This is a genomic window from Allobosea sp. RCC_152_1 (assembly GCF_041360765.1).
In the GTDB taxonomy this organism is placed as follows: domain Bacteria; phylum Pseudomonadota; class Alphaproteobacteria; order Rhizobiales; family Beijerinckiaceae; genus Allobosea; species Allobosea spartocytisi.
In genome coordinates, this window is sequence record NZ_JBFUPU010000009.1 from 54061 (window position 1) to 111298 (window position 57238).

At 65.0% G+C, this 57238-nt stretch carries 57 protein-coding genes (1 of these 57 cut by a window edge); 43 read left to right on the forward strand and 14 right to left on the reverse strand.

The features are described 5' to 3' along the window. The first annotated feature begins 32 nt into the window (after window positions 1-32). The 35 genes from AB6806_RS23760 to AB6806_RS23930 all read left to right on the forward strand — a co-directional run bounded on the left by AB6806_RS23760 (window position 33) and on the right by AB6806_RS23930 (window position 31417). Window positions 33-1934 carry a DNA polymerase gene (locus AB6806_RS23760; RefSeq protein WP_370955679.1) on the forward strand — a complete coding sequence of 634 codons (1902 nt, stop codon included), beginning with the start codon at window positions 33-35 and terminating at the stop codon, window positions 1932-1934. A gap of 195 nt (window positions 1935-2129) precedes the next feature. Next, window positions 2130-2351 (forward strand): hypothetical protein, encoded by a 222-nt coding sequence (locus AB6806_RS23765; RefSeq protein WP_370955680.1) that lies wholly within the window; start codon window positions 2130-2132, stop codon window positions 2349-2351. Next, complete coding sequence (locus AB6806_RS23770; RefSeq protein WP_370955681.1) at window positions 2348-2590, forward strand: hypothetical protein; 243 nt, start codon at window positions 2348-2350, stop codon at window positions 2588-2590. The genes AB6806_RS23765 and AB6806_RS23770 overlap by 4 nt, the downstream gene beginning before the upstream one ends. A gap of 100 nt (window positions 2591-2690) precedes the next feature. Further along, complete coding sequence (locus tag AB6806_RS23775; RefSeq protein ID WP_370955682.1) at window positions 2691-2852, forward strand: hypothetical protein; 162 nt, start codon at window positions 2691-2693, stop codon at window positions 2850-2852. A 154-nt stretch (window positions 2853-3006) separates the two neighbouring features. Beyond that, window positions 3007-3207, forward strand: coding sequence for a hypothetical protein (locus tag AB6806_RS23780; RefSeq protein WP_370955683.1), 201 nt, complete (start codon window positions 3007-3009; stop codon window positions 3205-3207). Then, the gene (locus tag AB6806_RS23785) at window positions 3204-3998 is read left to right on the forward strand and encodes a hypothetical protein (protein ID WP_370955684.1); all 795 of its coding nucleotides are present in this window, start codon (window positions 3204-3206) and stop codon (window positions 3996-3998) included. The genes AB6806_RS23780 and AB6806_RS23785 overlap by 4 nt, the downstream gene beginning before the upstream one ends. Further along, window positions 3977-4165, forward strand: a complete 189-nt coding sequence (locus tag AB6806_RS23790) for a hypothetical protein (RefSeq protein ID WP_370955685.1) — start codon at window positions 3977-3979, stop codon at window positions 4163-4165. Before AB6806_RS23785 ends, AB6806_RS23790 begins: the two co-directional genes overlap by 22 nt. Next, entirely contained in the window at window positions 4165-4749 is a 585-nt protein-coding gene (locus tag AB6806_RS23795) for a deoxynucleotide monophosphate kinase family protein (RefSeq protein ID WP_370955686.1), read from the forward strand. Before AB6806_RS23790 ends, AB6806_RS23795 begins: the two co-directional genes overlap by 1 nt. 397 nt (window positions 4750-5146) lie before the next feature. Continuing rightward, on the forward strand, window positions 5147-5530 hold the full coding sequence (locus AB6806_RS23800; RefSeq protein ID WP_370955687.1) for a hypothetical protein: 384 nt from the start codon (window positions 5147-5149) through the stop codon (window positions 5528-5530). Beyond that, on the forward strand, window positions 5530-7065 hold the full coding sequence (locus AB6806_RS23805; protein WP_370955688.1) for a portal protein: 1536 nt from the start codon (window positions 5530-5532) through the stop codon (window positions 7063-7065). The genes AB6806_RS23800 and AB6806_RS23805 overlap by 1 nt, the downstream gene beginning before the upstream one ends. 135 nt (window positions 7066-7200) lie before the next feature. Then, complete coding sequence (locus AB6806_RS23810) at window positions 7201-8004, forward strand: capsid assembly protein (RefSeq protein WP_370955689.1); 804 nt, start codon at window positions 7201-7203, stop codon at window positions 8002-8004. Window positions 8005-8014: 10 nt separating this feature from the next. After that, a complete protein-coding gene (locus AB6806_RS23815; protein WP_370955690.1) occupies window positions 8015-8425 on the forward strand; it encodes a hypothetical protein in 411 nt (136 codons plus the stop codon). Between the two features lie 131 nt (window positions 8426-8556). Then, on the forward strand, window positions 8557-9501 hold the full coding sequence (locus AB6806_RS23820; protein ID WP_370955691.1) for a major capsid protein: 945 nt from the start codon (window positions 8557-8559) through the stop codon (window positions 9499-9501). A gap of 81 nt (window positions 9502-9582) precedes the next feature. After that, window positions 9583-10185 carry a hypothetical protein gene (locus tag AB6806_RS23825; RefSeq protein ID WP_370955692.1) on the forward strand — a complete coding sequence of 201 codons (603 nt, stop codon included), beginning with the start codon at window positions 9583-9585 and terminating at the stop codon, window positions 10183-10185. Then, window positions 10185-12569, forward strand: a complete 2385-nt coding sequence (locus AB6806_RS23830) for a phage nozzle protein (RefSeq protein ID WP_370955693.1) — start codon at window positions 10185-10187, stop codon at window positions 12567-12569. The genes AB6806_RS23825 and AB6806_RS23830 overlap by 1 nt, the downstream gene beginning before the upstream one ends. After that, window positions 12569-13039 (forward strand): hypothetical protein, encoded by a 471-nt coding sequence (locus tag AB6806_RS23835; protein ID WP_370955694.1) that lies wholly within the window; start codon window positions 12569-12571, stop codon window positions 13037-13039. The genes AB6806_RS23830 and AB6806_RS23835 overlap by 1 nt, the downstream gene beginning before the upstream one ends. Beyond that, window positions 12997-13752: a virion core protein, T7 gp14 family gene (locus tag AB6806_RS23840; protein WP_370955695.1), complete on the forward strand. Its 756-nt coding sequence runs from the start codon at window positions 12997-12999 to the stop codon at window positions 13750-13752. The genes AB6806_RS23835 and AB6806_RS23840 overlap by 43 nt, the downstream gene beginning before the upstream one ends. Window positions 13753-13761: 9 nt before the next feature. Beyond that, the gene (locus tag AB6806_RS23845; RefSeq protein WP_370955696.1) at window positions 13762-16197 is read left to right on the forward strand and encodes a hypothetical protein; all 2436 of its coding nucleotides are present in this window, start codon (window positions 13762-13764) and stop codon (window positions 16195-16197) included. A 3-nt stretch (window positions 16198-16200) separates the two neighbouring features. Next, window positions 16201-20004 carry a hypothetical protein gene (locus tag AB6806_RS23850; protein ID WP_370955697.1) on the forward strand — a complete coding sequence of 1268 codons (3804 nt, stop codon included), beginning with the start codon at window positions 16201-16203 and terminating at the stop codon, window positions 20002-20004. Between the two features lie 51 nt (window positions 20005-20055). Next, window positions 20056-21429, forward strand: coding sequence for a phage tail fiber domain-containing protein (locus AB6806_RS23855; RefSeq protein ID WP_370955698.1), 1374 nt, complete (start codon window positions 20056-20058; stop codon window positions 21427-21429). A gap of 3 nt (window positions 21430-21432) precedes the next feature. Then, window positions 21433-21975: a hypothetical protein gene (locus AB6806_RS23860; RefSeq protein ID WP_370955699.1), complete on the forward strand. Its 543-nt coding sequence runs from the start codon at window positions 21433-21435 to the stop codon at window positions 21973-21975. 2 nt (window positions 21976-21977) lie between these two features. Beyond that, window positions 21978-22214, forward strand: coding sequence for a hypothetical protein (locus AB6806_RS23865; RefSeq protein ID WP_370955700.1), 237 nt, complete (start codon window positions 21978-21980; stop codon window positions 22212-22214). Then, window positions 22214-22447: a hypothetical protein gene (locus AB6806_RS23870; RefSeq protein ID WP_370955701.1), complete on the forward strand. Its 234-nt coding sequence runs from the start codon at window positions 22214-22216 to the stop codon at window positions 22445-22447. Before AB6806_RS23865 ends, AB6806_RS23870 begins: the two co-directional genes overlap by 1 nt. A gap of 131 nt (window positions 22448-22578) precedes the next feature. Then, window positions 22579-24264, forward strand: a complete 1686-nt coding sequence (terL, locus tag AB6806_RS23875) for a phage terminase large subunit (protein WP_370955702.1) — start codon at window positions 22579-22581, stop codon at window positions 24262-24264. A 279-nt stretch (window positions 24265-24543) separates the two neighbouring features. Then, complete coding sequence (locus AB6806_RS23880; RefSeq protein WP_370955703.1) at window positions 24544-24855, forward strand: hypothetical protein; 312 nt, start codon at window positions 24544-24546, stop codon at window positions 24853-24855. A gap of 985 nt (window positions 24856-25840) precedes the next feature. Further along, window positions 25841-26140: a hypothetical protein gene (locus AB6806_RS23885; protein ID WP_370955704.1), complete on the forward strand. Its 300-nt coding sequence runs from the start codon at window positions 25841-25843 to the stop codon at window positions 26138-26140. Beyond that, entirely contained in the window at window positions 26140-26427 is a 288-nt protein-coding gene (locus AB6806_RS23890) for a hypothetical protein (RefSeq protein WP_370955705.1), read from the forward strand. The genes AB6806_RS23885 and AB6806_RS23890 overlap by 1 nt, the downstream gene beginning before the upstream one ends. Window positions 26428-26635: 208 nt before the next feature. Further along, a complete protein-coding gene (locus tag AB6806_RS23895; RefSeq protein ID WP_370955706.1) occupies window positions 26636-27058 on the forward strand; it encodes a hypothetical protein in 423 nt (140 codons plus the stop codon). A gap of 124 nt (window positions 27059-27182) precedes the next feature. Continuing rightward, entirely contained in the window at window positions 27183-27332 is a 150-nt protein-coding gene (locus AB6806_RS23900; RefSeq protein ID WP_370955707.1) for a hypothetical protein, read from the forward strand. 59 nt (window positions 27333-27391) lie between these two features. Beyond that, entirely contained in the window at window positions 27392-27784 is a 393-nt protein-coding gene (locus AB6806_RS23905; protein ID WP_370955708.1) for a hypothetical protein, read from the forward strand. Window positions 27785-27819: 35 nt separating this feature from the next. Next, window positions 27820-28053, forward strand: a complete 234-nt coding sequence (locus AB6806_RS23910; RefSeq protein ID WP_370955709.1) for a hypothetical protein — start codon at window positions 27820-27822, stop codon at window positions 28051-28053. Between the two features lie 143 nt (window positions 28054-28196). Further along, window positions 28197-28322: a hypothetical protein gene (locus AB6806_RS23915; protein WP_370955710.1), complete on the forward strand. Its 126-nt coding sequence runs from the start codon at window positions 28197-28199 to the stop codon at window positions 28320-28322. A 485-nt stretch (window positions 28323-28807) separates the two neighbouring features. Then, complete coding sequence (locus AB6806_RS23920; RefSeq protein ID WP_370955711.1) at window positions 28808-29113, forward strand: hypothetical protein; 306 nt, start codon at window positions 28808-28810, stop codon at window positions 29111-29113. A 289-nt stretch (window positions 29114-29402) separates the two neighbouring features. After that, complete coding sequence (locus AB6806_RS23925; protein ID WP_370955712.1) at window positions 29403-30149, forward strand: tyrosine-type recombinase/integrase; 747 nt, start codon at window positions 29403-29405, stop codon at window positions 30147-30149. Window positions 30150-30364: 215 nt separating this feature from the next. Then, window positions 30365-31417: a GGDEF domain-containing protein gene (locus AB6806_RS23930; protein ID WP_038365768.1), complete on the forward strand. Its 1053-nt coding sequence runs from the start codon at window positions 30365-30367 to the stop codon at window positions 31415-31417. Window positions 31418-31423: 6 nt separating this feature from the next. Here AB6806_RS23930 and AB6806_RS23935 read toward each other — a convergent pair whose 3' ends face one another. Next, window positions 31424-31813 (reverse strand): HesB/IscA family protein, encoded by a 390-nt coding sequence (locus AB6806_RS23935; RefSeq protein WP_113252285.1) that lies wholly within the window; start codon window positions 31811-31813, stop codon window positions 31424-31426. A 109-nt stretch (window positions 31814-31922) separates the two neighbouring features. Between AB6806_RS23935 and AB6806_RS23940 the strand changes: the two genes are divergently transcribed. Both AB6806_RS23940 and AB6806_RS23945 read left to right on the forward strand, forming a co-directional pair. Further along, on the forward strand, window positions 31923-33086 hold the full coding sequence (locus AB6806_RS23940; protein WP_142020994.1) for a malate/lactate/ureidoglycolate dehydrogenase: 1164 nt from the start codon (window positions 31923-31925) through the stop codon (window positions 33084-33086). A 7-nt stretch (window positions 33087-33093) separates the two neighbouring features. Continuing rightward, window positions 33094-33450 (forward strand): MmcQ/YjbR family DNA-binding protein, encoded by a 357-nt coding sequence (locus AB6806_RS23945; protein WP_370955713.1) that lies wholly within the window; start codon window positions 33094-33096, stop codon window positions 33448-33450. On the opposite strand, the gene AB6806_RS23950 is transcribed toward AB6806_RS23945, so the two are convergent. The 8 genes from AB6806_RS23950 to AB6806_RS23985 form a co-directional block, all read right to left on the reverse strand. Then, window positions 33445-34335 carry a PhzF family phenazine biosynthesis protein gene (locus tag AB6806_RS23950; RefSeq protein ID WP_370955714.1) on the reverse strand — a complete coding sequence of 297 codons (891 nt, stop codon included), beginning with the start codon at window positions 34333-34335 and terminating at the stop codon, window positions 33445-33447. The two genes, AB6806_RS23945 and AB6806_RS23950, sit on opposite strands and share 6 nt — an antisense overlap. Before the next feature lie 103 nt (window positions 34336-34438). Continuing rightward, window positions 34439-34744: an SUF system Fe-S cluster assembly protein gene (locus tag AB6806_RS23955; protein WP_370955734.1), complete on the reverse strand. Its 306-nt coding sequence runs from the start codon at window positions 34742-34744 to the stop codon at window positions 34439-34441. 110 nt (window positions 34745-34854) lie between these two features. Further along, window positions 34855-36108, reverse strand: a complete 1254-nt coding sequence (locus AB6806_RS23960) for a cysteine desulfurase (protein ID WP_370955715.1) — start codon at window positions 36106-36108, stop codon at window positions 34855-34857. A gap of 4 nt (window positions 36109-36112) precedes the next feature. After that, window positions 36113-36319 (reverse strand): tautomerase family protein, encoded by a 207-nt coding sequence (locus tag AB6806_RS23965; RefSeq protein ID WP_038365758.1) that lies wholly within the window; start codon window positions 36317-36319, stop codon window positions 36113-36115. Continuing rightward, the gene (sufD, locus tag AB6806_RS23970; RefSeq protein WP_370955716.1) at window positions 36319-37668 is read right to left on the reverse strand and encodes a Fe-S cluster assembly protein SufD; all 1350 of its coding nucleotides are present in this window, start codon (window positions 37666-37668) and stop codon (window positions 36319-36321) included. Before sufD ends, AB6806_RS23965 begins: the two co-directional genes overlap by 1 nt. Further along, window positions 37668-38420, reverse strand: a complete 753-nt coding sequence (gene sufC, locus AB6806_RS23975) for a Fe-S cluster assembly ATPase SufC (RefSeq protein WP_133564324.1) — start codon at window positions 38418-38420, stop codon at window positions 37668-37670. Before sufC ends, sufD begins: the two co-directional genes overlap by 1 nt. 110 nt (window positions 38421-38530) lie before the next feature. Next, window positions 38531-40003, reverse strand: a complete 1473-nt coding sequence (gene sufB / locus AB6806_RS23980) for a Fe-S cluster assembly protein SufB (RefSeq protein WP_038365754.1) — start codon at window positions 40001-40003, stop codon at window positions 38531-38533. Window positions 40004-40065: 62 nt separating this feature from the next. Continuing rightward, window positions 40066-41268: a cysteine desulfurase family protein gene (locus tag AB6806_RS23985; RefSeq protein WP_185747844.1), complete on the reverse strand. Its 1203-nt coding sequence runs from the start codon at window positions 41266-41268 to the stop codon at window positions 40066-40068. A gap of 311 nt (window positions 41269-41579) precedes the next feature. Between AB6806_RS23985 and AB6806_RS23990 the strand changes: the two genes are divergently transcribed. Beyond that, the gene (locus AB6806_RS23990) at window positions 41580-42251 is read left to right on the forward strand and encodes an alpha/beta hydrolase (RefSeq protein WP_038365751.1); all 672 of its coding nucleotides are present in this window, start codon (window positions 41580-41582) and stop codon (window positions 42249-42251) included. A 9-nt stretch (window positions 42252-42260) separates the two neighbouring features. Here AB6806_RS23990 and gcvA read toward each other — a convergent pair whose 3' ends face one another. Beyond that, a complete protein-coding gene (gcvA, locus tag AB6806_RS23995; protein ID WP_142020998.1) occupies window positions 42261-43217 on the reverse strand; it encodes a transcriptional regulator GcvA in 957 nt (318 codons plus the stop codon). Between the two features lie 121 nt (window positions 43218-43338). Between gcvA and AB6806_RS24000 the strand changes: the two genes are divergently transcribed. Further along, window positions 43339-43566: a DUF1127 domain-containing protein gene (locus AB6806_RS24000; protein ID WP_142020999.1), complete on the forward strand. Its 228-nt coding sequence runs from the start codon at window positions 43339-43341 to the stop codon at window positions 43564-43566. A gap of 95 nt (window positions 43567-43661) precedes the next feature. After that, the gene (gene tyrS, locus AB6806_RS24005) at window positions 43662-44915 is read left to right on the forward strand and encodes a tyrosine--tRNA ligase (protein ID WP_142021000.1); all 1254 of its coding nucleotides are present in this window, start codon (window positions 43662-43664) and stop codon (window positions 44913-44915) included. Window positions 44916-45096: 181 nt separating this feature from the next. Here tyrS and AB6806_RS24010 read toward each other — a convergent pair whose 3' ends face one another. Continuing rightward, on the reverse strand, window positions 45097-48552 hold the full coding sequence (locus AB6806_RS24010; protein WP_370955717.1) for a YhdP family protein: 3456 nt from the start codon (window positions 48550-48552) through the stop codon (window positions 45097-45099). A gap of 288 nt (window positions 48553-48840) precedes the next feature. Here AB6806_RS24010 and AB6806_RS24015 point away from each other — a divergent pair, with 288 nt between their 5' ends. Both AB6806_RS24015 and AB6806_RS24020 read left to right on the forward strand, forming a co-directional pair. Further along, a complete protein-coding gene (locus AB6806_RS24015; protein ID WP_038365745.1) occupies window positions 48841-49305 on the forward strand; it encodes a peroxiredoxin in 465 nt (154 codons plus the stop codon). An 87-nt stretch (window positions 49306-49392) separates the two neighbouring features. Then, window positions 49393-50703: a M23 family metallopeptidase gene (locus tag AB6806_RS24020; RefSeq protein ID WP_142021002.1), complete on the forward strand. Its 1311-nt coding sequence runs from the start codon at window positions 49393-49395 to the stop codon at window positions 50701-50703. 161 nt (window positions 50704-50864) lie between these two features. On the opposite strand, the gene prfB is transcribed toward AB6806_RS24020, so the two are convergent. From prfB to AB6806_RS24035, 3 genes are all read right to left on the reverse strand, one after another. Then, window positions 50865-51993, reverse strand: a protein-coding gene (prfB, locus tag AB6806_RS24025) for a peptide chain release factor 2 (RefSeq protein WP_112762279.1) whose coding sequence is annotated in 2 segments (ribosomal slippage) — window positions 50865-51923 and window positions 51925-51993 — 1128 coding nt in all. Because the reading frame shifts where the segments join, the coding sequence is not laid out codon by codon here. 175 nt (window positions 51994-52168) lie between these two features. Further along, the gene (locus tag AB6806_RS24030; RefSeq protein ID WP_038365742.1) at window positions 52169-54613 is read right to left on the reverse strand and encodes a penicillin-binding protein 1A; all 2445 of its coding nucleotides are present in this window, start codon (window positions 54611-54613) and stop codon (window positions 52169-52171) included. Between the two features lie 141 nt (window positions 54614-54754). Next, the gene (locus AB6806_RS24035) at window positions 54755-55831 is read right to left on the reverse strand and encodes an N-acetylmuramoyl-L-alanine amidase (RefSeq protein ID WP_185747845.1); all 1077 of its coding nucleotides are present in this window, start codon (window positions 55829-55831) and stop codon (window positions 54755-54757) included. Between the two features lie 844 nt (window positions 55832-56675). On the opposite strand from AB6806_RS24035, the gene AB6806_RS24040 reads away from it, so the two are divergent. After that, window positions 56676-57238 carry the 5' portion of an Rne/Rng family ribonuclease gene (locus AB6806_RS24040; protein WP_370955718.1) on the forward strand. 2239 nt of this gene lie beyond the right edge of the window, so 563 of the gene's 2802 nt are visible here — the first part of the coding sequence; it begins with the start codon at window positions 56676-56678; the stop codon falls past the right edge of the window.

A 57238-nucleotide genomic window follows, 5' to 3' on the forward strand; every position in this document is an offset into this window, starting at 1 on the left:
CCCTTACCCACCCGCCAGTCGAAAGGGACGGCGTGAACGAAGAACTGTTTTTCGACCTTGAGACCAACGGTCTCCTACCGGAGGTGAGCGTCCTCCACTGCATCACGCTCATAGATTTCGCGACCGGTCAGAAGACCATCGCCACCGACAATCCTTACATCCCGCCCGACGACGTCATCGTGATCTCCGTCGCCGAAGGCCTTGACCGCCTCGCCAACGCGAAGCTGCTGGTCGGCCACAACATCATCGGCTACGACCTCCCGGTCCTCCGCAAGCTGTTCCCGCGTCTCGTCATCAAGGCGAAGATCAGGGACACGATCATCATGGCCCGCGTCGTCTGGCCGAAGGATGATCTGCGCGACCGCGACTTCAAGCTCCAGAAGAAGGGCCGCATCCCCGGCAACATGATCGGGGCGTATAGCCTCCAGGCCTTCGGCTACCGGCTGATGGAGTACAAGGGGGACTACAGCGGCTCCTGGGAACACTTCAACCAGGAGATGGGTGACTACGCCGTCCAGGACGTGGTGGTCACCGAGAAGCTCTGGAAGCGCCTCTGCGAAGAGAACTGGTCCGAGGAGAGCTACGACCTCGAACACGACGTCGCCGAGATCGTCTTCCGCCAGGAGCAGTGGGGCTTCCTCTTCAACATCGAGCGAGCCCACGCCCTGATCGCGGAGATCGGTGGGGTCAAGTACGACCTGGAGCAGCAGCTGCAGGCGCTCGTCCCTCCGTGGGTCATCCGCACCGAGAAGATCGCCGGGGCCAGCAACAAGAAACTCGGCCGCGTCAAGGGTCAGCCCTACGTCACCGAGAAGCTGATCACCTTCAACCCCGGCTCCCGCGTCCACATCGCGAAGGTCCTGAAGGACAAGTACGGCTGGGAGCCCCTGCTGTTCACCCCGGACGGTAGACCCCAGGTCGACGAGAGCATCCTCGAAACCCTCGACTATCCCGAGGCGAAGCTGCTGGTCGACTACCTGATGGTCACCAAGCGCCTCGGCCAGATCGCCGATGGCAAGGAAGCGTGGATCAAGGCGGTCGCCAAGGATGGCCGCATCCACGGCCGGGTGATCACCAACGGCGCCGTGACGGGTCGCATGACCCACTCGAAGCCGAACATGGCCCAGGTCCCTGGTGTCAAGAAGGCCAAGGACGACTCCATCCTCTACGGCCGGGCCGGTGGTTGGGGTGCGGAATGCCGCATGCTCTTCGTCGTCCGCAAGGGCAAGGTCCTGGTCGGCGCCGACGCTGCTGCCCTCGAACTGCGCTGCCTCGCGGCGTACATGGGGGACGCCCGGTACATCGAGACGGTCCTCCACGGGAAGTCCTCGGACGGGACCGACATCCACACCGTGAACGCCAACGCCCTGGGGTGCACCCGCGCCCAGGCGAAGGTCTGGTTCTACGCCTTCATCTACGGCGCCGGCGACGCCAAGCTCGGCTCGATCCTTGAAGCCCCGAAGGGCCAAGAGATCGCCTGGGGCAAGCGTTCGCGCTCCCGCTTCATGAAGAACCTCCCGGCACTCGGGAAGCTCGTCACCATGGTCAAGGCCAGGGTCGACGGCAAGGCCAAGAACAAGGCCGGCAAGGTGCTCCCCCGGTGGCTTCGCGGCCTCGACGGTCGCCGCCTCCAGTGCCGCTCGTCCCATTCCGCCCTCAACACGCTGCTCCAGTCCGCTGGCGCGGTGCTCATGAAGAAGGCCCTAGTCTTGCTCGACAAGGAACTCCAAGCCCGAGGCTACATCCCCGGTCTGCACTACGAGTTCTGCGCCAACATCCACGATGAGTGGCAGATCGAGTGTGACGCAGAACTAGGAGAGACCATTGGTCAACTCGCGAAAGAGAGTATCCGCCTCGCGGGTGAGCACTGGAAATTCGAGTGTCCCCTCGACGGCGACTTCAAGGTCGGCGACAGCTGGTACGCCACTCACTGACGAGCAGGTCGAAGTCCTCCGTCAATGCTGGGTCAACCCTCCGTCCGTGAAGGGTGACCTAGCGCGGTCCCATGCGCCTGAGTTCGCCTGGGCCGCCTCCTCCAATCTCATCACCACCCGCCTCGCGCCGGGCCGCTTCGGAAGGAAGTGGCTGATCACCGCCCGTGGCCTCGAACTCCTAAGGAAACACACCCAGTGAGCCAACAGGCCCAGCCCCTCGTGTTCGTCAACGACCCCGAGGAAGTGATGTCGGGCGGCTTCCTGCGGCACGACCTCAGTGCCGTCAGCGCCGTCTTCATCGTCCGCCCCGGCGTGGACCCGGTCGACCTCCTGGTCGGCCTCGCCGCCTACTTCTCGCAACCCGTCGTCCAGGAAGCCGTCAAGGCCATCGGCGCCGAAAGGAAGAACCTGCAGTGAAAGTCAGCAACGTCTCTGATCTCCAGTCCAGCTACGTCCTCGACGCCGTCAAGCAGCGGATGGAGCGGGAACTGACCGACCTCCTCCGCGACGAGGTGATGAAGGTCGTCGAGGCCCGCTTCACCGAACTCATGCGCGAGGTCTTCAAGGTCCTCAACGTCGACCTCCAGGCCCGCTTCGACATGCAGGCCTTCGCCACGAACTTCCACTTCACCGTCGAGGACCGTCGCTCGAAATGAAAGCCGCTCTCGTTGCCTGCTGGCTCAACCTCGCCAGCCTCACCCCGGCCGCCCTCTGGCCCTGGTACGTCCCCCTTCACGTCATCATGGGAGTCGCCTGATGAAGAACATCTTCGACACCAAGCCCGGTGCCCGCCGCTGGTGGGCCGTGGCGATCCGCTGCGTCGTCATGCTCCCGCTCATCCCCTTCGTGGTCATGGGTAGGATCGCAGACGAGTTCCTGGACTCCGCCCATCGGGTACTCCCGAGGGTCCGCCAGTGATCCGCCGCACTCTCCTCCTGGGAGCCCTCGCCGCCGCCCTGGCGCTGGCTTCCTGTGCCCCGAGGGTACACCGGTATGAACCCATCGCTCTCTGCCCGGTCGAGGGCGGGATCATGCAGCTGCCCTGCAAGGACGTCTTCAGGATGGACCGGGCATGAAGGCCTTCTGCGGAAACGAGCTGGTCATCGGGCAGTCGGTCATCTGGGCCAAGACCGCCCGCTCCGGCGCTGACCTGACCCCGGCGGTCGTCATCGGCTTTACCCCGAAGCAGCAGGTCCGCATCGAGGTGAGCGACTGGCGCGGCACAAAGCGCCTGACCGCTGTCCACCCGCTCAACGTGGTGGTGCCCCGGTGAGGACCCTCCTCATCGACGCTGACGTGGTGGCCTACAACGCCGCGTTCAGCTGCGAGAAGGCCTTCGAGTTCGAGCCCGGCTACTGGACGTGGCAGGTCGGCTGGGACGAGGTGATCGAAGCGTTCGACGCCGAGGTCTCCCGTATGATGGAGACCCTCCAGGCGGACCAGTTCAAGCTCTGCCTGACCGACAGCGACGGCAACTTCCGGCTCGGCATCCACCCCGACTACAAGGGTGGCCGCAAGTCGGTCCGCAAGCCGATCATCCTCAAGCACCTCAAGCAGTACCTCGTCGACGAGCGTCAGGCCTTCTTCAAGCCCGGCCTCGAAGGCGACGACTGTATGGGCATCCTCGCGACCCACCCGAAGCTGATCCCCGGCGAGAAGATCATCGTGTCCATCGACAAGGACATGCGGACGATCCCCGGCAAGTTCATCCGCTGGGGCACCGAGGAAGGCTGCGTGATCGAGGAGATCGACGCCGAGGCCGCCTTCTACTTCCACATGAAGCAGACCCTGATGGGCGACGTCACGGACGGCTACAAGGGCTGCCCCGGCGTAGGCCCCAAGGCCGCCGACGCGATCCTCTCCAAGGCCCTCGAAGACTACCCCGACGCCGAGCCCGAGCAGTACCGCCGGGTGATCTGGGCGGACGTGGTCGCCGCCTACGAGAAGAAGGGCCTGACCGAGGATGACGCGATCATCCAGGCCCGCATGGCCAAAATCCTCGACGCCTCCCACTACAACTTCAAGACACAGGAGCCGATCCTTTGGCTGCCCCCTTCATCGTGACCAAGTCGTCCCTCGGCTGGGACAACTGGTATTTCGTCGTCAGCCGTAAGCGCCGCCCGAGCGGTAAGCGCGGCAAGCCCATCTTCGTCATCGACCGCCTCGGCCGAACCGTCCACGTCGACCTCGGCGCCCGGTCGTTCCGCTTCCGCCTCCCGAAGTGGGCCTGATGAAGCCCGTCCTGATCGGCCTCTACTCGCCTGTCCCCCAGTCCGGGAAGTCGACGGTGGCTGCTCACCTCGCGCTCAACCACGGCTTCCAGGTCGTGAAGTTCGCCCAGGTCCTCAAGATGATGACCGCCACCTTCCTGAGGAGCCTGGGATACGAGGCCAGCGACATCGCGGAAATGGTCGAGGGTGATCGCAAGGAAGAGGTGATCCCAGCCATCGGCGTCTCGACCCGGCACCTCATGATCACCCTGGGAACCGACTGGGGACGCAACGCCGTCGCCGAGGACCTCTGGGTGAAGGCCGCGATGACCCAGGCTCACTACCTGCTCGGCCAGGGTTGCAACGTCGTGATCGACGATATGCGCTTCCCGAACGAGATGAACGCGATCATCTGCGGGTATCCAGCCTCGGCGACGATCCGCATCGAGCGCCCTGACGTGCAGTCCACAGCGGCAAGCGAAGGCCTCCTGGAAGGTATGACCTTCGACGCTCACTTCGTGAACGACGGGGACCTCCGAGACCTCTTGAACAAGATGGACGACTTCCTCGCCCGGCTCCATGCCGCTGTTCAAGCCTGGGGCTAACAACCCTCGCACCGTCTACTCCGACCAGCAGATCGACCACTTCAGACGCCTCAGGGTCGAGGGGTGGTCGATCCGCGCCGCTGCGAGGGAGACGGAGATCAGCTTCCGGTACGCCAAGGACATCGCCCAAGGGCGCCGTCGCCCCGTGCGTACCCCCTATCCCCCACCTGAGCCAAAGGACCAGACCCTCAGTGTCCTCCAGCAATCTCCCCAAAATTCCACCCCTGGACGCCTCTCTGGTTGAAGCCCTGGATAAGCGGTTCCCGGAACGCTGCCCGACTCCCGACATGACGGATCGAACGATCTGGATCGAGGTCGGCAAGCGCGAGGTCGTCCGGTTTCTCCTGGCCGAACTCAAGCGGCAGTCCGCCAACATCCTGAAAGGATAGCCCACCCCATGGGTATCTTCGGTGGCTCCGGTCGAGCCTCCCGTATTCAAATGATCCAGGCCTCCCAGGAAGCCGCGGCGTCCCGTGAGCAGCAGGCTGCGGCAGCCGCCGAGCAGAAGCGTCTGATGGAGGAAGCCAACGCCCAGGCTGCCCGCAACGCCGAGCAGCTGTCCAAGGAGAACGAGGCCGTCCGATCCCAGCTGGAGAAGCTCCAGGCTGTCGCCGAGCGCCCCGCAGCGCCCACGCCCGGTCCCGCCGCCGTCCTCGTGACGGGTGGCAGTTCCGACGACGAGGACACCATCAAGCGGCGCGGCCGAGCGTCCCTCAAGATTGACCCAGGCGCCCCGCAGAGCGGCGGTGGCCAGACGGGCCTGAACGTTCCCCGAGGCTAGTGGAACCGGCGACCACCGCTAAGGGTCGCTACAGCCAGCTGACGTCCGACCGCTCCACGTTCCTGACGCGGGCGCAGGATTGCGCTGAACTGACGATCCCTAGCCTCCTTCCCCGCACTCAGGGAACCGGCGTCACTCTCCCCACCCCCTACCAGGGGATGGGCGCGAAGGGCGTAAACAACCTCAGTGCGAAGCTGCTCCAGGCCCTCCTCCCGGCTAACCAATCCTTCTTCCGCTTCCAGGTCGACGACAACACGCTCGATGAATTGAGCGGTGACGACGCGATGCGCTCGAAGGTCCTGGAAGCCATGGGGAGCATGGAGCGGATCGTCGGCGTCCAGATTGAGAGCACGGCCACCCGCGCCCCCCTGTTCGAGTGTCTCAAGCATCTGATCGTGACCGGAAACGGCCTGCTCTATCTGAAACCCGACAACAGCCTCAAGTTCTACCGTCTCGACAAGTACGTCGTGAAGCGGGACCCCGCCGGCAACCTGATCGAGTGCGTGGTTGAAGAGGTCGTCCACCCCGAGGCGCTCCCGGAGAACATCCGAAAGATCGCCGCCGCGTCACCTATCAACGGCACCGCAAACCGCGTCCACCTCTATACGTGGATCAAGCGTAAGGGCGACTTCTTCGAGGTGCACCAAGAGTGCATGGACACGATGATCCCCAAGTCCAAGGGGAAGTGGCCCGTCGACAAGGCCCCCTTCATGGCCCTCCGCTGGGCCAGCGTGGACGGCGAAGACTACGGCCGAGGCCACGTCGAGGAATACATCGGTGACCTCAGGTCTCTCGAAGGCCTCACCGCCGCTATCGTCGAAGGCTCCGCAGCTGCCGCCAAGGTCCTGTTCCTTGTGAACCCCAACGGGGTCACCCAGGAGAGCACGGTCAGCGACAGCCCGAACCTCGCTGTTCGTTCCGGTGTCGCCACTGACGTCTCGGTCCTCAAGGTCGAGAAGTTCAACGACTTCCGTGTCGCCCTCGACACGATCACCCAGATCACCCAGCGGCTCGCCCAGGCTTTCCTCATCGTCTCCAGCATCACGCGAGACGCCGAGCGAGTGACGGCCGAGGAAATCAGGTTGATGGCGGCCGAGTTGGAGAGCGCCCTCGGCGGCGTCTACACGATCCTCGCCCAGGAGTTCCAGCTTCCCTACGTACGCCGTCTGGTCTTCCAGCTGCAGAAGCAGGGCAAACTCCCTGAGCTTCCGCCGAACACCGTAACCCCTGTGGTGGTCACCGGCCTCGACGCGCTCGGACGCGGTCACGATCTGCAGAACCTCATGCAGGCAGCCCAGGTGGTCAAGGCCGCTCTCGGTGAGCAGGCCATGCAGCGGAATGTGATCGAGACCGACTTCATCAATCGCGTCTTCACGGCTCTCAGCGTCGACCAGAAGGGGCTCGTCAAGACCCCCGATCAGATCGCCGCAGAGAACCAGGCGAACGCCAAGCAGAACATGATCAACACCCTGGGACCGGAGGCCATGAAGTCCTTCGCCCAGCAGCAGCAGCAAGGAGCACCAGTTGCCGCGTAAGAAGCCCGAGACCCCGGAGACCCCTGATGTCCCGGAGACTCCCGTCGATCTCTCCATTCAGGAGCAGACGACCCCGGTTGTTCGCGAGCCCGTCGTTGACGAGCCCTTCGCTGGCATCAAGCGAGTGAACTACTGATGACCACCTTCACCTCTGGCGAGGCCCCGGCAGAAGCCCCGGCCGGCAGCCAGCCCACCCAGACCGCCAACTCGTCCTCGGCCGTCGCCGCCGCGCTCCCGACCCCCGTCTCGGGGGAACCGGCTCCCGCACAGGCTGCTGCCTCCACGGGTACCGAAAGTCGCCCCGAAGGTCTCCCCGAGGGGTTCAACAGCTGGGCCGATCTGGCCGCCGCGTACCAGACCCTCAAGGCGGACCCCAGCGCCGCAGCCGCCTCGGCCACGCCCCCGGCTGACGCTGGCGCCCAGATCGAGGCGAAAGCCGCTGCGGCCGGCGTGGATCTCAAGGCCATCGACGCCGAATACACCAAGGACGGCAAGCTGTCCGAGAAGAGCTATGCCGAGTTCGCCAAGGCGGGTCTCGATAGGGCCTTCGTGGACAGCTACGTCCGGGGCCAGGAGGCCCTCGCGGCTGCCGAGGTGGCTGACATTCAGTCGGTCGTCGGCGGCGAGGCCGAGTACAAGGCCATCACGGCCTGGGCCAAAGTCAACCTCCCGGCCGGCGAGGTCGCCACCCTCAGTGACCTGATGGTCAACGGGGACCCGACCGTCGCCAAGCTCGCCCTGGCTGGTCTCAAGGCCCGCTATGAGGGCTCCAACGGCTCGGAGCCCACGCTCCTCAACGGCCAGAACGCACCCGGCGGTGCGGTCGGCTTCCAGTCTCTCGACCAAATGACCACGGCTATGTCCGACCCGCGCTACAGCCGGGACCCGGCCTACCGTGCCGAGATCGAGGGACGCATCGCGGTTACCACCGCGTTCTAAGGATCGTCCTATGGAGACCCTCCTTGCTGTCTTCGCGTTCGTCCTCCTGCACTGGGATGTAATCCTGGTCCTGGTGACGCTCGCGCTCGCAGTCGTGGGGGTGATCGCCAAGCATACCAAGAACACCATCGACGACGAGATCGTTCAGGCCGCTTCTGAGATCGTGGAGGCCGTTCGTAACGGTCCCGCTCAGGTCAAGGCCGCTGCCGCTGCAAAGAGTGCGGCGACGGTCGAAGTCGTCAAGGACGCCGCCCTGGCCACCAAAGCGAAGCCCTCGGATATCGAGAAGGCAATCGAGGTGGCCGGGGGTGTGTTCGACGTGGTCGACAAGGTTGCCCCTACGGTGACCGCTCCCATCAAACAGGGTGCCAGCATTATCGGCATCCTCGGCGGCCTCGCAAAGGCTGTCTTCAAGAAATAACAAGGCTCCCCCGGCCTCTCAACGATGCTCACTGGGGGAGCTACTTCCGTCCTGTGTGAAACGGCATTGCCTCTTCTTAGAGGGGCGCCAAGGGCACCCCGCCCATTTCTCACACACAGGAAATATAGACTATGGCAAATGCCACTCCGTCCCGCCTTGGCATGATCAATGGTTCGGGCGATGCCGACGCGCTCTTCCTCAAGGTGTTCGGCGGCGAGACGCTGACGGCCTTCGCTGAAGTGAACGTCATGCAGGGTCGCCACCTTGTCCGCACGATCTCGAACGGCAAGTCGGCCCAGTTCCCGGCGACCTGGAAGGTTGACTCCTTCTACCACGTTCCCGGCAACGAGATCACCGGCGGCACTGTCCTGCACGGCGAGAAGGTCATCACCATCGACGACCTCCTGGTCGCGCCGGTCTTCATCGCGTCCATCGACGAGGCGAAGAACCACTACGACGTCCGCTCGATCTACACGAAGGAGGCCGGCTATTCGCTGTCCAACACCTTCGACAAGAACGTCCTGCAGACCGCCGTCCTCAACGCCCGCGCCGCTGCGACCATCACGGGCGCCTTCGGTGGCTCGACGCTTGCGGCCGGTGCCGACGCTGTCACGAACGCCAACTCGGCCCTGGTCAACGCGCTCTACGCCGCCGCGCAGACGCTCGACGAGAAGGACGTCCCGGAGCAGGGTCGCTTCGCCGTCTTCAAGCCGGCCCAGTACTACAAGCTGGTTCTGGACGAGAAGGTCATCAACCGTGACTTCACGGACGGCAAGAACGGCTCGGTCGCCAAGGGCAACGTCTTCGAGGTCGCCAACCTGGGCATCGTGAAGTCGAACCACCTTCCGACCACGAACATCGTCACCGGCAACGTGAAGTACCAGGGCAACTTCGCCAACACCATCGGCTACGTCGGTCACCCGAACGCCGTTGGCACCGTGAAGCTCATGGACCTCGCCACCGAGGGTGACTACGACATCCGTCGCCAGGGCACCCTGATCGTCGCGAAGTACGCGATGGGTCACGGCGGTCTCCGTCCCGAGTGCTCGGTCGAGATCAGCAAGGCCGCTGTCTAAGCCGTCTGCCAACACCACAACCACCGCAAAGGGGGGTCCTTCGGGACCTCCCTTTTTTTCTTTCTCCACCAAGGAACCGTCATGGCCATCGCGCTCACGACGGAGCTTGATGCGATCAATACGTGCCTTGCCGTCATCGGCGAGAGCCCCGTCAACTCCGTCACCAATACCGGCCTTGTAGACGCGGTCACCGCCCGCAACACCCTCTACGAGACCTTGCGTCAGGTTCAGTCCACAGGGTGGTCCTGGAACACTGACTACGACTACGTCCTGCAGCCCCAGTTCCCCCTCCCCGGCGAGATCAGGCTGCCCGCGAACACCCTCACGGTGGACGCAATGGACCCCAGCCTGGACTACGTGCAGCGCGGTCTGCGGCTCTACGACCGGGGCAGGAAGACCTACACCTTCGACGCCAACGTCACGGTCCGCATCATCCGCCTCCTGGATTTCGAGGAGATGCCTCAGGTCGCCCGTCACTTCGTGATGGTCCGCGCCGCCCGCATCTTCCAGGACCGCACGGTGGGCTCGACCACGCTCTCGACCTTCAACAAGGAGGACGAGCTCCGCGCCCTGGTCGCCCTGCGAAACGACGAGGCCACCAACCGTGGCTACTCGATCTACAACAACTCGGACGCCCGTCGCATCCTGGGTTGGCCCCGCATCCCTAACCGGACCGGGTTCTGATGGGCACCGCGACGGTCCAGCGGATCGTTTCCGGGTCGGTCCCTAACTTCATCAACGGCGTCTCGCAACAGCCCTTCGCGCTCCGTCTGGCCTCCCAGGCCGAGGAGCAGATCAACGGGCACTCGTCCATCGTTGAGGGTCTCACCAAGAGGCCCCCCTCGAAGGCTGTGGCGAAGCTCACCGAGAGCCTCCCGGACAACGTCTTCGTCCACGTCATCGACCGCGACGAGGTCGAGAAGTACATCGCCATCGCGTACCCGAACGGGGACCTGGAGGTCTATGACTTCGCCGGGAACCGCAAGACGGTCAACTTCCCGAGCGGCAAGGCCTACCTCGTCAACCCCTCGGCGAACCTGAAGGCGATCACCATCGCCGACTACACGTTCTTCCTGAACCGCGACACCGCGACCGCCATGGGGGCAGAAACTCAGCCCGTCGCCCCGCCTGCGGCCATCGTCTACGTCCGCCAGGGGAACTACGCGACGAACTACAGGATCATCATCAACCAGTCGGTGGTTGCCCAGCTGACCACCTCGAAGACGGAGCCAGCGGAAATCCAGACGGACGCCATCGCTGGTGCCCTCCTGGCCCAGATGCAGGCAAACCTTCCCGGTTGGGGGTTCGCTTGTACTGGCTCGGTGATCCGCATTACGGCCCCCGGCTCGGCGGACTTCACCATCCGCACCGAGGACGGCGCCGGCAACACCTTCATGCTCGCCGCCAAAGGCAAGGTGCAGTCCTTCGTGGACCTGCCGGCCAAGTGCTACGACGGGTATCAGATCGAGGTGTTTGGCTCGCCGGGTAATGACCACGACAACTTCTACGTCCAGTACAAAGCCGATGCCGGCATGGACCCGAACCTCGCTGGCCTCTGGAAGGAAATCCCGAAGCCCGGCCGGAAGATCGCCCTGGACCCTGCGACGATGCCTCACACGCTCAAGCGCGAGGCGGACGGAACGTTCACCTTCGGCCCTGCTGACTGGAACAAGTGTGGCGCGGGTGACAGCAAGACGGTCCCCGAGCCCGGTTTCATCGGTAGTCGGATCAGTGACATCTTCTTCTTCCGCAACCGCCTAGGCTTCACGGCCCAGGAGCATGTGGTCCTGTCGAAGTCCGGTGACATCTTCAACTTCTGGAGGGACACCGCGACCGCATTGATCGACACCGACGTCATCGACGTGACGGTCTCCCATACGAAGGTCTCGAACCTGCGCCGGGCGATCCCGTTCAATCAGGCGCTCTTGCTGATGGCCGACCAGACCCAGTTCATCCTCCAGGGTGGCGAGGTCCTGAGCCCAGCTACGGTGTCGATCGCGCAGACCACCGAGTACGAGACGGACAACCTTGCGAGCCCTGTGGCCGCAGGCTCCTTCATCTACTTCACGACGAGCAAGTTCGGCTTCGCCGGTATCCGCGAGTTCTATGTCGACGGAACCACCAAGACGAACCACGCGACCGACATCACCGCGCACGTCCCGAAGTACCTGAAGGGACGCGTCACGGACCTCGCCGCGTCGACCAACGAGGACGTCCTGGTCGCGCTGACGGACACCGCTCCGAACACCGTCTTCGTCTACAAATACTTCTGGGCATCCGGGAACGGAGAGAAGCTCCAGTCGTCGTGGTCGAGGTGGGTGTTCGAGCCGACTTGCGCGATCCTCGCTGTTCAGTTTCTGGAGAGCACCCTCTGGCTGATCATGCGGCGCTCTGACGGCCTCCACCTGGAGCGCATCGATCTGAGCCCCGGCGTGATCGACGAGGACATGCCGTACCAAGTCCTGCTCGATCACCGATACGACCACACGAACACCACCTTCGTGACCGAGCCCCACTCGGAACTCGGCTTCGTCACCACGATCACCAAGCGGAACTCCGTCATGGGAGTCCAGGTGGTGGCGCTGGCAGGCGACCCCGACCAGAAGGCTGGGCGCTCAATGCGGATCATCTGGGAGACGGCCAACGCCGTCCGGGTCCAGGGCGTCGTCTCGAAGTTCGTCGTCGGTGTGCCGTATTCGCTGCGGTACAAGTTCTCCACCCTGGTGCTCCGCAAGGAGGCTGTCGGGGGTGGTCAGATGGCCGCTACCGAGGGTCGGCTCCAAGTCAGGCGGATGAGTGTGAACTATGCCGAGACCGGCTACTTCCGCATCATCGTCACCCCGCTCGGCAGGGACTCCTACACGACCGTCTTCACGGGCCGTGTGGTTGGGTCGCTGAACAATCGGCTGGGCTTCCCGGCCATCGAGACGGGGGTCTTCCGGTTCCCGATCATGTGTCGGAACCTGGACGCCAGCATCGAACTGATCAACGACACCCCCTTCCCCACCCGCATCCTCAATGCGGACTGGGAGGCTCTCTACACGGTCAGGTCCCAGCAGGCCTCGTAATGCCCCGCTTCCGCCCAGCGGTCACCGGGGACGCGTACTGGGTCAACCGGCACCTCCGAGAGGCGGACCGCCAGGAGACCATCGCCCTCGGCCTCGAACCCCTCGCCGCCATCCTCATGTCGCTCCGCGCCGGCCCCTCATGGGTCTGCGTGGACGACGCCGGCTTCCCCTTCGCCTTGTTCGGCCAGGGGGATGCCAGTCCGTGGATGGTGGGTACCGACGACATCGAGACCAACTGGCGGTGGTTCCTAAGGAACACCCCGGAGGTCATCCGGCTGGTCCAGGGGGACCACCCCTTGATCAGCAACGCGGTGGACGCCCGCAACACCCGGCATGTCCGCTGGCTCGCCTGGGCCGGCTTCACGCTGGATCGTCCAATCACCAGCCCTCAGGGGCTCGAATTCATCCCGTTTCACAGGAGGCACCCATGTGCATCGCAGGCGCTGGGGCCATCCTCTCGGCCGGCGTAGGCATCTTCAGCGCCATCACTGGGGCAGCTGCGGCCAACCAGCAGAAATGGCAGAACGCCGCCTATCAGGCCCAGGTCAACGCTCAACAAGAGAAGTACCGGGCCGAGATGATGGTCTACAACAACGACGTCTACCGGTCGAACATCGAGTACCGCGAGAAGGTCCTCGAATATCAGAAGACCGAGTGGGACCGTCAGGTTGCTCACGTCAACGACCAGTCCGAGCGGACCGAGCAGAACTACTTCGTCAAGATGGGCGCTTTGCTCACCCAAGCGTTCGAGCAGCAGATCGCGGAGATGTTCCAGATCGAGGCCTCCAACGCGGAGGGCCGCGCTGCCCGAGGCTCCGTCAACGCCTCCATTGGCGAGCGGGGTATCGGCGACGATAGCGCCACCGCAGAGGCACTTCGCGGGGACCTGTTCCGCCAGGAAGGCGAGGCTCTCCAAGTCATCGACAAGAACCGCCAGTCTCGAGACCGCCAGCTGGTCCTCAACCTCGATGCCCTCAAGGCCGAGGAATACACCAAGCTGGCTTCTATGCAGCTGACCCCGGACGCGCCCTTGGCGCCCCTCCAGGTGCCCAGCCCGGTCGCCCCTGTGGCCCCGGTCCAGCAGGTCTCCAAGGGCAGCAACCTCTCCATGTACGCCCAGATCGGCACAGCCGTGCTCGGCGGCATCTCTGGCTACGCGAAGGCCAACAACCTCTCGTTCTAAGGAAATCACATGGCCGGCGGCATCAACCGCATCCAGTTCAACCCCGCTGCACAGCCGGTCGATACCGTTGGCATTGACCCGAACTTTCAGCGGATGGCCGCCCCTGTGGACACCAGTCCGCAGCGGGTGGCTCCCACTGCCCCAACACCCATCGCCAAGCCGGCGGACAACACCGGCAACGCGGCGGCGCTCATCTCGGCGCTGTCCTCGTTCGCTGGGGTCGCCAAGTCCTTCCTGGATGAGCGCGATGAGCGGCAGCAGAAGGCCGACATGGTCGAGGGCCAGTTCTATGCCCTGAACCATTCCGACCAGCAGTCCTGGCAGAAGGCCCTGGAGGCCGACGCCACGCTCGCCTCGAAGTCCCCGTGGTTCAAGAAGGGGCTCTCGGAGAGCCTCGCCACGAACGCCGTCAGCAAGCGCCTCGGCCAGCTGCAGGCGGAATACGTCACCTCTGGCATCGCCTCCTCCACCGATCCCGACGCCATCCAGAAATGGTACATGGACCGGATGAAGGAGACGCTGGATCAATACACCGATCCAGATAGCCGCCGGGCTGCCCTTGAGGCCGCCAAGGCTGGCGCTGCCAAGTTCGCGGCGAACCACACCCAGAACGCCACGGCGAACCTGATCCAGGAGAAGAACCGGGTCGGCAACCAGCAGTTCGCGGAGACCCTCGACGCCTATTCCACGGCGCCCGGCGTGTCCCCGGCGAGCCGCAACCGAGAGCCGATTGCGCTCAAGGATGCGACCCCCGAGCAGCTGGCGTTCCTGGAGGCCACCTCCTCCGGTGAGAGCCCCGGCTACAACATCCGCTTCGGCGGCGCCAAGGGGAACCTGAACTTCGACATCAACGGCCCCCATCCGGGTATCGGCGAGGAGATCCACTTCGGCCCCAACAAGGGAAAGAAGTCGACCGCCTCCGGGAAGTACCAGTTCATCATCGGGACCTGGAAAGGCGTCTGGGGCGGGGTCAACCAATACATGACCCCCGAGAACCAGGACCGAGCCGCCCTATGGCTGGCCGAGCGGGATTACAAGGATCGCACCGGCCGGAACATCTGGGAGGACATCAAGGCCGGCGGCTTCAACCGTCAAATCCAGGCCGTCCTCGCGCCCACCTGGGAGAGCTTCGGGAAAGGCCAGGACCGACGCACCGCGCTGTTCAACTCCGTCCTCAAGCAGGGCGGTGGCAAGGTCTCGGACGCCCCCACGGCGAACCCCGAGTACGACGAGATGCAGACCAAGCTTTACGCCACGCGTGACGCTCGGATCGCATCCGGTGAGGACTCGAAGACGGTCACGGCCGGTCTGGTCCAGACGGTGATCAACAAGGCCTACATGAGCCTGGACCCGAACTACCTGGGCATCCTGGATCAGCCGGACGCGAAGGGTGTGAAGCTCTCCAGCGACCCGGAGGTTCAGAAACAGATCATCGCCGCGAAGGACCACGTCTACCAGCTGACCACCCGTAGGGACGCCCAGAAGGCTGCCCTCCAGGAGAAGCAGGAGAAGGCCCAGCGGGAACGCCTGAAGTCAGCCTTCTACGTCGCCCAGGAGAACGCGTTCCAGTCCATCGCCAAGGGCGAGCAGGTCAAGGACGAGAGCGGCAACGTCAACGCAGACGGTACCTTCTCCTCGAAGGCCATCGCAGACGCCGCGAAGATCCACTCCTCGCTCGCCGAGAAGATGATCGCGATGAACAAGAGCCTGACCGACCGGACCCAGACCGAGGACCCGCACTCGCTCGTTGACGCGCAGACGCGCCTCTACAGCGGTGACATCCTCGTAGCCGACGTCCCGGACCTGATCGCCAGCGGTGTGCTGAAGAGCCCCCAGACGATCAGCAAGTTCTACGAGCAGGCTCGCCAGAACCAGACCCAATCCTTCCTCAACTCCGCGGTCTATCGGGACGCCATGAGCGACATCAACGATGTCCTCGGGGACCCCATGAACATCGACATGGAGAAGGCCAAGAACAAGGTCGAGGCCAAGGGCGAGGTCCGCACCCGATACATCGAGTGGATGCGGGACAATCCCAAGGCCACCCCGATGCAGCAGTCCCAGTTCCTCTTCGAGACCACCAAGGCGGTCCTGGGGGACAAGGCCGACATCGAAGCCTGGAAGGCCCAGAAGAAGGCGAAACCCGAACTGGCCGCGCCGCCCACGCCGGGTAAGGAGCAGCCTAAGCCGGCCCCCGCTCCTGGTACGTCCGCCCCCGTTAGGGAGGCCCAGGCCGTCCCGGCTCCCAGCAGAGACGTCGACACCACGAACAAGTTCGTCTGGGGAAGCCTCAACGAACTCGAAGGCGCCTTCAGTCTCTGGCGCCAGAACCCCTCCCGTCCTGGCCCCTTCAACCATTGGTTGGAGGCGCAAGGCATCACCGATCAGAAGCAGGCTGTCCGCTGGTATCTCCAGCAGAAGGCGCTTGCGGGAACCCAAAGGTAATTCATGGACCCTGAACTCGAAGGCCAAGCCGGCGCCCAGACGCTCCCACAAGACACCGGAAGTGGTCCTCTTGTCGTCACGGTCGCCCCCAATCGTCTCCCCGCTCAGGCCGAGGAAGACAACAACCACGCCGCCCAGGTGGACGCCATACTGGCCGAACTCCAGTCGGAGGGAGCCGCAGGGGCTCCCAACGACGACAACGCCCCTCCCGGCACCTGGACCTGGGCCAACATCAAGAAGAACCTCAAGGAGGTCCCTGGCCAGCTGGTCCGTGGTGCGGGTGAAGGTGTCAACTCGGCTGTCTCTGGCACTGAGAAACTCGCCTCCTGGCTGAACGAGAACGTCGTCGACCTCGGCACAATCGAGTTCGGAGGCGAGAACGGCCTCGTTTCCTGGCACTCTGGGATGCCCAAGAGCGGCTTCGGCAAGCCGGTCATCCCCGACAGCGTCCTCCCGGACAAGCCAGAGACCGGCCTCGGCCAGATCACCAACGATGCAGCCCAGCTGGTCGTGGGTCTGGTCGGCGCCGGGAAGGTCCTCAAGATCGCCGAGGGTGCCTCCATGGGAGCCGCCATCGCCGGCCGGGTGGCGCAGGGAGCCATCGCCGACTTCTCTGTCTTCGACGGCAACGACGAGAACATCTCGAACTTCATCCAGTCCCACCCCCGGTACGCCAACGCGGTCACCGAGTTCCTCGCCACGAAGCCCGGCGACAACGAAGCGGTGAACCGGCTGAAGCGTGCGGTCGAGGGTGGCATCATCGGCGCCGGCCTGGAGGGACTGATCGCGTCCGCCAAGGTGGCCCGAGCGTGGGCTAAGGGTGACAAGAAGGCTGCCCGCGAGGCGCTCGACGAGATCGACGCTGCTGCGGAGGCCCAGGCCGCTGCCGAGAAGGCCGCCAAGGAAGCCCCTGAGACTCCCGTGGCGCCCAAGGAAGGCGAGCAGCTGGATATGTTCGGGCAGCCCGCCAAGGCCGCAGAGGAGGCTCCTGTGGCCGCTCCTGCTCCTGCCCCGAAAGAAGGTGAGCAGCTGGCCCTGAGCTTGGGTGATGAGCCCATGGCGGCAGCCCCTGGCGCCAAAGTCGATCCCATCCCCGGCAACGGGACGAAGGGAGCCGACAAGCCGGTAGGCACCCCGGAGGTCAAGAAGATCGTCACGGTCGACGATGAGAACTTCAAGGCCTTCGTGGCGGACCGCGATTGGAACAAGGGGCTGTTCAAGGGTGAGGGCCAAGCCGTCACCACGCTGAACACCCAACTGATCGACAACGTCGACGAGGTCGGCCCGACGATCAACGCCATCGCATCGGCCTACGAGAAGGAGATCAAGCTCGCTCGCGGCGGCGGTGAGGACGGGATCGTCACCTGGGGTGAGGTCCAGTCGGCGGCCAAGCAGATCGGGGACCTGACCGGTGGCAAGCCGCAGATGATCCTCAACCAGCTGGCCCAGGTTCACAAGAACTCGGAGTCCATGGCGGCCCAGATGAAGGCCTTCGCCGACTTCCACGCCTCCGTGGCCAAGAAAGTGGACGACCTCGCGACCTATGTCGCCGATGAGTTCGGGCCGGTCCCGCCGGGCTACTCCAGCGTCAACGAGGTGATGGCCGACTTTGCGAAGCACACCGAACTCCTGGCGAACGTCCAGGCCATGTACGGTGGCGCGAAGACCAACCTCGCCCGCACCTTCAACGCCTTCAAGCTCGGTGGTCAGGCCCGCGACAAGATGCTCGCCGGCATGGACCCGGACCAGCTGTTCGCTGGCGGCCCCGCTGCGATGCGTGCCTACGCTCGCCGGATCAAGGCGGCAGGCGGCAGCCCGAAGGCCATCGCAAAGGTCACCGAGCGTGGCCTCCTGGGCAACCTGATGAAGTTCGGCCAGCAGGTCTGGGTGAACGGCATCCTATCCAACCCGATCACCCACGCGGCCAACGTGATGGGCTCGGCGATGCATATGGCCTACCTGCCGGCCGAGAAGATGCTGGCGGGGGCTCTGCACGTCGGGACCAAGGAAGGCCGCGCCCAGTTCGTCGAAGGCGCCCTCCAGTACCGGAACATCGTCGCGGACTTCCAGGACGCCCTGAAGCTCTCGGTCAACGCCTTCAAGCGCGAGGGTCCGATCCTCGATCCGGGTGTCGCGGGTATGGCCTCGGAGCACGGCTCGATGCAGCTGAAGGAGTTCATGAAGAACCCCAACGGCACCGCTGAGTGGGTGTTCAATACGTTCTCGAAGGCCACCAACCTGTCGTCCCGGATGATGATCGCCGAGGACGAGTTCATCAAGCAGATGGCTTATCGCTCCCGTGTCCGCGCTCGCGCTGGCAAGGAATGGCACATGGGCGAGGTCGCGGACCGCCAGGGGATGTCCCTGGAGGAATACACCACCCGCGCCCTGGACGCCTCGGTCGATCCCCGGACCGGTCAGGGACTCGACAAGATCGCCCTGGAGGATGCCAACCGCGTCACCTTCTCGAACAACCTGAAGACCGACACCTACTTCGGGAACAAGTCGTGGGGGCAGATCGCCCAGACCGGCGTGAACGATCACCCGTTCCTGCGCTTCATCATGCCGTTCGTCCGCACCCCGACCAACATCGGGCGCTTCATGTGGTCCCGTACGCCGGGCCTCAACCTTCTCCGTAAGGAGGAGATGATGAACGCTATGGGCCGCAACGGTACTGAGGCGCAGGCCGAATGGGCTGCTAGGTCCGCCAGTGGCGCCCTCATCTGGGGCACCGCAGGTAGCTTCGCGCTGGAAGGAAAGGTGACCGGAGCCGGTCCTACCGACCCCGAGCAGCGCAAGCTTCTCCAGGCGACCGGGTGGATGCCCTACTCGGTCCGAGTGACCCAGCCGGACGGCTCGGTGAAATACATCAGCTACGCGAAGATGGACCCCTTCGGTCTCATCCTCGGCATGGCGGCGGACCTTGCGGAGGCCTCTGGTCACCTCGGCGACGAGGACCTGGAGACCATCGCGAGCCACATGGGGATTGCCCTCGCCCAGAACCTGAAGAACAAGTCCTATCTCGCTGGCCTGTCGAACTTCCTCAACGCCGTTGGGGACCCGGACAGGAACATGGCGAAGTGGATGCGTGGTCAGGTCGGGTCCTGGGTACCTTCGTCTCTGAAGGCGTTCAACGACGACCCCTACATGCGCGAAGCCCGCACCGTCATCGACGAGGTGAAGCGGCGCATCCCTGGGTACTCCAAGGACGTCGACCCGGTCCGCAACGTGTTCGGTGAGAAGGTCCTTACGCCTCCTGGCTGGGGACCCGACAGCATCAGCCCGTTCCTGACTGGCATTCAGGCCCATAACATCGGCGATCAGCCGGTGACCAAGGACTGGCAGAAGAGCCCCCAGATGGACGTCGCCGACGAACTCGCGCGGCAGGCCTATATCCACGGCGCGAAGCTCTACAGCCCGCCGAAGGACCTGGACGGCGTCGATCTGACTGAGTTCAAGGGGACCACCCATTCGGCCCTGGACCGCTACCGCGAACTGATCGCCCAGCCGAAGCAGGGTATGCCCTCGCTCCGTCAGGCCCTCCAGAAGCTGGTGGTGTCCGAGCAATACCAGACCAAGCTCACTGATGGTGAGCCCGGCGAGGATGGCATCACCGGCACCCGCCAGATGATGATCCAGCGTGTGATCGGGATGTACCGGCAGGCCGCCAAGGTCGCTCTCTTCAAGGAGAACCCGGCGATCCTGGACGCGGTCAAAAAGGCCAAGATGCAGGAGCTTCTCGCCAAACGAGCGGCTCCCGCCAAGGGGCCTGACACCATGTCAGCCGTCCCGGCCAACCAGCAGTAACCCTCAGGCCCCCGGAGAAATCCGGGGGTCTTTCTCTTTCATAAGGAAGTAATGGCTCTTTCCTACGCTCAATTCCCTGGCGATGGGGTGACGCCGACCTTCGCGGTCCCGTTCCCCTATCTCGCCAAAGGCCATGTTAGCGTCCGTGTTAACTTGGTTCCCGTGTCCTTCACCTGGGACGACGGGCAGACGGTCCGCATCTCCCCCGGCTACGAGCCCGGCGTGGTCGAGGTTCGCAGGACCACCCCCCGAGAAACCCCGATGGTCGACTTCCAGGACGGTTCCGTCCTCGTCGAGACGGACCTCGATCTCTCTGCGCTGCAGACCTTCTACATCGTGCAGGAAGCCATCGACATCGCTGGTGGAACTCTTGAGTTGAAGGCGGATGGCTCCTATGGCGCTGCCGGCCGTCGCATCTCCGACATCGGCGACCCGACCTCCCCGCGTGACGCGGTCACGAAGCAGTACCACGACGGCACCTTCCTCCCGCAGATGAACGCCCTCCTGGCGGCCGCCGTGGTTGCCCGAGACGGTTCCGTGACAGCCCGACAGGCTGCCGAGGCCGCGCTCGCTGCGGCTGTCGCTGCCCGCGATCTGGCGCTCCAGTACCGGGACACGACCAAGGGCTACCGCGACGAGGTCGCCGCCTGGAACACCAACGTCAACGCCAAGTCGGCCAACGTGGACGCGAAGTCCGCGAACGTCGACACCAAGGCCTCCACTGTGGACACGCAGTCGGCTCAGGTCGCGTCTGACCGGACCGCCACTCAGGGGTTCCGCAACGAGGCCGAGACGTTCAAGAACGCGGCGGCTGCGAGTGCGGATAGGGCGGCCACCTTCGACCCGTCGAGCTACTACTCCAAGACCGAGATCAACGGGACCGTTTCGGGACTCAACACGTCCATCGGCGCGGCGAGCACCGCAGCGTCGAACGCCAACGCTAACGCCAACGCGAGGGTCTCCAAGGCCGGCGACACGATGTCGGGTGATCTTACGATCTATAAGGTCTACCCGATGGTTCACCTCGTCTACCCCAATGTCTTCCATTGGCGGATTTATACGGACAGCAACGCCCGCCTCTACATCAACAATGGTGATAACGGCAGCGGTGGCATCTCTATTGGTCCGGGCGGTGACGTCAACACGGCCCAGCTGGGCGACCTCTACACCTTCGTCGCCAACGCCCGCAACGGCGCCTACAACGATGCCTACAACAACATCATGCCGAGCGTGAGTGACCGCGTCCACCGCGTCCGTATGGTCGGCTACGGCGAAATCGGCGGGACCGGGGGAATGTCCAACTGCGCTCCGGGCGTCTTCACCGGGGCCGCAGGCACGCCCTACGGCGCTCAAACCTTCGGTTATCGAACCCTTCAGCAGCACATCCCGTCTCAGGGCGGGTACGTTAACGTCTACGTGGAGTAATCCGTGAACATCATCGACCTCGGCTCTTGGGGGGCTCCCGTTCGATACGAGGACCCCGAGACCGGTATCTCCTTCGCGCGTTACGAGAACGCTGCGGGCGAGGATTGGTACGCCTCTGTGGCTCACAACGAAGACCGGCCGCGAGGCTTTGTGGTCGGACTTGACGAGGCCGGAAAGGTCCTCTTCGCGGCGGACGACGTCTCGAAGATGGAGCCCGGCAACAAGCGCGTCCTCGTCCTCCCTGATTTCACCGGGGACCTGACGGACCTCGTCGGGAAATTCCTCGACACCGACACAGGGGAGCTTACCTCCCCACCCCCCGTCATCGTGTCCCGCGCTCAGGCGCAGATGGCCCTCTTCAACGCCGGCCTTCTGGACGACCTGGAGACCATCATCGCGAACCACCCGTATCGTCCCGTCCGCATCTGGTACGAGAGCGCCAACATCTGGGAGCGGGCGAACCCCTACGTCTCCATGCTCGCGCCCGAACTGAACCTCACCGAAGAGCAGATCGACGCTCTCTTCGTGGCTGCGGCGAAGTTGTAGCCGTGTCCGACCTCACCGATCTCTTCCAGGCGGTCGGCCGGCTGGAGGGGAAGGTTGACGCCATCCTCTCCAATCAGGCCCGTCTCGATAAGCGGGTGGACGACGTCGAGGCCCGCGTGGGTGCCCTGGAGACCAAGGAGGAGGCCCGCAAGGGCTTCCTCTCCGGGGCTCACTGGGTCGTCGTCGCGATCTCCGCAGTCGTCTCCTTCATCGTCCCCTACATTCCCCGGCTCTTCTAATGGCAAAGGCATCCAACGAAGTCTTCGAGCAACTCCATGAGGCACTCGCCAAGGACCTCCTCAAGAGGGTCCAGGATGGCTCCGCCACCGCTGCCGACCTCAACGTCGCGCGGGCGTTCCTCAAGGACAACTGCATCTCCTCCCTGCCCGCCAAGGACAGCCCCCTAGCGGGTCTCCTGGCGAAACTCCCCTTCTCGGCCGACGACGCCGACGAGGACGCTACCTACAACTGAGCCCGCTGGCGGCTTCTAAGGGTCTCCCTAGGCATACCCTGCCCAGGTCCCGAGGAAGCCGCCAGCGGCCCTCCCTGTCGATCCTAGAGGGCTCCGCGAGAGCCTTCCAGCATCCACAGCAGAAGGAGCATATGAACGAAGTCCCTGCTGAGTTGCGGGTCTTCAAGAACTTCCTGTTCTTGGTCTGGCAGCACCTCAGCCTCCCCAACCCTACGCCCATCCAATACGACCTCTGCGACTACCTGCAGAACGGTCCGAAGCGCAGAATTGTTGAAGCGTTTCGAGGGGTCGGCAAGTCCTGGATCACCAGCGCCTACGTCTGTTGGCTGCTGCTGCTCGATCCCCAGCACAAAATCCTCGTCGTGTCCGCTTCCAAGGAGCGCGCCGACGCCTTCTCCACCTTCACCCTGAAGCTCATCCGAGAGATGCCCATCCTGGCGCATCTCATCCCGACGAACGATCAACGCGAGAGCAAGATCGCCTTCGACGTCGGCCCGGCCAGAGCCGCCCATGCCCCCTCGGTGAAATCCGTGGGCATCCTCGGGCAGCTGACCGGGTCCCGCGCCAACACCATCGTGGCGGACGACGTTGAGGTTCCCAGCAACTCGGCCACCCAGGCCATGCGGGACAAGCTCTCCGAGGTCGTCAAGGAGTTCGACGCGCTGCTCTCCCCTGGTGGGCAGATCGTCTACCTGGGCACGCCCCAGTGCGAGATGAGCCTCTACAACGCCCTGCTCGACCGGGGCTACTCCATGCGTATCTGGCCCGCTCTGTACCCGACCGAGGAGCAGCTGGGGAACTATGGCGACAACCTCGCCCCCTGGATCAGGAAGCGCCTGGAGCGCGGAGCGACCCCAGGGACCCCCACGGACGTCAAGCGGTTCTCCCCGGAGGACCTCGCCGAGCGTCACCTGTCCTACGGCAAGGCGGGCTTCTCCCTGCAGTTCATGCTCGACACCCGGTTGTCCGACCAGGAGCGTTACCCGCTCAAGCTCGCTGACCTGATCGTCATGGCCTGCAACCCGGAGATGGCCCCCAGCAAGCCCGTCTGGGGCGCCTCAGCGGCCAACGTCGTCAATGACGTACCCAACGTCGGGATGGTCGGGGACAGCTTCCACGGCCCCGCTATGCTGTCCGAGGAGTGGACCGAGTACACCGGGTCCGTCATGACCATCGACCCTTCAGGCCGAGGCACCGACGAGACCACCTATGCCGTCGTCAAGCACCTCCACGGGTTCCTCTACCTGCTGGCCTGCGGCGGCTTCAAGGACGGCTACTCGGACGAGACCATGGAAGGCCTCGCGGACATCGCCGAGCGCCACAAGGTCAACCACATCCTGATCGAGCCCAACTTCGGCGACGGTATGTTCCTGAAGCTGTTCCAGCCGGTCTGCGCTCGGAAGCACCGCTGCATGATCGAGGATGCTCCCCATGCATCGGGCATGAAGGAGAAGCGGATCATCGACACCCTGGAGCCCGTCATGATGCGCCACAAGCTCATCGTGGACACCAAGGTGATCAAGGCCGACTACGACAGCACCCTGGTCTATCCGACCGACAAGCAGAACATCTATCGGCTGTTCTACCAGATGTCCCGGATCACGGCCGAACGCGGCTCGCTCGCCAAGGACGACCGCCTGGACGTTCTCGCCATGGCAGTCGCCTACTGGACCGAGAGCATGGCCAGGGACGAGCAGAAGGCCACCCAGGCCCTCATCGAGAAGCGGAAGGACGAAGAGCTTCGGAAGTTCATGGATTCCTTCAGGCGCCAGAGCGGCTATAGGGGCGGACAGCAAGGACGGTGGGTTCGGGTGTAAAAGCCCGTGCGTACCACTCACCCCCCACCTTAGGTAGGCGCCCTTAGCCACCCTCCAACATTCCCTATAGGTGTAGGAGAAGGAGCCCCCAGCGATTGACCTCCAGCTGGTTATCCTTCCTCAGACCCAACCACCCAGTCCACCCAGCGACCACGTCCGGTCGCCCCCAGGTCTTAACTCGATAGCGTTGCTATCTCGTACAGACCTGGGATTGGGTGTTGTCAACCAGCAGAGAGACACATGGGAAGACCCAGGAAGTATCACACCGAGGAAGAGCGCGTGGCCGCCAAGAAGGCCTACGCCCGTGAGCGTTATCTCTCCAAGCGCGAGAGCATGATCCAGGCTTCGCTGGCCAGCTACTACAGGAACCAGGAGGCCAGAAAGGCCTACCAGCGGGTCCGCAACGCGGCGGCCCACGCGGACACCCAGGAGATCGCTGCGGGAATCGAACTGAGTTTCGCTATGACCCTCCCGGAGCATCGCCAGTCCCTGGCCCTCGCCCTCCTGGACAGCCCAGAGCAGCGCGTCCAAGCGGCCCTGAGGGTTCCTCGGGTGGACTACGGGTTGATCGCTAGGTACTCCGGGGTCTGACACCCCCGGATGTTCTGGCGCAAAAACGTCAGGGGCCTGCTTCCTAGGCGCGGCGGGCCTTTTCCCCCCGTGCCCCAGCCTCGGCGGCCACCCTTGGAACCCTGCGCGGCCACCTCGCGTCACCTTGGTGGTCACAGCCCCAGGCTAACCCCTTGAAATCCCTAGGCCAGAGCGGGACAATCTATCCCAGGATACGCCCAGGCATCGCCGTGAGGCCTTGCGGTGCGCTCTAGGTGGCCATGGGCGGCGCTGGCCCAGGCTCGCGCATGCTTTCCCTTACCTGTCTCTTATCCATTGTTTTCGCCCTTGGCCGGGTCTCATGCGCCCAGGGTGCACCAGGAGACCACCAGCAGAGCCCAGCCTCACGCGTACGCGAGCACGCGCGGTTGCCGCCTAGGGATCACCATTCGAGACCCTTGGCGAGCGTCACAAGGCGGGCCTGATCAATTATTTTTCGGTACGATTAGCGTGCATTCTCAGGGTGTTAGCCACTACGTCACACGACGGGACAGCATTTTCTTTGAATGAAGGGTTGACTTGGGGAGACCCTTGCTCCTATCTTCCAATCACGCCGAACGAACGGCCTAGCCGCTCCGGTCGGCCCGCTCTTTGACATCGCAAGATAGCCCAGCCGGCGGTGGCTTCATAACACCGGCAGAGCCTCTAGGGCTCACTCAAGGGTCTCCCTATGGAGACTGTAACCGCCTGACGAGACCCTTAAGCAAGGTCGAAACGGTCGCCCATGGGCAGCCGTCGCGGTCGCTTGACCGTCGCCTTAGTAATCCCGCTAGGGCGCCTCCCGGAGTGGCAATCATGCTCGGCATGAGGCTGCGCGTCCGGTTCGAGTGGATACGAGAAAGGGCCAAGCGGTTGCTTCGCTTGACCCTCTCAATCCGCCTCTGACCTGAGACGCGGAGGGGTCGCGGCTAACGCTGCGGCTCCTCACTCCGGGAATGTCTCTCAACTCTGACCGGAGAGCAAGCCCATGATGCGCCAAGCCATCGTCACCAAATACCTTGGCCCCACGAATAGCCGAGGCAGCCGGATCAAGGCCACAGCGTCGGCCGGGTCGGTGACCATCCCCTACAGCTATGACCTTCGAACCGAAGACGCCCACGCCAAGGCTGCGAAGGTGCTGGCCCGTAAGATGGGATGGGCTGGACACTGGCACGGCGGCGGGACGCCCGAGGGCACCGGCTACGTCTTCGTCAACAGCACCGCCTCGCAATTCGCGATCTGGGGCGATGAGGTGGTCGGCTTCACCACCAGCGGGGAGACGCTCTGATGGCTCGCTTCAATCCCTTCGCTCGCGTCAAGGGCAGCTATGGTGCCCCGATGGGCCGCCACGGCAACACGCCGCAGGACTTCGCTGATCACACGGGCAAGCTCTATGCCCGGCACTGCGGCGGGGATGGTTACTACGACAGGGGCGGCGCCTACTGGGGCCATTCCCGTGTCTGCGCGGTGTGGACGCGTGGCGGCACCCTCTGCTGCTACGTCGAGGCGTATAGCCCCGAGACCGCAATCGCTTACGTCCGAACCGCGTCGCGCATCGAAGCGCCGTATCCATGACGCGCCGCCGCGAGCACTTCTGCACCACTTAAGGGTCCACTTACATCCACCCTGGCGAAACCTAGGGCGCCCACAAGCGCCCGATGGTCGGCGGCAATGAGCCGTCCTGATGAGCCAAAACGAGGGCTTTCCCATGCTGATCGACGACGATTTCGACGCCCTGGACCCGCGCGAACTGCCGCGCCCTTCGAGCCTGGAGGGCTGACCGATGAAGGTTCGCGTTGAATGGATGGGCCGCGTTCGGGCTTGGCGCCTGTACGACCCGAGAACACGCAAGGTCATGGGCTATGCGACCAGAGTCCTCATGCGGGACGTCGCCTTCCTCGCCCCCAACATCACAGGGACGCTAGAGGCCGCTGACTGGGCCGATATGGAGCCGGGGCTGACCCAGCCGGGCTACTGGTACGGTTGGGCCATGACGGCGCAGGCAAACAACGCCTATTCCGCCGCCGCCGGCCGCCTGGGCAAGTTCGTCCACGCCGCCACGGATGACCGCGAGTTCACTCAGGACGCCGCCGAGATGGCCCTGCTGACCCACACGCCGGGCGGCAGGGCCAAACGCAAGGCTGCGATCCTCGCCTTCGACCCCTGCCAGATGACGGCGGAAGAGAGCGCGAGGGCCAAGCAATGATGCTCGGGCTCGACCCCAACCAGACCGCTTGCCTGCTCACCTTCGGGCCTCTCGCGGTCACCATGACGACCGCTGCCGTCGTCGCTTTCGTTCGCCAGTTCCGTGCCCACGGGAGGGCCTGCTGATGACCTACCACGTCTATCGCCAGAATGGCCGCTGGCGCGTCGAGACCGGGGGCCACCAGCTGCCCGGCAAGTTCTCCAGGCGCGAGGCAATCCAGGTCGCCCGCCTCCTGGCCGGCTGGCGCGGCACGGTCCGCATTCAATCGAAGTGAGGTCGAAACGGGGTCCGCACGGGCCTCGTCGTGGGCTGAGGGTCCACCTGACGAGACCGATGGAGATCGAGATGAAGGTTTACCGACTGGAGAGCGCCAAGGGCCAAGGCATTTTCAACGCCGGGATCGTCTACGACGCTCGCGCCGCTGCTGGGGTCGAGGGCGATGACGCCCAGTGCCCCTATCGCCACCCCAGCCCGTACACGGACGTCCCTGCCTGGGAGGAGCGCGGCTATCCCAGGGATTTCTTCTGCGGCTTCCGCGATGTCCCTCACCTCCTCCGCTGGTTCGATAGCGAGGCGATCCGCGTCGAGATGGGCAAGCTCGGCGCCGTCATGAAGGTCTTTGAGGTGGCTCCTGCGGACGTCCTGGAGGGCGAGATGCAGATCATGTTTCGCAAGGCTGCCGCGACCTTGGTAGACACCCTGCCCGTCCCCACCGTGGCCACCTGATTGCGGGACCTCGCGGCCTGGAGTAAACACGGGGCATGCTCCTACGCTGCCTCGCCCTGTCCGCCCTGGTGATGTCAACAGCCGCACTCGCGGACGACACTGCGACACGCGATCTACAGCAGCGTGTCGAGGCCCTGGAACTGCGAGGGCACATCAGCGAGATCGAGCAGAGCGCGGCCCTCCCGCCCCCCAAGAGCGCCGAGGAGAAGGCAGAACAGCGGGCGGCTTACCTGCGCCTCTGTGCGATGCTCAAGAACTCCTGCGATTGAGACGCCCCTCCTTCGGCCCCAGCGACAACCGCATGCTCCTGGTGGTGGTCCTCTGGGCCATCGCAGGCCTATGGTTCTGCCTGAGCTAGACCCGAGCCGCCGACTCCGTTAGTTCATGACGGAACCATAAGGCGGCGGAACACATGTTCGAACTCATTGGGCTCATCTTCGTGCTAACGGTGATCACCACCTGGGTCTATCGTTCGGTCGAGCAGGTTTCCCTGCGCCGGCTGCGCCAAAAGCTCCAGCGTCATTCAACCAGCGCATAGGGGAGTCCCACCTAGTACAACCTGACGTTAGGTCGAAACGGTGCACAACCGTGCGCCGTCGTGGGCTAAGGGTCCACCTGATGAGACCAATGGACTCATTTTGTTAACGAAAAGAGCACCATGCGACGCGTTGTCGCGGTGTCACAACATCCCTCGGACAGGAACCGGGACAAAAAAACGGCGATTGCCAACCGGTAAAGAGGGACTCATATGGGCGAGCTATCCCGGCTAAGACGTTGAGATCAGGGGGCCGGGACCAATCCGCGCTTATGCGCCGACACCTATCCAAGGTGCCGCTTCAGGAACACAGAAGATGCGCGATCATTTCTACCTCTCGGCGCTTGGCTGGGAGTCCTGCGCGACGTACAACCGACATCTCGAACCGATCTGGTCGACTCAGCGGGACCCTTCAGGGCTCGAAGTCTGGCTCGGCCGCCTCTGCCTAACGCTCAATCGATTACCAAGGAAGCAAGATGCCAAACTCGATGGGTCGAGCACTGCTGATCACGGAAGAGTTCCGCAAATTCAACCCGAACATGCCAATGCAGATGGCGTCTATGCTTTTGCTGATCGCCGACAGGCCCGGCATCTCGTTGAAGGACATCGGGACGCGGCTTGAAATCGGCAAGTCGTCGGTCAACCGGGACGCTGCCATCCTGGCGAAGGGTTGGGGCAAGCCGTTGATCAGCTACGGACGCGACCCGGCAGACGCCCGCAACAATATCTGCCACCTGACACCAGCTGGCGTCCGGCTGGTGCAGTCCATCGCCCACTACATGACAGGAGCATGAGGCCACCATGGCTATACGTTTGCGCTCAGGGTCCTTCCAGTGGGACCGTTCAATTGCCGGCATAGGCCGGAAGCGGGAAACCTTCCCTACCCTGGCTGAGGCCAAGGCCTGGGACCTGAAAGTCCAACAGTCCGTGATGAGCGGGCTGGGTTATCCATGCCGTGAGGGTACACCTAGGGCGACCGCGACGGGCTCGGGGACACTCCGCGAGGCCATGGAGGGGTGCTTCACCAAGCACTGGGCCGGCAGTCGCAACCACAGGCACGTCCGCACCAGCATCGATCAGCTGATGGACTTCTTCGGCGAGGACGCTGACATCTCGGCCATCAACACCAACAGGATGGACGACCTGATCACGCACCTCTCGGTCGTGAAGAAGATGTCGGGGCCGACGATCAACCGGAAGTTGGCCGTCATGTCGAAGGTCTTCCGCTACTCGGTGAAGCGCGGCGTCATCGCCACCTTCCCGACCATCGAGCGTGAGGAGGAGACTGGGGGCCGCATCCGCTGGCTGTCGGAAGAGGAAGAGACGAAGCTCCTCGCCAAGCTCCTGAGCTACGGCAAGGCGGACCATGTCGATGCGATCTCGGTCCTGATCGACACCGGGATGCGCCCCTCGGAACTCTACCGGCTCAAGCCCATCGACGTGGACCTGAAGACTGGCCTGATCTCGATCTGGCAGACCAAGAACGACGTGCCCAGGTCGATCCCGATGACCAGCCGCGTGAAGGAACTGATGAAGCGCCGGCTCAAGGCTGGCGTGCTCTTCCCCTTCGACAACAACTGGATGACCCCGGTCTGGAACCGAGCCCGCAAGGCCCTGGAGATGACTGACGACGAGCATTTCATCCCGTACATCTGCAGGCACACCTGTGCCTCCCGGATGGTCCAACGCGGGGTGCCTCTCCAGGTCGTCCAGAAGTGGCTCGGCCACGCCTCGATCACCATGACCGAGCGCTACGGGCACCTCGCCCCGGACAACCTGAGGGCCGCCGTTGCGGTCCTCGAAAAGCAGCCGCCGGTTACGCACGGTTAACGGCTGCGGGATAATGTCCCCTCTGACCCTGGACGTGTCACATCCTGTGACCGCCGGGGTCGATCGGTGACGCGGGAAGAAGTCTGACGCCATATAAATCAACGGGTTAGCAGGATGCCGGCCCCGATTTAAGGACAGGATGTCCCGCTTCGATTGAATGATCGAAGTCGACGTGGCCGAAAGCCGCGACCCGCTTCGCACGGGAATGGCATGATATGGACGAAGCCCCGGTTTCCGCCCATCACGACCTGGCCGAGCGCGTCGTCGCGGCCATGCGGCAGCATGATTCACCGAGCTATCCGCGCGCCTTCGAGGTCTGGTATGCCCATCTGAGCGGCGAGATGCCGGCGGTCAGCCTGGCGCTGAACGCCATCCTCGCCGGCAGCGACGGCAAGGTCACAGCCGCCGATATCGACAGCCTCTATGAGCGCTTCATCAATACCGAGCGCTTTTCGCGACAGGCGGAGCGCACCAGCCTGCAGGTGCTGGGCGAGATCGACAGCATGATGGCGCTGATCGACAAGGCGCTCGGCTCCAGCGAGCTCTATCACGGCAGGCTGGCGGCGATGTCGGAAGACGTCCCACCGATGACCGACCGGCAGAAGCTGCGCGAATGGGTCGAGGCGCTGGTGATGTCGACCCGCGAGGAAGTGACGCGCAAGACCCAGCTCGAGGCGGAGCTGCGCAACAGCTCCAACGAGATCCGCAACCTGCGCGAGGCGCTGGAATCGACGCGCGCCGAAGCCCTGACCGATCCGTTGACCGGCCTCGCCAACCGCCGCCATTTCGAGGAGATGCTGCAGAAATCGATCGACCAGGCCACGCTTCGGCGCGAGCCCTTCGCGCTGGTGATGGCCGATATCGACTTCTTCAAGCGCTTCAACGACGCCCATGGACACCTGACGGGCGATCAGGTGCTGCGCCTCGTCGCACGCACGATGAAGGACAAGTTCAAGGACAAGGCGGTCATCAGCCGCTTCGGCGGCGAGGAGTTCGCGATCATCCTGCCGGAGGCCGACCTGATCGCCGGAAAGTTCGGCGCCGAGACGGTGCGCCAGGCCCTGCTCACCCGCGAGCTGATCAAGCGCTCGACCAACGAGAACCTTGGCCGCATCACGATCTCGCTCGGCGTCGCCATGTATCGCCGCGGCGACACCGCCGGCTCCCTCGTCGACCGGGCCGATCAGGCGATGATGCGGGCCAAGCGCGACGGCCGCAACCGCACCGTCACCGAGGAAGCTGTGGAACTCGCGAGCCGCGTCGCCTGACGCCGCTCAGGACGCCGCGAGGGCGCTCTCGCCACGCGGCTTGATCTCGACCGATTCGCCGCAACCGCAGGCCGAGACCTGGTTGGGGTTGTTGAAGACGAAGGTCGAGGAAAAGCGATCGGTCCTGAAGTCGAGCTCCGTGCCGAGCAGGAACAGCACCGCCTTGGCATCGACGATCACGGTCGCGTCCTTCTCGGAAACGACCTCGTCACCCTTGTTGATCTCGCGGGCGATCTCGAAGGTGTACTCCATGCCGGCGCAGCCGCCCTTCTTCACGCCGACCCTGAGGCCGAGCGCCGGCGCGGCATCGCCCGCGCTCTGCGCCATGATCTCGCGGATGCGGGCAGCGGCTGCATCGGTCAGAGAGATGACCTTCAGCCCGGGTATCGAAAACATTGTTGTCCCTCCTCGACCGGGTTCAAGGCCCGGTGAAGCAAGATGATGAACCTAACATAGGGATTGCAGGCGCTTCCGTCGAGGTGCGGCGCGACACAGGTGGCGCGCCATGCGTTCATGCGCCGGCATCCTCGCGCGCCATGCATTGCGGTTCGCCCTCCGGCATGCACTCTGGAGCGCCTTCGATCCCAGCGTCAGGGAAGCCATGCCTCAACGCCTGCACCGCCCCGAAGCCCTCCGCTCCCTCGTCCGCGACATGGTCACCAGGGCCGGCTGGAGCGCGCAGGAGGCCGAGGAGACCGCCGACCACCTCGTCCTCGCCAATCTGAGCGGCCATGACAGCCACGGCGTCGGGATGATACCGCTGTATTTCCAGTCCCTTGCCGACGGAAACCTCAAACCCGAATCGAAGGGCGAGATCCGCCTCGACGCGGCGCCCTTCCTGATCGTCGACGGCAACATCGCCATCGGCCAGCCCACCGCGCGCAACGCCGTCGACCGCGCCGTCGAGATGGCCAGGACCGGTGGCGTCGCCATCGTCAACCTGCTCGATTCGCACCATATCGGCCGCATCGGCCATTATGCCGAGGTTGCGGCGGCGGCCGGGCTGATCTCCTTCTTCTGGGTCAATGTCGCCGGCCGGCCGCCGATCGTCGCACCCTTCGCTGCCAAGGAAGCACGCTTCGGCACGAACCCGCATGCGATCGGCATTCCCGTCCCCGGCGGCGATCCGCTGATCCTCGATTTCGCGACGAGCCGCATGGCGCATGGCAAGGCCCGCGTCGCGCTCAACAAGGGCGAGCAGGTGCCGCCCGGCTACATCATCGACGGCGAGGGCCGCCCCACGACCGACCCTTCCCATGTCTTCGCCAGCCCGGACCGGCCGCTCGGCGCGCTGCTGCCCTTCGGCGACCATAAGGGCGCCGGCCTTTCGCTGATCGCCGAATTGCTCTCGGCGGGGCTGATGGGTGCGGCGCGCATCGACCAGAAGCCGCAAAAGAGCTGGACCATCAATTCGCTCTTCGGCGTGCTGATCGACCCTGCCCGGCTCGAGCCCGATGCCGGGCTGCGCAAGAGCCGCATCGACAGCTACCTCGCCTTCGTGCGCGCCGCCAAGCCGCAGGATCCGGCCAACCCCGTCCTGGCGCCGGGAGACAAGGAGCGGAAGGTCCGGATCGAGCGCGCCGCCGCCGGCATCCCGCTCGACGACGAGACCTGGTCGCAGATCAAGGCCGCCGCCGCCCGCTACGGCATCGACGCCGACAGCTACTGAGCTTCCCATGCTGCAAGCGGCCTACAATGCCTTCTGCGTCGCCCTGCCGGCGACCAGCCATGTCGTGCAATGGGGCGGCGCGGATGTCTGGAAGGTCGGCGGCAAGGTCTTCGCCATCGCGCGGCCGCAGGAGGACGGTGAGATGGCGGTGAGCTTCAAATGCTCGCCGCTGGCTTTCGACATTCTGAGGGAGCAGCCGGGCCTGAGGCCCGCGCCCTACCTCGCCTCGCGCGGCATGAAATGGATCCAGTGGCTTTCGCCCGAGAGCATGCCGGACGACGCCTTGCAGGACTATCTGCGCGAAAGCCACCGCCTCGCCGCCGCAGGGCTGACGAAGCGGGTGCGCGCGGAGCTGGGCCTATAGGAGCGCTTCGCCCTGGAACATCTGCGCGCAGGAGCCGCCGACGGTGGCGCGGATGCCATCCTCGCCGCGGCGCGCGGTCAGGTGCAGAAGGCTGGGCCGGCCCATCTCGACGCCCTGCGTCAGCGTGAAGCTCGCATCGTCCTGGCTGCCGAGGGAGAGAAGCAGGGCGGCAACCGTGGCGCTGGCGCTGCCGGTCGCCGGATCCTCCCATGTGCCGCTGATCGGCGCGAACATCCGGGCGCGGATATCGCTGGCGCCGTCCCGCGCATAGAGGAACAGCGAGAAGCGGCCCTCCAGGCCTGGCGTGCTGTCCCGGACGGCCCGGAACCGGCTGAGGTCCGGCGTGGCGCGCGAAAGCGCCTCCAGCGTCACCTCCGCGAGAACGAAGAAAACGCCGACCGAGGCCCGCACCGGCCGGTGGTTCGTCACGACGATATCTGAAGGCGAAAGACCGGCGCAGCCGGCGATCGCGTCGGCCGGCAATTCGATGCTCTTCGTCAGGGCCTGCGGGGCGGCAATCGTCGCGCCGGTGACGGTGCCTGCGGCATCGCGCGCGACCTTCACCTCGACCAGCCCGGCAATTTCCTCGAAGCGCAGCACGCCGCCACGGTCGCGACCGTGGCGTGCGAGCACGAAGGCCGTTCCGACATTGGGGTGGCCGGCGAACGGCATTTCATGCGCGCGCGTGAAGATCCGGACCCTGGCGTCGTTGGCCGGATCGTCCGGGGGCAGGACGAAGGTCGTCTCGCTATAGTTCATCTCGGCCGCAAGCGACTGCATCTGCGCGTCCGAGAGCCCGCGCGCATCGGTGAAGACGGCGAGTTGGTTGCCGCCGAAGGGGCGGTCGGTGAAGACGTCGACGGTCTCGTAGGGAAAGCTAGGCATGGCAAGCTCCGGGAGCGGATGACGCGCCTATTCCTGCCAGCGGAGCGGGCTCAGCACCAATGAAGCGATGAGATGCGATCCATCAACGCGACCGGTGTCGCGCTCACCACATGTCGAGCGCGACGCGGGCCTCGTCGGACATGCGCGACTGATCCCAGGGCGGATCGAAGGTCATGTTGACCGTGACACCCGCGATGCCGTTGACGGTGCTGACCGCATTCTCGACCCAGCCCGGCATCTCTCCCGCGACCGGGCAGCCCGGCGCGGTCAGCGTCATATCGATGGTGACCTGCCGGTCATCGGCGATGTCGACACGGTAGATCAGGCCGAGCTCGTAGATGTCGGCCGGAATCTCGGGATCGTAGACCGTCTTCAGCGCCGCGACGATATCGTCCGTCAGCCGGTCGATCTCCTCAGGCGGAAGCGACGCGGCGGAGCCGACCTGCGGCTCGTTCGGCTTGAAGCCGTCTTCCTTCAGCGCGATGGGTTCGGACGTGGCCAAGGCTCGTATCCTCGATATCATGCGAACAGGTTTTCGGCCTTCCGCAGGGCTTCCACCAGCTTGTCGACCTCTTCCAGCGTGTTGTAGAGGCCGAAGGAGGCGCGGCAGGTCGATGTCACCCCATATCGTGCCAAAAGCGGCATCGCGCAATGGGTACCCGCGCGAACTGCGACACCGGCGCGGTCGATCACAGTCGCGACGTCATGGGCATGGGCGCCCTTCATCTCGAAGGCGACGATCGCACCCTTCTCCCGTGCCTTGCCGAAGATGCGGATCGAATTCATCTCGCCGAGACGTTCCATCGCATAGGCGCCGAGCTTCGCCTCATGGGCGGCGATGTTCTCGCGGCCGAGCGCCATCATGTAGTCCAGCGCGACGCCCAGCCCCACAGCCTCGACGATCGCCGGCGTGCCGGCCTCGAAACGGTGCGGCGGGTCGTTATAGGTCACGGTGTCTTCCGTGACGGTCACGATCATCTCGCCGCCGCCTTCATAGGGCGGCAGCTTGTCGAGCCATTCCTTGCGGCCCCAGAGCACGCCGGAACCGGTCGGTCCATAGGTCTTGTGGCCGGTGAAAGCATAGAAGTCGCAGCCCAGCGCCTGCACGTCGACCGGCAGATGCACCGCGCCCTGGCTGCCGTCGACGACGAGCGGGATGCCATGCGCCAGGCAGATCTTCGCCACCTCGGCGATCGGCACGATGGTGCCGGTCGCGTTCGACATATGCGTCAGCGCCACGACCTTGGTGCGCGGGGTGATCAGCTTCTCGAATTCCTCGATGAGGAAATTGCCGTCCTCGTCGATCGGTGCCCATTTCAGCACGGCGCCATGCCGCTCGCGCCAGTAATGCCAGGGCACGATGTTGGAGTGGTGCTCGAGGATCGAGACGATGATCTCGTCGCCCTCGCCGAGGTTCAGGTGGCGCCCGAGCGAGGACGCGACGGTGTTGAGCGCGCCGGTCGAGGAGCGCGTGAAGACGATCTCCTCGAGATGCTTGGCGTTGAGGAAGCGCCCCGCGCTTTCGCGCGCCGCCTCATAGGCTTCGGTCGAGGCATTGGCGAGGTAATGCAGCCCGCGATGGACGTTGGAATAATCCTCGCGCATCAGCTTCGACATCGTATCGATCACCACGTTCGGCTTCTGGGCCGAGGCCGCGTTGTCGAGATAGACGAGCGGCTTGCCATAGACCTCGCGCGACAGGATCGGGAAATCCCGCCGGATCGTCGCGACGTCATAGGGCTTCAGTACGGGCTGGCCGGTCACCGCGTTCATATGCTCACGCCTTTCCGGTACCGGGCTGCCGGTCGGCGACGAGCGCGCCGGCATGCCCCCAATCCTCCCGCTCGATCTCCTGGATCACGATATGGGTGTTCTGCGGGTTCTTGCCGAGCACCTTCACCAGGGTCTCGGTGAACTCCTTGACGATCTGCGCCTTCTGTTCGCGCGTCGCGCCCTTCGTGATCTGGAGATTGATGTAGGGCATCAGACGGTGCTCACCTCGGAGGCGGCCTCGCGGGCCTGGAGCCAGGACTCGACCTCGTGCATGACGAGCTCGCGCACATTCTCGTCGCCGATGAACTCGGCTGCCTCGCCGGCGAAGGCCTGCAGCACCAGCGCCTCCGCCTGGGGCCGCGGCAGGCCGCGCGCCATCAGGTAGAAGAGTTGGTCGCCGTCGATCTGCGCGACGGTCGCGCCATGGCCGCAGACCACGTCGTCAGCGAAGATCTCGAGCTCCGGCTTGTTGAACATCGTCGCGCCGTCATTCAGCAGCAGCGCGTTGCTCTTCATGCTGCCATCGGTCTTCTGCGCATGCGGGCGCACGACCACCTTGCCCTGGAAGACGCCGGTCGACTCGCCGCTCGCGATCGTCTTGAACAATTCGCGGCTGGTGCCGTGCGGCACCTCGTGGTCGACGATCAGCGTGACGTCGGAATGCTCCGAGCCGCGCAGCAGATTGACGCCGCGCAGGCCGATTTCGCTGTGCTCGCCGGCAAAGCGGACGAAATGCTGCTGGCGCAGCGTGCCGGCCCTGGCGACGAAGGCGAAGGAGTCGAACTTGGCCTGGGCGCCGACGGTCGCGAGCAGGCTCTGCACCTGCACGCTCGCCGCGGCCTGCCGCGTCACGATGCGGACATGCTGGATCTCGCTCTCGTCGCCGGTCTCGAAGACGATGGCGCCGTTGATCTGCTGGGCCGCCTCGCCGGCCGCCTCGCTGACCTCGACGATGGTCGCCCGGCTGCCCTGCGCCGCCAGCACGACCGAACGGTGGAACACCGCCCGCTCCTCATGGCCGGAAGCGAGGGAGACGATGACGATCGGCTGCTCCAGATTCCGGCCCTCGGCGATCTCGACGAAGACGCCGTCACGCATCAGCGCGGTATTGAGCATCAGCCCGGTATCGTCGGCGCCGACCGAGGGGCCGGCCAGCACGCGGGGCAGATCCTCGCGCGGCGAGACCAGCGCCTCGGACAACGACTGCACCGAAACGCCTTCCGGAATGTCGTCGAGCGTCGAGAGGTCGGGCGCGAAGACGCCGTCGACCAGCACGAGGCGCAGGCCGTCGAGCTTCAGCGCGGCCAGGCGAGCCTTGACCGCCTCGGTGACGGCGGCGCCGTCGGCGAGCGGACGGGCCTCGCGCAGCAGCGCGCGCAGGTCGGTATAGCGCCAGGATTCGAGCCGGCGATGCGGCAGGCCCTTGGCCTCGAAGCCGGCGAAGGCGTCCTCGCGCAGCTTGCGCACGGCCGGGCCGCCCGGCAGCTCGGCCTTGCTGTCAGCGAACTGCTGGATCAGCGTCTGCTCGGCCGCCGTCTTCAGCGGGGTGACGATGGCCATCAGGCGGCCTCCCCATAGGACGCGTAACCCGACTTTTCGAGCTCGAGCGCCAGCTCCTTGCCGCCGGTCTTCACAATCTTGCCCTTCGACATGACGTGGACGGTGTCCGGCACGATATGGTCGAGCAGGCGCTGATAGTGGGTGATGACGAGGAAGCCGCGATTCTTGTCGCGGAGCGCATTGACGCCCTCGGCGACGATGCGAAGCGCGTCGATGTCGAGGCCGGAATCGGTCTCGTCGAGAATGCACATGGACGGCGAAAGCAGAGCCATCTGAAGGATTTCCATGCGCTTCTTCTCACCGCCGGAGAAGCCGACATTGAGCGGCCGGCGCAGCATGTCCTTGGCGATGCCGAGCTTGTCGGCAGCGGCATTGACCTGCTTGATGAAGTCCGGCGTCAGAAGCTCGTCCTGCCCGCGCGCCTTGCGCTGCGCATTCATCGCGGCCTTCAGGAAGGTCATGGTGGCGACGCCGGGGATCTCCAGCGGGTACTGGAAGGCCAGGAAGATGCCGGCGGCGGCGCGGGCATCGGCCTCCATCTCCAGCACGTTCTCGCCGTTGAGCAGGATCTCGCCGTCGAGGACCTCATAGTCCTCCTTGCCGGCGATGACATAGGACAGGGTCGACTTGCCGGAGCCGTTCGGCCCCATGATCGCGGCGACCTCGCCATCATTCACGGTGAGGTTGAGGCCATTGAGGATCTGCTTGTCCTCGTCGGCGATCTTGACGACCAGATTGCGAATTTCGAGCATTGTTCAGAGTTCCATCTTGCAGGAGATGGTCGGGTCGGGCCCGACCATGACGCGCTTGGTCTCGGCATCATGCCCGGGCTTGCCCCGGGCATCTCGGAAACGATCGGGCGTCAGCCCACGGAGCCTTCAAGGGAAATGGTGATCAGCTTCTGCGCCTCGACGGCGAATTCCATCGGGAGCTGCTGCAGCACCTCCTTGACGAAGCCGTTGACGATCAGCGCCACCGCCTCCTCCTCGGAGAGGCCGCGCTGCTGGCAGTAGAAGAGCTGGTCCTCGCCAATCTTCGAGGTCGTCGCCTCATGCTCGAAGATCGCGGTCGCGGTCTTGGCCTCGATATAGGGGATGGTGTGCGCGCCGCACTGGTCGCCGATCAGCAGCGAGTCGCAGTTGGTGAAGTTGCGCGCGCCCGTCGCCTTGCGATGGGCCGAAACCATGCCGCGATAGGTCGAGTCGGACTTGCCGGCCGCGATGCCCTTGGCGATGATCTTCGAGGTCGTGTTCTTGCCGAGATGCAGCATCTTGGTGCCGCTATCGACCTGCTGCGCCCCGTTCGACACCGCGATCGAGTAGAACTCGCCGCGCGAGCCGTCGCCGCGCAGGATGCAGGACGGGTATTTCCAGGTGATCGCCGATCCTGTTTCGACCTGCGTCCACGAGATCTTCGAGTTCTTGCCGCGGCAATCGCCGCGCTTGGTCACGAAGTTGTAGATGCCGCCCTTGCCCTCGGCATCGCCCGGATACCAGTTCTGCACGGTCGAGTACTTGATCTCGGCATCGTCGAGCGCGATCAGCTCGACCACCGCCGCGTGGAGCTGGTTCTCGTCGCGCTTGGGAGCCGTGCAGCCTTCAAGATAGCTGACATAAGCGCCCTCGTCGGCGATGATCAGCGTGCGCTCGAACTGGCCGGTGTTCTGCTCGTTGATGCGGAAATAGGTCGACAGCTCCATCGGGCAGCGCACGCCCTTCGGCACATAGACGAAGGAGCCGTCGGTGAAGACCGCGCTGTTGAGCGTGGCGAAATAATTGTCCGTCACCGGCACCACGGTGGCGAGATACTTCTTCACCAGCTCGGGGTGTTCCTGGATCGCTTCCGAGATCGAGCAGAAGATCACGCCGGCCTGCGCCAGCTCCTTCTTGAAGGTCGTGACCACTGAAACGGAATCGAACACCGCATCGACGGCGACGCGGTTCTCCGGCGCGACGCCGGCGAGGATTTCCTGCTCGCGCAGCGGGATGCCGAGCTTCTTGTAGGTCTCAAGGATCGCCGGATCGACCTCGTCGAGGGACTTCGGCGAAGCGCCCTTCTTCGGCGCGGCATAGTAGTAGAGGTCCTGGTAGTCGATCGGCGGATAGTTCACGCGCGACCAGGTCGGTTCGGTCATGGTCTTCCAGCGACGGAAGGCGTCGAGCCGCCATTCGAGCATCCATTCGGGCTCGTTCTTGCGCGCAGAGATGTAGCGCACGGTGTCTTCGGTCAGGCCCTTGGCCGGCTTGTCGACCTCGAGCTCCGTGACGAAGCCGTATTTGTATTCGGTCACGTCGATCGACTTGACCTGATCGATGGTCTCCTGGACCGCTGCCATTTCTCAGTCTCCAGTGCGGGTTCAAGGCCCGCCGGTTCAATTTCTTCGTGTTGCGGAACGCGTCAGGCGGCAGCCCGGGCGCCCCGATCGGCTTGCGCAGCCACGAGCTTTTCGTAGGCCGCGAGGAAAAGATCGATGTCCGCCTCGCAGGTGGTCCATCCGAGCGAGGCCCGCAAGGCCCCTGCGCTCATGGCAGGGTCGATTTTCATCGCATCGAGCACATGCGAACGCTTGACCTTCCCCGAGGAGCAGGCCGAACCGGAGGACAGCGCAGCGCCCATCAGGTCGAGCTTGATCAGAAGCGTCTCGGCCTTCAGGCCGGGCGTCGCGAAGGCGCTGGTATTGGGCAGGCGTTCCACCGGGCGGCCGAAGATCGCGGTCTCCGGCGCAAGCGCCAACAAGCCGGCTTCGAGCCTGTCGCGCAACACGGCAAGCCGGGCCGCCTCCTCGCCCAGAACCTTGCGCGCAACTTCAGCCGCGGCGCCGAAGCCAATGATTCCCGGCAAGTTTTCGGTTCCAGCCCGCCAGCCACGCTCCTGACCACCGCCACGCATCGGCTTGTCCGCGAGTTCGAGCGCGCCGGTGCGGAAGACGATAGCGCCGATCCCCTTCGGCCCGCCGATCTTATGGGCCGACAGCGTCAGCGCATCGGCACCGAGCGCCACGATATCGACCGGTATCTTGCCGGCAGCCTGCACGGCATCGCTGTGCAAAAGCCCGCCATGACGGTGAACGATGACAGCGGCCTCGGCGACCGGCTGGATCACTCCGGTCTCGTTATTGGCGAGATGGATCGAGACCAGCGCCCGCGCGCCAGGCATCTCGGCGGCGAAGCGGGCAAGCCGCGCCTCCAGCCAGACGAGATCGACGAGCCCGTCGCCATCGACAGGGATTTCCTCGGCGGAACCGGCGGCGAAGCGATGTCCATCGCGCACGCAGGCATGTTCGCTCGCGCTGCGAAGCAGGAGCGACGCCGGGACCCGCACACAATCGCGGCCGCCATCGCAATCCATCAGTCCGGGCGAGAGCACGGTGACATTCGCCTCGGTGCCGCCGCTGGTGAAGACGATATTCGCGGCCTTCGCACCGACGAGCGCGGCGACCTGCTCGCGCGCCTGTTCCATCGCGCCGCGGGCCGCGCGCCCTTCGCCATGGACGGAGGACGGGTTGCCGGGCAGGGCCAACGCATGCGCGACCGCCTCCACCGCCTCCGGCCGCACCGGGGTCGTGGCATTGTGGTCGAGATAGGCGCGCCTTGCCGCCATCACCGTCCTGCCTGCTCCATCTTCTTCATCGCGGGCCGCGATCTCACGGGCTCGACACGAAATGCTTGAAATCGCACCTGTGCGCCGTGCTATAGCCGCCCGTCCGAACCGGCCAGAACGAGGTCGAACCGGTTTCCGAGAGCGGCATACCGTTTTGTTCTTCGTTCGTTCACGGCTGTTAGAACCATTCTAAGCGCTCTTTATCTAGGGCGCACGAGGTGGTGCCGTCAAGGGCGGCGGGCTTTAGGAGCGGCATTCGGCCGCCCCAGGCTCCGCCCCTGCCGGCATCGTCAACAAAAGGCGGTAAGACGATGCCAGAGGTGATTTTCAACGGTCCGGCAGGCCGGATCGAGGGGCGCTACCAGCCCGCCAAGAAGCGGGGCGCGCCGCTGGCGATCATCCTGCATCCGCACCCGCAATTCGGCGGGACGATGAACAACCAGATCGTCTACAACCTGTTCTACACCTTCGTGAACCGGGGTTTCTCGGCGCTGCGCTTCAATTTCCGTGGCGTCGGCCGCAGCCAGGGCCATTTCGACCACGGCGCCGGCGAGCTCTCGGACGCGGCTGCCGCGCTCGACTGGATGCAGGCGCTCAACCCCGAGGCCAAGAACTGCTGGATCGCGGGCGTTTCCTTCGGCGCCTGGATCGGCATGCAATTGCTGATGCGCCGCCCCGAGATCGAGGGCTTTCTCTCGATCGCGGCGATGGCGAACCGCTACGATTTCTCCTTCCTGGCGCCCTGCCCGTCTTCCGGCCTGTTCGTCCATGGCTCGGAGGATCGCGTCGCCCCGGTCAAGGAGGTGATGGCGGTGATCGAGAAGGTGAAGACCCAGAAGGGCATCCAGATCGAGCATGCCGTGGTCGAGGGCGCGAACCACTTCTTCGACGGTCGCGTCGAGCAGCTCATGGAACAGGTCGGCGTCTATCTCGACGGCAAGGTCGGGCCGGAGATCATCAAGTCGGAGCAGGAACAGGCCTGATCCGGACGATCAGGCAGCCGGGGCGGTCGCGCTCCGGCTTCCCTCGAGTACGGGCAGCTTCATGGAAGCTGCCCGGGCCTCCGCCAGAATCCAGTCGCGGAACAACCTGATCTTGCGCTCGCGCTGGCGCTCCGGTGGATAGACGATCCAATAGGAGCGGTCGCCCCGCACTGCGTGTTCAATGGCGAAGACCAGCCGCCCGGCCGCGATGTCATAGGCGAAGAGTTCCGGCGCCGCCATCGCGACGCCATGCCCGCGCAGCGCCGCCTGGATGTTCATCGCCTGCATCGATAACGCCATCGTGGCCCGTCCGCCGGGCTTCGGCGCCGCGATACCGACATCGGCGAACCAGTTTGCCCACCAATCATCCGTCGGGCTGAGCAGCGGGGCCCGCAGCAGGTCCTGCGGCTCGCGCAATTGCAGCCGCTCGCGCAGTTCCGGCGTGCAGAGCGGTGCGTAGTGGCAGGCGAAGAGCTTCTCCGCGACCAGCCCGGGCCATTCGCCCATCCCGAAGCGCAAGGCCAGGTCGACCGACTCCGTCGCGAAGTTGACGAGATGCTCCGAGGTCCCGACCCGCACCTCGAATTGCGGGTTCTCGATCTGGAACTGGGCGAGGCGCGGTGAAAGCCAGGTGATCGCCATCGTCTGCAACGCCGAGATCGTCAGGACCGTCTGGTTTTCCTCGCAGAGATCGCGAAACACCGTGCCGATATCGGCGAGCGCCTTCGCCACCGGCCCGGCGAGGCGTTGCCCGATCGCCGTCAGCACGACCTGGCGGGGCTGGCGCACGAACAGCGCGGCGCCCACTCGGTCCTCCAGCAAGCGGATCTGGTAGCTCACCGCCGCCTGCGTCATGCCGAGTTCCTCGGCCGCGCGGGTGAAGTTCTGGTGGCGCGCCGCAGCCTCGAAAACGCGGACCGCGGCGAGCGGAGGAAGCTTTGGTGGCGGCGGCGGATGCGCGGGCATGCCGAACCATAAGCCCTCTTTATGGCAGGTGACAATCTTCCGCTTTGTCGTCCCGCGCCATCCGGCTCAGATTCACCTCACACCACCAGGCGCATCGCCTGCCCCCTCCGAGGATCGGATCATGACCTGCCTATCGCAAACGGCACCGCTCGCCCCCCGGGCCGGCGCCTCCTTCCTGCTCGGCCTGCTGGCGTCCTGGCAGCGTCATGCGGCTGTTGCCCGCACGCAGCGCCGCCTCGCCATGCTGGACGACCGCGCGCTTTGCGACCTCGGGCTCTCGCGCGATGTCGTGGACCCGCCGCATCCTAGCGACGCTGCCGGATTATGGCTCAACCGCATTCCCGGATGAAGGCCGCCGGCGCCTTCGCCGCAAAAGCGGTTTCCACTTTGGCGGAACATGCTCTAGACGACGGCGGACCCACAAACGCCAGATCGCAAGCCGCCATGACCACCTACAAATCCGATTTCCTGCGCGTACTCGACGAGCGCGGCCTCATCCACCAGGTCTCCGACCCGGCCGGCCTCGATGCTCTGTGCCGGCAGGGAACCCAGACGGCCTATGTCGGCTATGACGCGACCGCGACCTCGATCCATATCGGCAACCTGATCTCGCTGACGATGCTCTACTGGTTCCAGGAGACCGGCCATCGCCCGATCACGCTGATGGGCGGCGGCACCTCCATGGTGGGCGACCCCTCCTTCCGCGACGACCAGCGCAAGCTGCTGACCGTCGAGGAGATCGCCACCAATATCGAGAGCATCAAGCGCGTCTTCGGCCGCATCCTACGCTATGGCGACGGCCCGACCGACGCGATGATGGCCAACAATGCCGACTGGCTGCTGAAGCTGAACTATGTCGAGTTCCTGCGCGATGTCGGCCGGCATTTCTCGGTCAACCGCATGCTGTCCTTCGATTCGGTGAAGCTTAGGCTGGACCGCGAGCAGTCGCTATCCTTCCTCGAATTCAACTACATGATCATGCAGGGCTACGACTTCGTCGAGCTCAACCGCCGCTATGGCTGCCGGCTGCAGATGGGCGGGTCCGATCAGTGGGGCAACATCATCAACGGCGTCGATCTTTCGCACCGGATGGGCGGCCCGCAGCTCTACTGCGTGACGACGCCGCTGCTGACGACCTCGTCCGGCGCCAAGATGGGCAAGACCGCCAATGGCGCGGTCTGGCTCAATGCCGACGTCTTCAGCCCCTATGATTTCTGGCAGTATTTCCGCAACACCGAGGATGCCGATGTCGGCCGCTTCCTCAAGGTATTCACGCGCCTGCCGATGGACGAGATCGCCCGGCTCGCTGCGCTCGGCGGTGCCGAGGTCAACGAGGCGAAAAAGATCCTCGCGACCGAGATCACGGCGATCGTCCACGGCCGCGAGGCCGCCGAAGCCGCTGCCGAGACGGCGCGCAAGACCTTCGAGGAAGGCGCCCTCGCGACCGACCTGCCGAGCGTCACGATCCCCCGCGGCGAGATCGAGCCGGGCCTTGGCGTGCTCAGCGCCTTCGTCAAAGCGGGGCTCGTGCCCTCGACCGGTGAGGCGCGTCGGCAGGTCAAGGCCGGAGGCTTGCGCGTCAACGATGTCGTCGTCACGGACGAGCGCGCCACGCTCGGCCTCGCCGATCTGACCTCGGATGGGGCGGTCAAGCTCTCCTTCGGCAAGAAGAAGCACGTCCTGCTGCGGCCGGAATAGGCACAGGCCCGATCCGGCAAAAACAGCTTCGGCAAGAACAGCAACCTCATCGGTCGCGCCGTCATTCCCGGGCTAAGTGAGGCGCAGTCCGGGAATGTCTCGCCGTGAGAAGCGCCGTTCCTCCACGAGACGCTCGGGGCAGGCCCAAGCGTGACGGCAAATCTCGCCTCGCCAGTATCGCTCAGGGCCGTGGCGGCGCCTGCCCCGGCTGGACCGGCCGCTGCTCGGGCGCCCCGCCGAGCGGATCGACGAAGCGGCGCAGGATGCCCGGCGCAAGCGCGGAGAGCGGGTTGATCGTCATGTTCGGCGCGCTGGCCGGGCCGGAAATGCGGAAATTCACCGCGAAGAGCCCGCCATACTGGCTGCCGCCGCCGAGCAGCGCCCCCACCACCGGCACCTGCGCGAAGGCGTTGTTGAAGGCATAGCCGGGCACGAAGGTGCCGCCGATGTCGACGCGGTCGCGGCCATAATCGACATGGCCCTGAAGGGTGAAGCCGACCTGCTGGCCCCAGATCACCATGTCCGAGACGTCGAGCCGGCTGGCGGAGCGGGTGAACTCGGCGCGCAGCTTGGTGAAGGCGACTTCGCTGACGTCGATGCGGACGTCCGGTGGGTCGCCTCCGGTACGCTCGCCCGTGAAGGCGCTGCTCGACGAGGTGCCGACGACGCGTCGCAGCGCCGGCTCGTTGCGCACGAGGAAGTTGCGGAACAGCAGGTCGCCGCTCTGGTTCTCGCCTGTCCCCATGGTCAGGATGAGGTCGCCGCCATAGGCCTTGTTGTAGAGATCGAGGAAGCGCAGCAGCGAGCCGCCATTCTCCGTCTGCACGACGAGCTTGCCGCCCTCGCTCTGGCGCTGCCTGACAGTCACGTCGGCCTTGCCGATGCGCCCCTGGAAATTGACCATGCGCAGATCGCCGCCGCGTTTGGAGAATTTCAGCGTGCCGTTGGTGATCGCCTCGTTGTTGAAGCCGGTCAGGATCGGCACGTCGAGATCGACGTCATAGTCGCCGCCCTTCTGCTGCGCCGAGCGATCGCCACGCGGCGCCTGGGCCGGGCTCTGAACGTCCTTGATGAAGGGCCGCAGATCGGCCACCGCGCCGCGGACAATGACTTTGGTGACGCCGCCGTCCCGCTTGATGTCGAGCTTGAGGTTGTCACCCGGCGAGAGACGGAACTGCGTCAGGCTCGCACTCTCCAGCCCGTTCTGCTTGTTGAGCTCGACGCGCCCCCTGATCTGCGCACTGCCTGCATCGAACGAGAAATCGTCGAGATCGGGCCCGTCGGTATCGAGGATGTAGTTGAAGCTGACCTTGCCCGGCCGTCCGGCCGGCTTGCTCAGGCCCGGTATCGTTCCGTCGAGCCCGACCTTGGTCAGGTCGATCTCGACCCGCGGTGGCGTGTTCAGTTGGCCCTTGCTGAAGCTTTTCACCACCTTGACCGGCAGCGCGCCGGAAATACCGGAATCCGGTCCGATGCCTCGTCTTTGCCGTGCCGCCGCATCGAGGGAGAGCAGCAGTGTCGCATCGCCCTGCCCCTTCGCATTCTGCTTGATCTCGATTTGCGTCTTGTCGCCGCCGACCTTCGCGTCGCCACGCAGCGCCAGGCCGTTGCGATCGAAATTCATCGTGAAGGAGCCGGCGTCGAGCTTCTCGGTTCCCAGCATCGTGTCGGATGCGACATTGGACAGGATGCCGTTGCCGCTGATCGACACCTCCTCCGTCTTCAGGTCGTTCGCCAGCGGCAGGGTGAGCGCGACCTTGAGGTCGCTCGCGCCCTTGATCGCAGCGGGGTCGATCTGGCCCGGGGTGAAGTCCTTCAGCGCCGGAAAGCCCAGCAGAGCGGTCAGCGAATCCATCGAGCCGGCGATCCGAAACGCGATATTCGCCGGGGCGCGATGTATCCAGTAGTCCGGCATCGCGAAGCTGGCTTCGCTCAGCCGCATGCCGCGGCCATTGCCGAGATCGGCCATCGCCTGGCCGATCGCAAGTTGCACCGCGCGCCCCGTGACCTTGCCCGCAACCACCGCATCCGTAAGGGGCGGCAGGCCGGGGTCGGGCAGATATCGCACCTGATCAGCGTCGATGACGACGAGCAAGGCGCCGTCGGGCATGCCGCCGCCATGGATGAGCTTGGCGTGATCCTCCGCCGGCAGGTCGAGATCGACGGTCAACGACTTCATGTGCCCGGCGGCGAGTTGCCGCTCCAGCGTGTTGTGCACGTCCGGGGAGGTGAACTTCGGCCAGATCGCCAGAAGTGCCCTCGGATCGGAATCAATCGCCTTGACATGGAAGCGCTGCAGCGGGGAACTGCCGACGCGCTGGACGAAGGCGGTCATGTCGACCTTGGCCTTGGGACCGCGGATGCTGAGCTCATCCACTCCGACCGCGCCATTGGCGGGATCGATTTTGAGATTGGCCTTCAGGCCGTCCATCTGCACCGCCGGGTCGCCATCGAGCCCGGCGAGCTGTCCCTTGGCGTCGAGTTCGAGACGCCAGCCGCCACTATCCTCGCGCAGCGAACCGGAGGAGACGAAATGCGTCGCGCCGGCATCGATCTCGGCCCGCACGATGTTGAGCTGGGTCAGATCGGGGCCGCTGGCCACCTCCAAATGGGCCGAAGCGAGCTTGACGGTCGGCATCGGGCTCTCCGGGAAGCGGATCGAACCGGATTGGACGTCGATCTTGGCCGTGATCGACTGCTTGCCGTCGGGCGTCTGCCGCAGCGTCGCCTTGCCCTGAAGGGGGAGGCCCTCCAGCTCCATCCCGCCCGTCCCGAAGGCCAGCGCGACGGCCTCGGCCGGCTCGAAGCGCTGGATATCGATATCGGCGCGCTGGGTTCCGTCGGCTTCGGTGGTGAGATCGACCGCCATCTCCTTCCAGCGTTGCCCCGTGCGGCCCTTCATCGTCAGGCGCGTGCCGCGCTCGCCGATCCGCGACAGCCGGATCTCGACATCCTCGAAGCCGGCCTTCTGGCGCCCCTCGGGATCGACCAGCGAAAGGCGGGCGCCGTTGATGCCGGCGTTCTCCAGTGCGCCGAGCAGCCCGTCGCCGCGCGCCAGCGTCGAGATCGCGCTCATGATGCCGGTGAAGGCATTCCACTGCGCGGCATCGGGAACCGTCGCGGGTGGCGGTGTCTCTGCGGGAGCCGAATCGGCGTTCACGACGAGCGCGCCGTTTTTGTCGACGCCGAGCCGGACGTTGACGCCGCGCAGGTCGATCGAGACCAGGCGGATATCGCCCTTGAGCAGCGCCATCGGCTCATAGCCGAGGATCGCCTCCGGCGCCCGGATGACGGCGCCGCTCGAGTGACGGAACGAGACTTGCCTGACCCTGAGCTGAGAATGCCCGTCGATGCGGCCGAGCTCGGCCGAGGCGGCCTCCACCTTCCAGTCGGGCCCCAGCCGCTCCTCGATCGCGGACGAGATTCGCCCTTCGAGACCGGAGAGCGGAATGATCCCGGTGACGAGCAGCGTCACGGCCGCGCCGGCCAGCACCACGGCAGCGACCACGATCGCGACACAGATTGTGATCAAGCCGGCCCTGGCGCGCTTCTTCACGACCTCCGCATCGCAGGCCGCGCCCTGCGGCGCCGGCTCGCCCTGCCCGGCAAGCGCAACCTTTGCTTTCTGCTCCGCCAAAATGCGCGTGGTCCTCTCGGGCGTCGGTGCCGCTTCCGACAAGGTGCAGCAAAAGCGCCCCTTGCCGCAATCTCGGGAGACGGCATGGATGTCGATGTGACCTGACGATGCGATTCGGCAACCCGTAACCGGCGGCTGCCTCGTCTTTCGCCAGATCGCGCCGCTCCCCGGCCAGTGAGGGACGGGTTTCGTCGGGCACACGAACCCGATCGGAGAACCGATCCTACTCAAATCTAGCGGCTGCGGCGGTCCATGCCCCCCGAAGGCGACAAAAGGAAGGCGGAAACGATGGTTTTGCAGGAAGGTGATGCGGCCCCGGATTTCCGTCTGCCGCGCGATGGCGGTGGCGAGGTCACGCTGGCCGGCTTTCGGGGGCGCAAACTGGTGCTCTACGCCTACCCCAAGGACGACACGACCGGCTGCACGCGAGAGGCGATCGACTTCAACCGGCTCCGTCCTGATTTCGCCGCCTGCGGCACCGAGATCGTCGGCGTCTCACCTGACCCGGCTACGCGGCACGATCGCTTCAAGCAGAAATACGAGCTCGACCTGACGCTCCTGGCCGATGAGGGCCAGGCTCTCGCCAACGCCTATGGCATCTGGGTCGAGAAGAGCATGTATGGCCGAAAGTTCATGGGCATCGAGCGGGCCACGTTCCTGATCGACGCCGACGGACGGATCGCGCGGATCTGGCGCAAAGTGAAGGTCGCCGGCCATGCCGAGGCGGTTCTGGCCGCGGCGCGAGCCTTGTAGAGCCTCGACATCGGCGCGGTCTTTGCGAAAGATTAACCCTAACAATCCCTAATGACGGTATCGGCAGCGTTTCCCCCGGTACCGCGTATGCATGCACAGCCTCACACAGCCCCGTCCCTCCCGGTCAGCGGGCTCGTCGTCCACAAGACCTACACCATCCGCCGTTCGACGATGCTCATGGGTTTGGGCTGGCTCGCGCTGATGACGGCGTGCAGCGGCACCGCCGGCTGGTACATCCTCAGCAAGGACGACCTCGCCGCCCGCATGATCGCCCGCGAGACGACGCGGCAATACGCCTATGAGGACCGCATCGCCGCCCTGCGTGCGGATGTCGACCGTTATGCCAGCCGCGCCTTGCTCGACCAGGACGGTGTCGAGTCACGCGTCGACGAGCTGGCAACCCGCCAGGCCGAGCTCGAATCGCGACAGTCGCTCGTGACGGCGATGACCGATGCATTGCAATCCAACGGCGTCCTGCCGGCCAACAGGCTTCCCCTGCGCCCACGCGTGGCCAAGCCCGAGGAAGCGATTCGGGCCTCGGGCGTGACGAGCTTCGCGCCGATCATGCCGAGCAAGCCGACCCCTGCCCCCGAGACGCCAGCGCTGCGCGGCGCCGAGGCCAACGCCCAGAATGGCTGGCAGTCGGGCGAGGTCGCCCCGCCCGAGCCCCCCGCCAAGCGGGTCGAGGCGAGCCTGGAGAAGCTCGACAAGGCCATGGCCCGAACCTCCGACGCGCAGCTCGACGCCCTCAAGGAGATGGACCAGAAGGTCGCGGAGGCGCAGAAGAAGCTGCGCAGCGCGCTCGCGGAAACCGGGCTCGACACCGACCGCATGGCTGCCCCGGCCATCGTCGATGGCGGCGTCGGCGGCCCGCTGGTACCGGTGAAGCTCGATCCCTCGGCCGGCCCCTTCGAGGCGACCCTGACCGCGCTGCAGCCGCGTCTGACCTCTCTCATTCGCCTGCGCGGCCTCGCCGAGCAGATGCCGCTCGGCCGGCCGATGACAGGCGATCACGACTTCACCTCGAATTTCGGCTACCGCACCGATCCCTTCACGCGGGGGCTGGCAATGCATACCGGCGTCGATTTCCGCGCCGCGCCGGGCTCCCCGATCCTCGCCACCGCGCCCGGAAAAGTCGTGGCGGCCGAATATAACGGCGGCTACGGCAACATGGTCGAGGTCGAGCACGCCAACGGGCTGAGCACGCGCTATGCTCATATGTCGGCGATCTCCGTCTCGGTCGGCCAGATGGTGAAGGCCGGCACGGTGGTCGGCAAGGTCGGCACGACCGGCCGCTCGACCGGCCCGCATCTGCATTACGAAACCCGGATCAACGAGGAGCCGGTCGATCCGACCCGCTTCCTCAATGCCGGCAGCAAGCTGGCGAACATTCTCTGATGCGCAGAGCCCCTTTGTCATTCCCGGGCATTGCGCAGCAATGAGTCCGGAGCCCATGAACACGGCGCAGCAAAAAGGCGGCATGATTGCCGCCCTTTTTCAGTTTCCGCGCTCATGGGCTCCGAACCGTGCCGTTGCGCGCCGGAATGGCGATGTCGGGCCTAGTCGATATCCTCGACCTCGACCTGGGTGCCGTAAACGCGCTGGGCCAGCGACGCCTCCATGAACGCGTCCAGATCGCCGTCGAGCACGTCGGCAGGCGCTGTCGAGCTCACGCCAGTGCGCAGATCCTTCACGAGCTGATAGGGCTGCAGCACATAAGAGCGGATCTGGTGGCCCCAGCCGATATCGGTCTTGGAGGCCTGCTCGGCATTGGCCTTTTCCTCGCGCTTCTTAAGCTCGACCTCGTAGAGGCGCGCGCGCAGCATGTCCCAGGCCTTGGCCCGGTTCTTGTGCTGCGAGCGCTCCTGCTGGCAGGACACCGCGATGCCGGTCGGGATATGCGTGATGCGCACCGCCGAATCCGTGGTGTTGATGTGCTGGCCGCCGGCGCCCTGGGCACGATAGGTGTCGATGCGGCAGTCCGATTCGTTGATGTCGATGACGATGCGGTCGTCGACGACGGGATAAACCCAGATCGACGCGAACGAGGTCTGCCGCCGGGCATTCGAATCGAAGGGCGAGATGCGCACGAGGCGGTGCACACCCGATTCGGTCTTCAGCCAGCCATAGGCGTTGTGGCCCTTGAACTGCAGCGTCGCCGATTTGATGCCGGCCGTGTCGCCGTCCTGGTATTCGAGCGTCTCGACCTTGAACTTTCGCCGCTCGCCCCAGCGCCGATACATGCGCAACAGCATCTCGGCCCAGTCCTGGCTTTCGGTGCCGCCCGCGCCGGGATGGATTTCGACATAGGTATCGAGCATGTCGGCTTCGCCCGAGAGCAAGGTCTCGACCTGCAGCCGCGCCGCTTCGTCCTGAACGGCCTTGATCGCCTGCTCGCCCTCGGTGACGGTGGCGTCGTCGCCCTCCATCTCGCCGAGTTCGATCAGCGTCAGAGCGTCGTCGAGCTCGCGCTCGAGCTTCCCGATGCCCTCGATCTGGGTCTCGAGCCCGGTGCGCTCGCGCATCAGCTTCTGCGCGGCTTCGGCATCGTTCCAGAAATCGGGCCCCTCCGAGAGGGCGTTGAGTTCCGCTAGGCGGCGCTGGGCTTCATCCCAGTCAAAGATGCCTCCTCAGCAGTCCGATCGACTGCTTGGCGTTATCGAGTTGCGTCTGGATTTCGGGGCGCATGATCGTCGTCAGATCTTCCGTTGTCAGTCTTGGATTCGTAGCGCTGAGATAGGGGCGAAAGACCGCGCTGTAAACGCCCGCCTCATCTTGCGGGTCCCGGGGGGCGTTCACCCTCACCGGCAAAGACAAGGCCCGGATGCGTATCCGGGCCTTGCTGCATCGTGAAAAGCGCTGGTCAGTAGAGGCCGCCGGTGCCCGAGCCGACCGCGCGCCCGCCACCCGCCGGCGCGGCGAACGGGGCGCTGCCGTCGCCCGAGCCGACGACGGAATAGCTGTCGGGCGGCGCAGTGCCGGGCTTGAAGGCCTCGAGGATGCCGCCCTCGCCGCCGGCACGCATGCCGGTGCGTGGATCGACGCGGATCAGCTTGATGCCGGCCGGCACGCGGAACGGCGTCGCGGGCTTGTCCTTGAGCGCCACCGTCATGAAATCGCGGAAGATCGGCGCGGCATACTGGCCCGCCGTCGCGGAGGTGCCGAGCGACTTCGGCTTGTCGAAGCCCATATAGACGCCGACGGCGAGGTCCGGCGAGAAGCCGACGAACCAGACGTCCTTGGCATCGTTGGTCGTGCCCGTCTTGCCGGCGAGCGGCTTGCCGACGGACTTCACCACGGTCGCCGTACCGGCATTGACCACGCCTTCCAGGATCGAGACCATCTGGTAGGCCGTCAGCGGGTCGATGACCTGCTCGCGGTTGTCGATGAGGCGCGGCTCGGTCTGGTTCGCCCATTTATCGGCATTGCAGCCCTCGCAGACGCGCTGGTCGTGCCGGAAGATGGTGGAGCCGGTGCGGTCCTGGATGCGGTCGATCAGCGTCGGCCGGATGCGCTTGCCGCCATTGACCAGCATCGAATAGGCCGCCGTCATCCGCATCACCGTCGTCTCGCCGGCGCCGAGCGCCATCGAGAGCACGGGCTGGAGATCGTCATAGATGCCGAAGCGGCGGGCATATTCCGCGATCAGCGGCATGCCGACATCCTTGGCCAGGCGCACCGTCATCAGGTTCTTCGAGAACTGGATGCCGTAGCGCAGCGTGCGCGGCCCCACCGACTTGCCGTCGAAGTTCTCGGGCCGCCACATGCCCAACCCCGGCCCCTGGTCGATCTCGATCGGCGCGTCGAGGATGATGCTGGACGGGGTGTAGCCATTGTCCAGCGCCGTCGAATAGACGAAGGGCTTGAAGGACGAGCCCGGCTGGCGCATCGCCTGGGTGGCGCGGTTGAACTCCGACTGGTCGTGCGAGAAGCCGCCGACCATGCCGAGCACGCGGCCGGAGAACGGGTCCATCACGACAATGGCGCCATTGACCTCCGGCAGCTGACGCAGGCGGGCATAGCCCGGCCGGTTCTCGATCGGTTCGACATAGACGACATCGCCGGCCGAAACCACCTGCGAGACACGGCCACGGCGGGTCCATTTGATCCCGTCCGCAGCTAGCGTGACCGTTTCGCGGCGGGTGTTGAGGTTGCCGGCATTGTCGCGCAACGGATGCAGGCCGAGCCTGGCGCTGTCGCCGTTGGCGTCGAGCACCACGGCGAGCCGCCAGGGCGCCACATCGCCCAGCACCGGCAATTCGCCGAGCGCCTTGCCCCAGTCCTGCCCGGCGATATCGAGCTTCTGGATGGCGCCACGCCAGCCGCGCGCCTCGTCGAACCGCACGAGACCGTCGACCAGCGCCTTGCGCGCCGTCAGCTGGATCTTGGGATCGACCGTGGCACGGACCGACAGGCCGCCTTCGAGCAGCTTCTTCTCGCCATAGCGATCCTGCAATTCGCGGCGGATTTCCTCGGCGAAATAGCCGGCGGCGATGTTGTTCGGCGAGACCTGGCGCGGATTGACGCCGAGCGGCTGCTTCTTGGCGGCTTCGGCGACGTCGCGCTTGACGTAACCGTTCTCGACCATGCGGTCGATCACGTAGTTGCGGCGTTCGATCGCCCGATCGGTATTGCGGAAGGGCTGCAGATCGCTCGGCGCCTTCGGCAGCGCCGCGAGATAGGCGGCCTCCTGCAGGTTCAGCTCATGCACCGACTTGCCGAAATAGTTCAGCGCCGCCGCGGCGATGCCGTAGCTGCCGAGCCCCGGCGCCGGCGCGCCGAGATAGATCTCGTTGAGATAGAGCTCGAGGATCTTGTCCTTCGAGTAGGTCGATTCGAGCTTCAGCGCGACGAGCGCCTCGCGGATCTTGCGCTCGAGCGACTGCTCCGAGCCGACGAGGAAGTTCTTCGCCACCTGCTGGGTGATGGTCGAGGCGCCCTGCGGCCTGCGATTGGCGCCGCGGTTGCGGAAGTTATAGATCGCGGCGCGGGCGAGGCCCTCGGGATCGACGCCCATATGCTTGTAGAAATTCTTGTCCTCGGCCGAGATATAGGCATCGACGACGAGCTTCGGCACCGCCTGGATCGGGATGTAGAGCCGGCGCTCGCGGGCATATTCGGCGATCAGGCTGCCGTCGCCCGCATGGACGCGGGTCATCACCGGCGGCTCGTAGTTCCGAAGCTGGGCGTAATCCGGCAGATCCCTGGAATAATGCCAGATCAGGCCGCCGAGCACGGCCGCGCCGATCACGAAAGCGATCGTGCCGGCAGCGAACAACCATCCGAAGATTCGCAGGATAAACCGCATCTCAGGTCCCGGACCCCATCTCTGCCACCCGGCACGCGCCGAAACGGGGCGCTTTGCAACGGCAAGCTATAACATGACCGTGATGGCGGAACCGTGGCTTCGCGACCACAATTCGTGTCAACTTGACACCATCTCGCGAACTTAAGGCGCGTGCCGGTTCTCGGCTGCCTGCCCGACAGAGGCACGCTCCCGGGCAAAGTACTCGTCCACCGCCGCACCGACGGCACCAACCGCTTTTCCGCGCCATTCGGCGGAAGTCAACAGCTCGGCATCCTTCGGGCTCGACATGTAGCCGAGCTCGATCAGCACCGAAGGCACGTCCGGCGCGCTCAGCACCCAGAACCGCGCGGAGCGCAGCGGGATCTTGTGCATCCGGACCGAGGCCCCCATCTTTTCGACCAGATTGCGGGCGAAGACACCCGAGAAGGTGCGGGTCTCGCGCCGTGCCAGATCGATCAGGATGCCGGCGACGTCCTGCACCTCCTCGCTGGTTTCCAGCCCCGCCACGGCATCGGCCTGGTTCTCTTTGGCGGCGAGCCTGGCAGCCTCGGCGTCGGTCGCCCGTTCGGAGCGCGTATAGACGGTGGCACCCCGGACATCCTGGGCCTGCGTCAGCGAATCGGCATGGATCGAGATGAACAGGTCCGCCTTTTCGTCCTGCCCGATCTTCACCCGGTCGCCGAGCGACACGAAGCGGTCGTCGTCACGGGTCATCACCACGCGATAGCGGCCGGAGGCTTCGAGCTGCTGCTTCAGCGCAAGGCCGAAATTCAGCACCACCGATTTCTCGGCAATCGAGGCGACGAGCGTACCGGGGTCGATGCCGCCATGACCGGGATCGATGACGATCGTGCGGCGCGCCTCTCCCGTGGGCTTCGCCGGCGTCGGCAGCGCGGCCGTGACGTTCGGCTTCCTCGCCTTGGCGGCCTCGGCCAGGAATTCGGTGCGACCAGTCTTCCGGAGCTCGATCACCAGTTCGCCGAGCCCGCCCCGAAGGGCACGAACCTCGGCCTTCGCGATCGCCGCCGGCTGCGAAAGGTCGATGATGATTCGGGCCTTGTCGGCCGTGAACAGCCCGTAGCGATAGGCGCCGATGAAGCCGGCGGTCTTGCGGGCGCCGGGCTGAATCTGGAAATTCGTCGATGGCATCTCGACAATGACGCGGTCGGGCGCTGCCTGCACCCAGGCCTCGACGTCGATGACGGTCGAAAGCGCCATGGTCAGCTTGACGATGTCGCCTTGCTGCTCGAGCCGCGCATCAGTCGCGACGGGAAATTCGCTCTGCGACCTGCCTGGCTCGCCGAACGCCGGAACGGCGCCAAGAAGGATGCAAAGCCCCACCATCGGCCAGACACGGGACCACGCGCGCGAAACCGCTCTCCAGCGCCCCACAGCCCGGAAAAAGCCCGATTCGACCTGGCGGATGCGTGAAAACAGCTCAAAAATCCCGCTTGTCGTCACCAAGACTTAACCATAGCGACCCGAATTCCTAACAGGCCGTTACCACGACATCATCGCGCGATGAACCGCGCCGCCATGCGTTCCGCGCGATCCGGTTGCGATGTGACTTGCAAATCACTGTGACCTATCTGTAATGGAACATGGTTGCCCGCCAACCTGCCCATAGGACACATCCGGATCGAACCATCCGTCGGCGTCCGGAGCAGGTTGGGCCTCCGCCCATCCGGGTGGTGGCAGCAGGTCGACCGTAATGGATCGTCCGCAGAGGGCGGGCCGGGATCGCGAGTTCAGCGCCCTGCCCTGTCTCGCGAGCGTGCAAACGCGGAGCGTCCTGTCGAGAGACGGGCGCGCCGCAGGTCAGGGCAGATGACGGGGCAAGCGACGCCGCACGTATCATCGGTGAAGCATTCAAACCTGCGGGATTGCGCTGGGCGTTTCGTTCGCTCTGCCTTCCCCAGCCGCCTTCCTGTCTCGACCGAATTCTCCCTCCTGCAACATGCCGGCTCGCGCCGGCCCTTCAGCGGCGCCCTGGCTCGCGGCAGCGGATTCTTGTCCGCAGCCTCGCGGGTCTTGCCAGCGGCCGCGCCCATGGAAATTTCTGATGGCCAACAAAATGCTGATCGATGCCACCCACCCGGAAGAGACCCGGGTCGTGGTGGTGCGCGGATCCCGCGTCGAAGAGTTTGATTTCGAATCCGCCAGCCGCAAGCCGCTCCGCGGCAACATCTATCTCGCCAAGGTGACCCGCGTGGAGCCGTCGCTCCAGGCGGCCTTCGTGGAATATGGCGGCAACCGGCACGGCTTCCTCGCCTTCTCCGAGATCCACCCGGACTACTACCAGATCCCTGTCGCCGACCGGCAGGCGCTCATCGAGGACGAGGCGCGCGCCGAGCGTGACGAAGAGCGCGACGAGGAGCGCCGCGAGAAGCGCGGCCGCCGCGACCGCGGGCGCCGTGGCGACCGCGATCACCGCGCCAAGAAGGCTGCTGCCGACGAGACCGTCTCGGCCGAGATCGAGACGGCTGGCGAGAGCGCTGGCGAACATGTCGAGACCGACGGCAAGCAGGCCGCCATGGTCAACGAGGGCGCGCCGGCTTTCGGCGAGTCCTTCGCGCCGGCCATTGCCGAATCGGCGACCGAGGACGCCGTCGAAAACGCCGCGCC

Bases quoted from the DNA above. Each gene is read 5' to 3' on its own strand.
- AB6806_RS23775 (WP_370955682.1), top strand. From the start codon at position 2,691: ATGAAGAACATCTTCGACACCAAGCCCGGTGCCCGCCGCTGGTGGGCC.
- AB6806_RS23780 (WP_370955683.1), top strand. From the start codon at position 3,007: ATGAAGGCCTTCTGCGGAAACGAGCTGGTCATCGGGCAGTCGGTCATC.
- AB6806_RS23795 (WP_370955686.1), top strand. From the start codon at position 4,165: ATGAAGCCCGTCCTGATCGGCCTCTACTCGCCTGTCCCCCAGTCCGGG.
- AB6806_RS23800 (WP_370955687.1), top strand. From the start codon at position 5,147: ATGGGTATCTTCGGTGGCTCCGGTCGAGCCTCCCGTATTCAAATGATC.
- AB6806_RS23810 (WP_370955689.1), top strand. From the start codon at position 7,201: ATGACCACCTTCACCTCTGGCGAGGCCCCGGCAGAAGCCCCGGCCGGC.
- AB6806_RS23815 (WP_370955690.1), top strand. From the start codon at position 8,015: ATGGAGACCCTCCTTGCTGTCTTCGCGTTCGTCCTCCTGCACTGGGAT.
- AB6806_RS23820 (WP_370955691.1), top strand. From the start codon at position 8,557: ATGGCAAATGCCACTCCGTCCCGCCTTGGCATGATCAATGGTTCGGGC.
- AB6806_RS23825 (WP_370955692.1), top strand. From the start codon at position 9,583: ATGGCCATCGCGCTCACGACGGAGCTTGATGCGATCAATACGTGCCTT.
- AB6806_RS23830 (WP_370955693.1), top strand. From the start codon at position 10,185: ATGGGCACCGCGACGGTCCAGCGGATCGTTTCCGGGTCGGTCCCTAAC.
- AB6806_RS23835 (WP_370955694.1), top strand. From the start codon at position 12,569: ATGCCCCGCTTCCGCCCAGCGGTCACCGGGGACGCGTACTGGGTCAAC.
- AB6806_RS23840 (WP_370955695.1), top strand. From the start codon at position 12,997: ATGTGCATCGCAGGCGCTGGGGCCATCCTCTCGGCCGGCGTAGGCATC.
- AB6806_RS23845 (WP_370955696.1), top strand. From the start codon at position 13,762: ATGGCCGGCGGCATCAACCGCATCCAGTTCAACCCCGCTGCACAGCCG.
- AB6806_RS23850 (WP_370955697.1), top strand. From the start codon at position 16,201: ATGGACCCTGAACTCGAAGGCCAAGCCGGCGCCCAGACGCTCCCACAA.
- AB6806_RS23855 (WP_370955698.1), top strand. From the start codon at position 20,056: ATGGCTCTTTCCTACGCTCAATTCCCTGGCGATGGGGTGACGCCGACC.
- AB6806_RS23870 (WP_370955701.1), top strand. From the start codon at position 22,214: ATGGCAAAGGCATCCAACGAAGTCTTCGAGCAACTCCATGAGGCACTC.
- terL (WP_370955702.1), top strand. From the start codon at position 22,579: ATGAACGAAGTCCCTGCTGAGTTGCGGGTCTTCAAGAACTTCCTGTTC.
- AB6806_RS23885 (WP_370955704.1), top strand. From the start codon at position 25,841: ATGATGCGCCAAGCCATCGTCACCAAATACCTTGGCCCCACGAATAGC.
- AB6806_RS23890 (WP_370955705.1), top strand. From the start codon at position 26,140: ATGGCTCGCTTCAATCCCTTCGCTCGCGTCAAGGGCAGCTATGGTGCC.
- AB6806_RS23895 (WP_370955706.1), top strand. From the start codon at position 26,636: ATGAAGGTTCGCGTTGAATGGATGGGCCGCGTTCGGGCTTGGCGCCTG.
- AB6806_RS23900 (WP_370955707.1), top strand. From the start codon at position 27,183: ATGACCTACCACGTCTATCGCCAGAATGGCCGCTGGCGCGTCGAGACC.
- AB6806_RS23905 (WP_370955708.1), top strand. From the start codon at position 27,392: ATGGAGATCGAGATGAAGGTTTACCGACTGGAGAGCGCCAAGGGCCAA.
- AB6806_RS23910 (WP_370955709.1), top strand. From the start codon at position 27,820: ATGCTCCTACGCTGCCTCGCCCTGTCCGCCCTGGTGATGTCAACAGCC.
- AB6806_RS23915 (WP_370955710.1), top strand. From the start codon at position 28,197: ATGTTCGAACTCATTGGGCTCATCTTCGTGCTAACGGTGATCACCACC.
- AB6806_RS23920 (WP_370955711.1), top strand. From the start codon at position 28,808: ATGGGTCGAGCACTGCTGATCACGGAAGAGTTCCGCAAATTCAACCCG.
- AB6806_RS23925 (WP_370955712.1), top strand. From the start codon at position 29,403: ATGGACTTCTTCGGCGAGGACGCTGACATCTCGGCCATCAACACCAAC.
- AB6806_RS23930 (WP_038365768.1), top strand. From the start codon at position 30,365: ATGGACGAAGCCCCGGTTTCCGCCCATCACGACCTGGCCGAGCGCGTC.
- AB6806_RS23935 (WP_113252285.1), bottom strand. From the start codon at position 31,813: ATGTTTTCGATACCCGGGCTGAAGGTCATCTCTCTGACCGATGCAGCC.
- AB6806_RS23940 (WP_142020994.1), top strand. From the start codon at position 31,923: ATGCGTTCATGCGCCGGCATCCTCGCGCGCCATGCATTGCGGTTCGCC.
- AB6806_RS23945 (WP_370955713.1), top strand. From the start codon at position 33,094: ATGCTGCAAGCGGCCTACAATGCCTTCTGCGTCGCCCTGCCGGCGACC.
- AB6806_RS23950 (WP_370955714.1), bottom strand. From the start codon at position 34,335: ATGCCTAGCTTTCCCTACGAGACCGTCGACGTCTTCACCGACCGCCCC.
- AB6806_RS23960 (WP_370955715.1), bottom strand. From the start codon at position 36,108: ATGAACGCGGTGACCGGCCAGCCCGTACTGAAGCCCTATGACGTCGCG.
- AB6806_RS23965 (WP_038365758.1), bottom strand. From the start codon at position 36,319: ATGCCCTACATCAATCTCCAGATCACGAAGGGCGCGACGCGCGAACAG.
- sufD (WP_370955716.1), bottom strand. From the start codon at position 37,668: ATGGCCATCGTCACCCCGCTGAAGACGGCGGCCGAGCAGACGCTGATC.
- sufC (WP_133564324.1), bottom strand. From the start codon at position 38,420: ATGCTCGAAATTCGCAATCTGGTCGTCAAGATCGCCGACGAGGACAAG.
- sufB (WP_038365754.1), bottom strand. From the start codon at position 40,003: ATGGCAGCGGTCCAGGAGACCATCGATCAGGTCAAGTCGATCGACGTG.
- AB6806_RS23985 (WP_185747844.1), bottom strand. From the start codon at position 41,268: ATGGCGGCAAGGCGCGCCTATCTCGACCACAATGCCACGACCCCGGTG.
- AB6806_RS23990 (WP_038365751.1), top strand. From the start codon at position 41,580: ATGCCAGAGGTGATTTTCAACGGTCCGGCAGGCCGGATCGAGGGGCGC.
- gcvA (WP_142020998.1), bottom strand. From the start codon at position 43,217: ATGCCCGCGCATCCGCCGCCGCCACCAAAGCTTCCTCCGCTCGCCGCG.
- AB6806_RS24000 (WP_142020999.1), top strand. From the start codon at position 43,339: ATGACCTGCCTATCGCAAACGGCACCGCTCGCCCCCCGGGCCGGCGCC.
- tyrS (WP_142021000.1), top strand. From the start codon at position 43,662: ATGACCACCTACAAATCCGATTTCCTGCGCGTACTCGACGAGCGCGGC.
- AB6806_RS24015 (WP_038365745.1), top strand. From the start codon at position 48,841: ATGGTTTTGCAGGAAGGTGATGCGGCCCCGGATTTCCGTCTGCCGCGC.
- AB6806_RS24020 (WP_142021002.1), top strand. From the start codon at position 49,393: ATGCATGCACAGCCTCACACAGCCCCGTCCCTCCCGGTCAGCGGGCTC.
- AB6806_RS24030 (WP_038365742.1), bottom strand. From the start codon at position 54,613: ATGCGGTTTATCCTGCGAATCTTCGGATGGTTGTTCGCTGCCGGCACG.
- AB6806_RS24035 (WP_185747845.1), bottom strand. From the start codon at position 55,831: ATGGCGCTTTCGACCGTCATCGACGTCGAGGCCTGGGTGCAGGCAGCG.